The sequence below is a fragment of the Pseudomonas sp. TE4620 genome, from assembly GCF_056279045.1.
This window is the reverse complement of sequence record NZ_JBWBQO010000001.1, coordinates 5777815-5834732: the sequence shown is the minus strand read 5'-3', so window position 1 is coordinate 5834732 and position 56918 is coordinate 5777815. Positions and strand designations below refer to the sequence as shown.

Annotated in this window: 49 protein-coding genes and 1 pseudogene (2 of these 50 only partly in view); 30 read left to right on the top strand and 20 right to left on the bottom strand. The window is 64.3% G+C overall.

All coding sequences use genetic code 11. The annotated features are described in order from the left end of the window. A protein-coding gene (cueR, locus tag ACZ9A3_RS27035) for a Cu(I)-responsive transcriptional regulator (RefSeq protein WP_010221738.1) crosses the window boundary here: on the top strand, positions 1 to 77 show its 3' portion. The gene continues 328 nt to the left of window position 1, outside the view; 77 of the gene's 405 nt are visible here — the last part of the coding sequence; its start codon lies beyond the left edge, outside the window; it ends in the stop codon at positions 75 to 77. Positions 78 to 82: 5 nt separating this feature from the next. Here the strand turns inward: cueR and ACZ9A3_RS27030 are convergent, their stop codons facing one another. Next, on the bottom strand, positions 83 to 976 hold the full coding sequence (locus ACZ9A3_RS27030) for a PA4780 family RIO1-like protein kinase (protein ID WP_045197075.1): 894 nt from the start codon (positions 974 to 976) through the stop codon (positions 83 to 85). A 280-nt stretch (positions 977 to 1256) separates the two neighbouring features. On the opposite strand from ACZ9A3_RS27030, the pseudogene ACZ9A3_RS27025 reads away from it, so the two are divergent. Together ACZ9A3_RS27025 and ACZ9A3_RS27020 are read left to right on the top strand one after the other, a co-directional pair. Next, positions 1257 to 2345: pseudogene (locus tag ACZ9A3_RS27025) on the top strand (HAMP domain-containing protein); the annotation flags it as partial. 90 nt (positions 2346 to 2435) lie between these two features. Beyond that, complete coding sequence (locus ACZ9A3_RS27020; RefSeq protein WP_404944413.1) at positions 2436 to 3203, top strand: methyl-accepting chemotaxis protein; 768 nt, start codon at positions 2436 to 2438, stop codon at positions 3201 to 3203. Positions 3204 to 3206: 3 nt separating this feature from the next. On the opposite strand, the gene ACZ9A3_RS27015 is transcribed toward ACZ9A3_RS27020, so the two are convergent. Further along, positions 3207 to 3995 (bottom strand): AraC family transcriptional regulator, encoded by a 789-nt coding sequence (locus ACZ9A3_RS27015; RefSeq protein WP_213602537.1) that lies wholly within the window; start codon positions 3993 to 3995, stop codon positions 3207 to 3209. Positions 3996 to 4082: 87 nt separating this feature from the next. On the opposite strand from ACZ9A3_RS27015, the gene ACZ9A3_RS27010 reads away from it, so the two are divergent. Beyond that, the gene (locus ACZ9A3_RS27010; RefSeq protein WP_476253301.1) at positions 4083 to 5105 is read left to right on the top strand and encodes a bile acid:sodium symporter family protein; all 1023 of its coding nucleotides are present in this window, start codon (positions 4083 to 4085) and stop codon (positions 5103 to 5105) included. Here the strand turns inward: ACZ9A3_RS27010 and ACZ9A3_RS27005 are convergent. Further along, a complete protein-coding gene (locus ACZ9A3_RS27005) occupies positions 5092 to 6369 on the bottom strand; it encodes an acetyl-CoA C-acetyltransferase (RefSeq protein ID WP_093376436.1) in 1278 nt (425 codons plus the stop codon). The two genes, ACZ9A3_RS27010 and ACZ9A3_RS27005, sit on opposite strands and share 14 nt — an antisense overlap. Before the next feature lie 116 nt (positions 6370 to 6485). Here ACZ9A3_RS27005 and ACZ9A3_RS27000 point away from each other — a divergent pair, with 116 nt between their 5' ends. From ACZ9A3_RS27000 to ACZ9A3_RS26970, 7 genes are all read left to right on the top strand, one after another. Next, on the top strand, positions 6486 to 7838 hold the full coding sequence (locus ACZ9A3_RS27000) for a 3-oxoacyl-ACP reductase (RefSeq protein WP_476253300.1): 1353 nt from the start codon (positions 6486 to 6488) through the stop codon (positions 7836 to 7838). A gap of 2 nt (positions 7839 to 7840) precedes the next feature. Next, positions 7841 to 8695 (top strand): MaoC family dehydratase, encoded by an 855-nt coding sequence (locus ACZ9A3_RS26995; protein WP_476253299.1) that lies wholly within the window; start codon positions 7841 to 7843, stop codon positions 8693 to 8695. A gap of 61 nt (positions 8696 to 8756) precedes the next feature. After that, positions 8757 to 9062 carry a MazG-like family protein gene (locus ACZ9A3_RS26990; RefSeq protein ID WP_045197063.1) on the top strand — a complete coding sequence of 102 codons (306 nt, stop codon included), beginning with the start codon at positions 8757 to 8759 and terminating at the stop codon, positions 9060 to 9062. Next, complete coding sequence (locus ACZ9A3_RS26985) at positions 9059 to 9808, top strand: methyltransferase domain-containing protein (RefSeq protein WP_093376449.1); 750 nt, start codon at positions 9059 to 9061, stop codon at positions 9806 to 9808. Before ACZ9A3_RS26990 ends, ACZ9A3_RS26985 begins: the two co-directional genes overlap by 4 nt. Before the next feature lie 23 nt (positions 9809 to 9831). Further along, on the top strand, positions 9832 to 10467 hold the full coding sequence (locus tag ACZ9A3_RS26980) for a DUF4136 domain-containing protein (protein ID WP_045197059.1): 636 nt from the start codon (positions 9832 to 9834) through the stop codon (positions 10465 to 10467). 19 nt (positions 10468 to 10486) lie between these two features. Beyond that, entirely contained in the window at positions 10487 to 11047 is a 561-nt protein-coding gene (locus ACZ9A3_RS26975; protein WP_093376454.1) for a DUF4136 domain-containing protein, read from the top strand. Between the two features lie 103 nt (positions 11048 to 11150). Further along, the gene (locus ACZ9A3_RS26970) at positions 11151 to 13088 is read left to right on the top strand and encodes a pilus assembly protein TadG-related protein (protein ID WP_476253298.1); all 1938 of its coding nucleotides are present in this window, start codon (positions 11151 to 11153) and stop codon (positions 13086 to 13088) included. Here ACZ9A3_RS26970 and ACZ9A3_RS26965 read toward each other — a convergent pair. Together ACZ9A3_RS26965 and ACZ9A3_RS26960 are read right to left on the bottom strand one after the other, a co-directional pair. After that, positions 13073 to 15769 (bottom strand): PAS domain-containing sensor histidine kinase, encoded by a 2697-nt coding sequence (locus ACZ9A3_RS26965; RefSeq protein ID WP_213602549.1) that lies wholly within the window; start codon positions 15767 to 15769, stop codon positions 13073 to 13075. The genes ACZ9A3_RS26970 and ACZ9A3_RS26965 overlap by 16 nt on opposite strands. Next, positions 15766 to 16209 carry a TadE/TadG family type IV pilus assembly protein gene (locus ACZ9A3_RS26960; RefSeq protein WP_045197053.1) on the bottom strand — a complete coding sequence of 148 codons (444 nt, stop codon included), beginning with the start codon at positions 16207 to 16209 and terminating at the stop codon, positions 15766 to 15768. The genes ACZ9A3_RS26965 and ACZ9A3_RS26960 overlap by 4 nt, the downstream gene beginning before the upstream one ends. Positions 16210 to 16284: 75 nt before the next feature. Between ACZ9A3_RS26960 and ACZ9A3_RS26955 the strand changes: the two genes are divergently transcribed. Both ACZ9A3_RS26955 and ACZ9A3_RS26950 read left to right on the top strand, forming a co-directional pair. Then, complete coding sequence (locus tag ACZ9A3_RS26955; protein WP_195885606.1) at positions 16285 to 16755, top strand: A24 family peptidase; 471 nt, start codon at positions 16285 to 16287, stop codon at positions 16753 to 16755. A gap of 138 nt (positions 16756 to 16893) precedes the next feature. Further along, a complete protein-coding gene (locus tag ACZ9A3_RS26950; protein WP_045197049.1) occupies positions 16894 to 17676 on the top strand; it encodes a response regulator transcription factor in 783 nt (260 codons plus the stop codon). A gap of 19 nt (positions 17677 to 17695) precedes the next feature. On the opposite strand, the gene ACZ9A3_RS26945 is transcribed toward ACZ9A3_RS26950, so the two are convergent. The 8 genes from ACZ9A3_RS26945 to cpaB are packed head-to-tail and all read right to left on the bottom strand — an operon-like array spanning position 17696 to position 25117. Continuing rightward, positions 17696 to 17956 (bottom strand): DUF3613 domain-containing protein, encoded by a 261-nt coding sequence (locus ACZ9A3_RS26945; RefSeq protein WP_045197046.1) that lies wholly within the window; start codon positions 17954 to 17956, stop codon positions 17696 to 17698. Between the two features lie 7 nt (positions 17957 to 17963). Beyond that, the gene (locus ACZ9A3_RS26940) at positions 17964 to 18680 is read right to left on the bottom strand and encodes a tetratricopeptide repeat protein (protein WP_195885603.1); all 717 of its coding nucleotides are present in this window, start codon (positions 18678 to 18680) and stop codon (positions 17964 to 17966) included. Positions 18681 to 18694: 14 nt separating this feature from the next. Continuing rightward, positions 18695 to 19582: a type II secretion system F family protein gene (locus ACZ9A3_RS26935; RefSeq protein ID WP_045197044.1), complete on the bottom strand. Its 888-nt coding sequence runs from the start codon at positions 19580 to 19582 to the stop codon at positions 18695 to 18697. A 1-nt stretch (position 19583) separates the two neighbouring features. After that, entirely contained in the window at positions 19584 to 20465 is an 882-nt protein-coding gene (locus ACZ9A3_RS26930; protein ID WP_476253297.1) for a type II secretion system F family protein, read from the bottom strand. Continuing rightward, the gene (locus ACZ9A3_RS26925) at positions 20462 to 21730 is read right to left on the bottom strand and encodes a TadA family conjugal transfer-associated ATPase (protein ID WP_045197040.1); all 1269 of its coding nucleotides are present in this window, start codon (positions 21728 to 21730) and stop codon (positions 20462 to 20464) included. The genes ACZ9A3_RS26930 and ACZ9A3_RS26925 overlap by 4 nt, the downstream gene beginning before the upstream one ends. Then, positions 21727 to 22917, bottom strand: coding sequence for a CpaE/TadZ family protein (locus ACZ9A3_RS26920; RefSeq protein WP_093376481.1), 1191 nt, complete (start codon positions 22915 to 22917; stop codon positions 21727 to 21729). Before ACZ9A3_RS26920 ends, ACZ9A3_RS26925 begins: the two co-directional genes overlap by 4 nt. Further along, positions 22914 to 24167 (bottom strand): type II and III secretion system protein family protein, encoded by a 1254-nt coding sequence (locus tag ACZ9A3_RS26915; RefSeq protein WP_093376485.1) that lies wholly within the window; start codon positions 24165 to 24167, stop codon positions 22914 to 22916. Before ACZ9A3_RS26915 ends, ACZ9A3_RS26920 begins: the two co-directional genes overlap by 4 nt. Positions 24168 to 24187: 20 nt before the next feature. Continuing rightward, the gene (gene cpaB, locus ACZ9A3_RS26910; RefSeq protein WP_045197034.1) at positions 24188 to 25117 is read right to left on the bottom strand and encodes a Flp pilus assembly protein CpaB; all 930 of its coding nucleotides are present in this window, start codon (positions 25115 to 25117) and stop codon (positions 24188 to 24190) included. A 319-nt stretch (positions 25118 to 25436) separates the two neighbouring features. Here cpaB and ACZ9A3_RS26905 point away from each other — a divergent pair, with 319 nt between their 5' ends. Both ACZ9A3_RS26905 and ACZ9A3_RS26900 read left to right on the top strand, forming a co-directional pair. After that, complete coding sequence (locus ACZ9A3_RS26905; RefSeq protein WP_093376494.1) at positions 25437 to 25658, top strand: Flp family type IVb pilin; 222 nt, start codon at positions 25437 to 25439, stop codon at positions 25656 to 25658. 61 nt (positions 25659 to 25719) lie between these two features. Then, positions 25720 to 26127 carry a response regulator gene (locus ACZ9A3_RS26900; protein WP_045197030.1) on the top strand — a complete coding sequence of 136 codons (408 nt, stop codon included), beginning with the start codon at positions 25720 to 25722 and terminating at the stop codon, positions 26125 to 26127. A gap of 34 nt (positions 26128 to 26161) precedes the next feature. On the opposite strand, the gene ACZ9A3_RS26895 is transcribed toward ACZ9A3_RS26900, so the two are convergent. Next, the gene (locus tag ACZ9A3_RS26895) at positions 26162 to 27829 is read right to left on the bottom strand and encodes a ShlB/FhaC/HecB family hemolysin secretion/activation protein (protein ID WP_476253296.1); all 1668 of its coding nucleotides are present in this window, start codon (positions 27827 to 27829) and stop codon (positions 26162 to 26164) included. A gap of 98 nt (positions 27830 to 27927) precedes the next feature. Next, positions 27928 to 30282 (bottom strand): peptidoglycan glycosyltransferase PbpC, encoded by a 2355-nt coding sequence (gene pbpC / locus ACZ9A3_RS26890; protein ID WP_476253295.1) that lies wholly within the window; start codon positions 30280 to 30282, stop codon positions 27928 to 27930. A gap of 104 nt (positions 30283 to 30386) precedes the next feature. Here pbpC and ACZ9A3_RS26885 point away from each other — a divergent pair, with 104 nt between their 5' ends. Then, entirely contained in the window at positions 30387 to 30680 is a 294-nt protein-coding gene (locus ACZ9A3_RS26885) for a hypothetical protein (protein WP_038997361.1), read from the top strand. Between the two features lie 50 nt (positions 30681 to 30730). On the opposite strand, the gene ACZ9A3_RS26880 is transcribed toward ACZ9A3_RS26885, so the two are convergent. Continuing rightward, positions 30731 to 35680, bottom strand: coding sequence for an alpha-2-macroglobulin family protein (locus tag ACZ9A3_RS26880; RefSeq protein ID WP_045197023.1), 4950 nt, complete (start codon positions 35678 to 35680; stop codon positions 30731 to 30733). Positions 35681 to 35827: 147 nt separating this feature from the next. On the opposite strand from ACZ9A3_RS26880, the gene ACZ9A3_RS26875 reads away from it, so the two are divergent. Both ACZ9A3_RS26875 and ACZ9A3_RS26870 read left to right on the top strand, forming a co-directional pair. Then, positions 35828 to 37168, top strand: a complete 1341-nt coding sequence (locus ACZ9A3_RS26875) for an MATE family efflux transporter (protein ID WP_258596229.1) — start codon at positions 35828 to 35830, stop codon at positions 37166 to 37168. 397 nt (positions 37169 to 37565) lie between these two features. Next, the gene (locus tag ACZ9A3_RS26870) at positions 37566 to 38048 is read left to right on the top strand and encodes a hypothetical protein (protein ID WP_476253294.1); all 483 of its coding nucleotides are present in this window, start codon (positions 37566 to 37568) and stop codon (positions 38046 to 38048) included. Between the two features lie 97 nt (positions 38049 to 38145). Here the strand turns inward: ACZ9A3_RS26870 and speA are convergent, their stop codons facing one another. The 4 genes from speA to ACZ9A3_RS26850 form a co-directional block, all read right to left on the bottom strand. After that, positions 38146 to 40059, bottom strand: a complete 1914-nt coding sequence (gene speA, locus ACZ9A3_RS26865) for an arginine decarboxylase (protein ID WP_045197019.1) — start codon at positions 40057 to 40059, stop codon at positions 38146 to 38148. 153 nt (positions 40060 to 40212) lie between these two features. Continuing rightward, positions 40213 to 40584 (bottom strand): translation initiation factor Sui1, encoded by a 372-nt coding sequence (locus ACZ9A3_RS26860; RefSeq protein WP_010221702.1) that lies wholly within the window; start codon positions 40582 to 40584, stop codon positions 40213 to 40215. 194 nt (positions 40585 to 40778) lie between these two features. Further along, the gene (locus tag ACZ9A3_RS26855; RefSeq protein ID WP_045197017.1) at positions 40779 to 41315 is read right to left on the bottom strand and encodes an NUDIX hydrolase; all 537 of its coding nucleotides are present in this window, start codon (positions 41313 to 41315) and stop codon (positions 40779 to 40781) included. Between the two features lie 3 nt (positions 41316 to 41318). Then, positions 41319 to 42392, bottom strand: a complete 1074-nt coding sequence (locus tag ACZ9A3_RS26850; RefSeq protein ID WP_045197016.1) for a DUF2333 family protein — start codon at positions 42390 to 42392, stop codon at positions 41319 to 41321. Between the two features lie 283 nt (positions 42393 to 42675). Here ACZ9A3_RS26850 and ACZ9A3_RS26845 point away from each other — a divergent pair, with 283 nt between their 5' ends. The 12 genes from ACZ9A3_RS26845 to purD form a co-directional block, all read left to right on the top strand. Continuing rightward, on the top strand, positions 42676 to 44292 hold the full coding sequence (locus ACZ9A3_RS26845) for a diguanylate cyclase (protein ID WP_093376519.1): 1617 nt from the start codon (positions 42676 to 42678) through the stop codon (positions 44290 to 44292). Between the two features lie 108 nt (positions 44293 to 44400). Next, on the top strand, positions 44401 to 46362 hold the full coding sequence (locus tag ACZ9A3_RS26840; protein ID WP_258596213.1) for a methyl-accepting chemotaxis protein: 1962 nt from the start codon (positions 44401 to 44403) through the stop codon (positions 46360 to 46362). Positions 46363 to 46456: 94 nt separating this feature from the next. After that, entirely contained in the window at positions 46457 to 48247 is a 1791-nt protein-coding gene (locus ACZ9A3_RS26835; RefSeq protein ID WP_476253354.1) for a protein-disulfide reductase DsbD, read from the top strand. A 171-nt stretch (positions 48248 to 48418) separates the two neighbouring features. Continuing rightward, positions 48419 to 48871 carry a type II 3-dehydroquinate dehydratase gene (aroQ, locus tag ACZ9A3_RS26830; protein ID WP_028945755.1) on the top strand — a complete coding sequence of 151 codons (453 nt, stop codon included), beginning with the start codon at positions 48419 to 48421 and terminating at the stop codon, positions 48869 to 48871. A 98-nt stretch (positions 48872 to 48969) separates the two neighbouring features. After that, positions 48970 to 49428 (top strand): acetyl-CoA carboxylase biotin carboxyl carrier protein, encoded by a 459-nt coding sequence (gene accB, locus ACZ9A3_RS26825; RefSeq protein WP_093376528.1) that lies wholly within the window; start codon positions 48970 to 48972, stop codon positions 49426 to 49428. A 17-nt stretch (positions 49429 to 49445) separates the two neighbouring features. After that, positions 49446 to 50801, top strand: a complete 1356-nt coding sequence (gene accC / locus ACZ9A3_RS26820) for an acetyl-CoA carboxylase biotin carboxylase subunit (protein ID WP_045197008.1) — start codon at positions 49446 to 49448, stop codon at positions 50799 to 50801. A gap of 153 nt (positions 50802 to 50954) precedes the next feature. Continuing rightward, a complete protein-coding gene (prmA, locus tag ACZ9A3_RS26815) occupies positions 50955 to 51833 on the top strand; it encodes a 50S ribosomal protein L11 methyltransferase (RefSeq protein ID WP_093376532.1) in 879 nt (292 codons plus the stop codon). Positions 51834 to 51873: 40 nt separating this feature from the next. Continuing rightward, positions 51874 to 53139 carry a DUF3426 domain-containing protein gene (locus ACZ9A3_RS26810; RefSeq protein WP_476253293.1) on the top strand — a complete coding sequence of 422 codons (1266 nt, stop codon included), beginning with the start codon at positions 51874 to 51876 and terminating at the stop codon, positions 53137 to 53139. A gap of 212 nt (positions 53140 to 53351) precedes the next feature. Beyond that, entirely contained in the window at positions 53352 to 54365 is a 1014-nt protein-coding gene (gene dusB / locus ACZ9A3_RS26805) for a tRNA dihydrouridine synthase DusB (protein WP_045197001.1), read from the top strand. Next, positions 54362 to 54682 (top strand): DNA-binding transcriptional regulator Fis, encoded by a 321-nt coding sequence (fis, locus tag ACZ9A3_RS26800; RefSeq protein WP_003186237.1) that lies wholly within the window; start codon positions 54362 to 54364, stop codon positions 54680 to 54682. The genes dusB and fis overlap by 4 nt, the downstream gene beginning before the upstream one ends. A gap of 82 nt (positions 54683 to 54764) precedes the next feature. Next, entirely contained in the window at positions 54765 to 56372 is a 1608-nt protein-coding gene (gene purH / locus ACZ9A3_RS26795) for a bifunctional phosphoribosylaminoimidazolecarboxamide formyltransferase/IMP cyclohydrolase (protein ID WP_045196998.1), read from the top strand. Positions 56373 to 56517: 145 nt separating this feature from the next. Continuing rightward, positions 56518 to 56918 carry the 5' end (the start) of a phosphoribosylamine--glycine ligase gene (gene purD / locus ACZ9A3_RS26790; protein ID WP_476253292.1) on the top strand. The gene runs 895 nt beyond the window's last position, so the window shows 401 of its 1296 coding nt (coding positions 1–401); its start codon is at positions 56518 to 56520; its stop codon lies off the right edge, out of view.

The window sequence follows — 56918 nt, the reverse complement described above, 5'->3', positions numbered from 1 at the left end:
CCCACTGCCAGGGCGACGACCGCCCGGACTGCCCGATCCTCAAGGACCTGGCAGCCGGCGGCAGTTGCTGTCACTGACGCGTTTACTGGAGCCAGGGCGGCGCCGGTTCTTCGTCCTTGACCGTACCCCGCTCGGCGTCGGCCTTGGCCGCACGCCGGCGGGCTTCATCGATGCGCGCCGCGTCGATCTCGCGCATGACACCGTCAACGTCGGCACTGTGCTCGTCATCGGCGAACACCCCGGTCAACGGGCTTTCCGGCAACAGCTTGCCGGCCTGGTACAGGGCCCACATTTCACGGGCATAGCGCGTCTGCTTGAGCTCCGGGGCAAAACGGCCGAAGTAGGCGGCCATGTTGCCGACATCGCGCTCGAGCATGCTGAACGCGTGGTTGTTGCCAGCAGCGTCGACCGCTTGCGGCAGGTCGATGATCACCGGGCCGTCTGGCCCGAGCAGCACGTTGAACTCCGAAAGGTCACCATGGACCAGGCCGGTGCAAAGCATCAGCACGATCTGGCGAATCACGAAGGCGTGGTATTCGCGGGCCTGTTCAGGCTCCAGGTGTACGTCGTTCAGGCGTGGCGCGGCGTCGCCATGTTCATCGGCGACCAGCTCCATGAGCAGCACGCCATCAAGAAAATCATACGGCTTGGGTACCCGCACACCGGCATTGGCCAGGCGGAACAGCGCCGCCACTTCGGCGTTCTGCCAGGCGTCTTCTGCCTCTTTGCGGCCGAACTTGGAGCCCTTGGCCATGGCCCGGGCCTGGCGGCTGTTGCGTACCTTGCGGCCTTCCTGGTACTCGGCGGCCTGGCGGAAACTGCGCTTGTTGGCTTCTTTGTAGACCTTGGCGCACCGTAGCTCCCGACCGCAGCGGACCACATACACCGCAGCCTCCTTGCCACTCATCAGCGGTCGTAGTACTTCGTCGACCAGTCCATCTTCAACCAGCGGTTCAATGCGTTTTGGAGTCTTCATCGGTTTCTGTCGGGGGTCCTGTCTGGCCAAACACGGGATTGTTATAGGTCACAGGTTCTGCAACCTGCTTGTCGCTGAAGCAAGACCGCACTGCGTTGTAACGGCAATCAGCCTGACTTGCCATTCTTTTTCTGCCCGAAGGCGACCAAACGGTCACAAAATTCGGCAATTACCAATAAACACGGGGGATTTCCCCCAAGTAACACTTTATTTCCAGAGCACACGGCCGATGTAGTCTGCAGCAGCCTCGTACGTTTACAAGAAAAATTCTGGAGCGCGGATGAACATAAAACAAAAACTGACCTGGGCCTTCGCCGTAATCGCCGGCTTGCCGGTGATTCTGGTCGCCACCCTGGTGGTCCTCAACCTGCGCAGTGAAGCCCGCGAAGGCTTCGTCGACGGCAGCAGCCGCGAGATCCGCCAGGTGGCCAACGCCATGCAACTGTTCTTCGAAGGCATCAGCCAGAACGTCGACTACCTGGCCACCCAGCCACTGGTCAGCGCTACCGGCGGCGAGGTGAAAAAGTACCTGGGCGCCGATGCCGCGCAAATCGCCCTGGGCGAGCATGACAAGAAACTCTACGACTTCTTTGCCAGCCTCGCCGCCAGTCATCCGGCCTACTCCTACGTGTCCTACGGTCTGAGCGATGGCGGTTACGCGTTCTGGCCGGGCGATGCGAAAATGGCCAACTACGACCCGCGCCAACGCCCCTGGTACCAGGCGGCCATGGCCACCCCGGGCAAGACCCTGCGCACCGACGCCTATTACTGGGCCGGCGATGACGCCGTGCTGGTGAGCACCGTGCGCGCCGTGGCCAACCAGCTCGGCAACCCCGGCGGCGTGGTCAATATCGACGTCTCGCTCAAGCAGCTGACCGAGATCGTCAAGCAGATCAAGCTCGGTGAAAGCGGCTACCTGATGCTGCTCGAAGACAACGGCAACGTGCTGGTCGACCCACGCGATCCGGGGCACAACTTCAAGCAGCTGGGCAGCCTCGGCGAGGGTTACGCGCAATTGGCCAAGGCCGGCAAGGGCCTGGTCGAAGTCGAGCTGGACGGCGAACGCTACATGGCCAACATCTGGCCTTCGGAGCAACTGGGCTGGAATTTCATCGGCCTGATCCGCCATGACGAAGTGATGCACACCGCCACCCAGCTGACCTGGCTGGTCGCCGCTATCGCCATCGTGCTGGCGGCGGTGTTCGCCCTGGTCGGTGCGACTTTTGCCAAGCTCATCGTGCGCCCGATCCACAGCGTCACCAGCGGCCTGGAAGGCATCGCCCAGGGTGAAGGCGACCTGACCCGCAGCCTGGAGGTGCGCGGGCGCGACGAAACCGCGCAACTGGCCAACTGGTTCAACCAGTTCCTGGCCGCGATCCGCAACCTGATCCAGAGCATCGGCCAGGCGGCGAACAAAATCCTCGCCACCTCCAGCAGCTCGACCCAGGTTTCCCATGACATGGCCGAAGCCGCCGGGCGCCAGCGCGAAGCAGTGGACATGGTCTCGACCGCCTTCCACGAAATGGTCGCCACCGCCAACGAAGTCGCCCGCTCCTGCAGCCAGGCCGCCGATTCCGCCGACAGCGGCCAGCAGCAGGCCCGCGAAGGCCAACAGCAGATCGACGCGGCAGTGCAAAGCGTTGATCGCCTGAGTCAGGAGATCGAACAGTCGGCGCAGTCGATGCAGCAACTGGAGCGCGACAGCAATGCCATTCAGTCGATCCTCGGCACCATCCGCTCGATTGCCGAGCAAACCAACCTGCTGGCCCTTAACGCCGCCATCGAAGCTGCGCGCGCCGGTGAACAGGGCCGCGGCTTTGCCGTGGTCGCCGACGAAGTGCGGGCGCTGGCCAAGCGCACCGCCGACTCCACGGCAGAGATCGACCACCTGCTCGGCAACCTGGCCAACCGCACCAGTGAAGTGGCCCAGCAGATGCACGCCAGCCTGGAAGTGTCGCAACAGTCGGTCAGCCGTATCGGCCAGGCGCGCAACAGCTTCGGGCAGATCCGCGAGTCGGTGGACATCATCCGCGACATGAACACGCAGATCGCCACCGCCGCCGAAGAGCAGCACCAGGTGGCTGAGGACATCAACCGCCATATCAGCCAGATCCATGGTGATGCACAGCTGGTGGCGGAGCTGGCCAATTCGGCGCGCCAGGACTCGCAGAGCCTGGCCGGCTTGTCCAACGAGCTGGATGCGCTGGTACGGCGCTTTCGCACCTGAGGGCTACAGGCGCAGCTCGCCCGGGGTAAAGCCGAACAGGCCCTTGAAGGCGGCGATGTAGGCCGAAGTGGAGTCGTAACCGCAGCCCAGCGCGGCTTCGGTGACGCTCTGCCCGGCCTCCAGCGCAGTCAGCGATGACAACAGGCGCATGCGCTGGCGCCAGCCGCGAAAGCTCAGGCCGGTTTCGCGCTGGAACAGGCGCGTCAGGGTTTTTTCCGAGGTGTTCAGGCGCTGCGCCCACTGCGCGAGCGTCTGGCCCTGCTCGGGCTGTTCGAGCAGTTCGTTACACAGCTCGAGCAAGCGCGGGTGCTGCGGCAACGGCAGCGAAAAGCCCACCTCCGGCAGCGCCCGCAACTGGTCGAGCAACACCGCGACCAGCCGTGCCTCGGCGCTGTCGCCCTCGGCATAGTCCACCGGCAACAGGCAGAACTGCTTGATCAGCTCGCGGGCCAGCGGTGTCACCTCCAGCACCCGGCACTGCCCCGGGGCCCAGCTGGCTTCTTCGCGGCGAACATACAGGCTGCGCATCTCGGCCTGCATCGAGGTCAGCACCTCATGCTCGACTCCGGCCGGAATCCATACCCCCCACTGCGGTGGGGCAAAGTAGCTGCCGTCAGCGGTATAGACCCCGAGCACGCCGCTGATCGCATACGAGAACTGCACCCAGTCATGCCGGTGGCGTGGCGTCCACGAGCCGGCACCGAGGCTTTCGGCGCGGGCATACAGGGGCCGGGGCAAGCGCTCCAATTGGGGAATCGCCCGAGCGTTGAGTTTTTGTCCGTTACTCGGCATCAGTTGGCCTTATGTCGCAAGACGGTAAGCACTTGCCGAGCGTAGCCTCTGGGCTCGATGAATACAAAATGATTCGCAGGCCCGCCTATGCAAGCGCTCAAACACCTCAAACGCGTAGTAACCGACTGGTTCCTCTGCGGCATGTTCCTCGCCACCTTCCTCGCCTGGCTGTTCCCGCAGTTCGGCCGTAGCGGCGGAGCGCTGCATGCCGAGGTGGTGATCAATATCGGCGTGTTCCTGGTGTTCTTCCTGCACGGCATCAACCTGTCCAGTGAACAGATCCGCCACGGCCTGAAGAACTGGCGCCTGCACCTGATGGTCCAGGGCTGTACCTTCCTGGTCTTCCCGCTGCTGTGGTGGCTGGGCAATAAAGTGCTCGGCAGCCAGTTGCCGGCGCTGCTGATGCTGGGTTTCTTCTATCTGTGTGCCCTGCCCTCAACCATTTCCTCGTCGGTAGCACTGACCGGCAGTGCCGGCGGCAACGTGCCGGCGGCGATCCTCAATGCCAGCCTGTCCAGCGTGCTGGGCATCTTCCTCACCCCCTGGCTGGTGAGCCTGGTGCTCGGCAGCGGCAGCGACGGCATTGATCTGGGCGCAACCCTGCTCGACCTGTGCGCACTCCTGTTGCTGCCGCTGCTGCTCGGCCAGTTGCTGCGGCCCTGGTTCGGGCGCTTTTTCGCCCGGCACAAGCGCTACACCAATGTCATGGACAAGCTGGTGATCCTGCTGCTGGTGTATGCGGCGTTCTGCAACTCGATGGTTTCGGGCATGTGGCAGCAGCAAGGCGCCTCGGTAATCGCCATGGCCCTGGTGGGCAGCGCCGTGCTGCTGGGGTTGATTCTGCTGCTGACCACCCGCACCGCGCGGGCCCTGAACTTCAGCCCGGCGGACGAGATTGCGGCGGTGTTCTGTGCCAGCAAAAAATCCCTCGCTGCTGGCGCACCGATGGCCGCGCTGATTTTCGCCGGGCACCCGGGGCTGGGGCTGATCCTGTTGCCGATCATGATCTACCACCCGTTGCAGCTGATCGTCTGCTCGATCATGGCCGAGCACTACGCCAGTCGCCCGGCCCGGCAAGCCAGCCCGGCGGCGCTGGTCAACGCTCGATGATCGCCGTTACCCCCTGACCGCCGGCGGCGCAGATCGAGATCAGGCCACGGCCCTTGCCGGCATTGGCCAGCAGCTTGGCCATGTTGGCCAGAATGCGCCCGCCGGTGGCGGCGAAGGGATGCCCGGCAGCCAGCGAACTGCCCTTGACGTTGAGCTTGCTGCGGTCGATTGAGCCCAGTGCGGCATCCAGGCCCAGACGGGTCTTGCAGTACTCGGGGTCTTCCCAGGCCTTGAGGGTGCACAGCACCTGCGCGGCAAAGGCTTCGTGGATTTCGTAGTAGTCGAAATCCTGCAGGCTCAGGCCGTTGCGCGCCAGCAAGCGGGGCACGGCATAGGCCGGGGCCATCAGCAGCCCTTCATGGCCTTTGACGAAATCCACTGCGGCGGTTTCGCCATCGACCAGATAGGCCAGCACCGGCAAGCCGCGCTCGCGGGCCCAGTCTTCACTGCCCAGCAGCACCACCGAGGCGCCGTCGGTCAGCGGTGTGGCGTTGCCGGGTGTCAGCGTGCCCTTGTCGCTGCGCTCGAACACCGGCTTGAGGCTGGCGAGTTTCTCCAGGGTCAGGTCCGGGCGCAGGTTGTTGTCGCGGGTCAGGCCCAGGAATGGGGTCAGCAGGTCGTCGTGCCAGCCTTCGGCAAACGACGCGGCCAGGTTGTGGTGGCTGCGCAGGGCCAGTTCGTCCTGATCCTGGCGGGGAATGTGCCAGGTCTGCGCCATCAGCTCGCAGTGCTGGCCCATGGACAGGCCCGTGCGCGCTTCGCCATTGCGCGGTAACTCGGGCTTCAGATGCCCGGGGCGCAGGTGCAAGAAGGCCTTGAGCTTGTCGGCGGTGCTGCGCGCGCGGTTGGCTTGCAGCAGTATCTGGCGCAGCCCTTCATTGACCGCAATCGGTGCATCGGAGGTGGTGTCGACGCCACCGGCAATGGCGCTGTCAATCTGCCCCAGGGCAATCTTGTTGGCCACCAGCAGCGCCGTTTCCAGCCCCGTGCCACAGGCCAGTTGCACGTCGTAGGCCGGGGTCTGCGGCGATAGCCGCGAGCCGAGCACGCTTTCGCGGCTGATGTTCATGTCACGCGAATGCTTGAGCACCGCGCCGCCCACCACCTCGCCCAAACGCAGGCCATGCAGGCTGTAGCGCTCGATCAGCCCTTCGAGGGCAGCGGTGAACATTGCCTGGTTGCTGGCCTTGGCATAAGGGCCGTTGGAGCGGGAGAACGGAATTCGATTGCCGCCAATGATCGCGACCCGGCGCAATGAGCGCATACGTAACATCCTCTTTTACGAAACGGTCCGCTACAGCGTAGGTGTTTTTTGCCCAGTCGAACGACCAATGGCCAATCATGGTCCACACTTTGAAGCTATTTCAGGGAGAACCGCACATGAGCGACCGCTATATCGACTTCGCCAACTCCGACCTTGGCCGCCGTCTGGTAGGTGCCGTCGGCCTGCCCAGCCCGGCGCGCCTGGAACGTTGGCAAGCCGGCCGCCTGCGGCCGATCGAGGGCGCCCTGCTGCTCGGTGGCGGGTCGCTGGCAAAGACCGTCGAAACCTTCGCCAAGCGCCTGACCGATGAGTTGTACAGCTTTGCCAGCCCCGACCTTGAGGCCAGCGAATGGGTGGCAGGCTTGGGGCCCAAGCTCAAGGCGGTGGTGTTCGATGCCAGCGAACTGGACGATATCGACCAGCTCAAGCAATTGCGCGAATTCTTCCAGCCGCTGCTGCGCAGCCTGGCGCCCAGCGCCCATATCGTCATTCTCGGCCGCGCCCCGGAACAACTCGATGACCCGCTGGCGCAGGTTGCCCAGCGTGCCCTCGAAGGCTTCAGCCGCTCGCTGGCCAAGGAACTGCGCGCCGGCGGCACCCTGCAACTGTTGTATGTGAACGAAGCGGCCGAAGATCAACTCGAAGGCGCCCTGCGATTCTTTCTTTCGCCCAAAAGCGCGTTCATCTCTGGCCAGGTCCTGCGCCTGGAGGCCTGCGGCACAGCGGTCCAGGACTGGAGCCGGCCGCTGGCCGGGCGCAAGGCGCTGATCACCGGCGCCGCCCGTGGCATCGGTGCGGCGATTGCCGAAACCCTGGCCCGCGATGGCGCCGAAGTGATCCTGCTCGATGTACCGCCGGCCAAGGCCGACCTTGAGGCCCTGGCCGCGCGCCTGGGCGGGCGTAGCCTGGCCCTGGACATCTGCGCTGCCGACGCCGCGGCACAGTTGCTTGAAGGACTGCCCGACGGCATCGACATCGTCGTGCACAACGCCGGCATTACCCGCGACAAGACCCTGGCCAACATGACCCCGGAATTCTGGGACTCAGTGCTGGCGGTCAACCTCAAGGCTCCGCAACTGCTGACCCAGGCGCTGTTCGACAGCGGCGCCCTGCACGACAACGCACGTATCGTGCTGCTCGCTTCAATCAGCGGCATCGCCGGCAACCGTGGCCAGGCCAATTACGCCGCCAGCAAAGCCGGGCTGATCGGCCTGGCCCAGGCCTGGGCACCGAAGCTGGCCGAGCGCGGCGCCAGCATCAACGCCGTGGCCCCCGGGTTTATCGAAACACGCATGACCGCGGCAATTCCCTTCGCCCTGCGCGAAGCGGGGCGACGCATGAGTTCGCTGGGCCAGGGCGGTCTGCCCGAGGATGTCGCCGAAGCGGTGGCGTGGCTGGCGCAACCGGGCAGCGGCGCGGTCAATGGCCAGGTGCTGCGGGTTTGCGGCCAAGCCGTGATGGGGGCCTGAACATGAGCCGCACATGGATCGAGTTGGGCAGCACGGCGGCGCTTTCCGGGCTGTACCTGCGCGCCGCGCGCAAGCGCAAGATCAGCGGCGACCGCCTGCCCGGCACTGGCTTGCGCTGCCACTTGAGCGTCGACCCGCAGCAGCTTGAGGCTTACCGCAAACTCTGCCATTTCAGCGACGACGGGCGCCTGCCGCCGACCTTCCCGCATGTCATGGCCTTCGCCCTGCAGATGCAGTTGCTGACCGCAAAGGACTTTCCCTTGCCGCTGCTGGGGCTGGTGCACCTGCACAACAGCATTCGTGTGCTGCGCCCGCTGGGCGGCATCAGTCGCCTGCGTTTTAGCGTGCATGTAGAGAACCTGCAGCCCCATGAAAAAGGCGCCACCTGCGACCTGATCACCGAAGCCGAAGACGGCCTCGGCCTGATCTGGTCCGAAACCAGCCGCATGCTCTGCCGAGGGCTGAAACTGAGCGGCGACGCGCCTGCGGTAGACGAGCCCGAAACCCTGCCCTTGAGCGAACTGACCCGCTGGTACGCCGACAGCGATATCGGCCGGCGTTACGCCAAGGTCTGCGGCGACTACAACCCGATCCACCTCAGTGCCGCCAGCGCCAGGCTATTCGGCTTTCCTACCGCCATTGCCCATGGCATGTGGAGCAAGGCCATGGCCCTGGCCGCCTTGCGCGGGCACCTGCCGGTCAGTGGCTATGAGATAGGGGTGGGCTTCGTTAAACCGGTGCGCCTGCCCAGCGAGGTGATCCTCAATGCCAGCCCGGCCGCGGCCGAGGGCCAGTTGCAGCTCGACGGCCATGGCGAGCTGGTGCACATGCGCGGCGCCTGGCGGCCACTGAGCTGACAGCGCCCTCTTGCGTTGCGACGGCGCCCGCCTGAAGCTATGCCGCTTGAGGAGAGCCCCGATGAATTTGCAAGAACTGACCGAACGCCTGCACCGCATCCGCGACAACAACGACTGGCGCGGCTTTCACAGCCCGAAGAACCTGGCCATGGCCGCCAGCGTCGAGATGGCCGAGCTGGTGGAAATATTCCAGTGGCTGACTGAAGACCAGTCGCGCCAGTTACCGCCCGAGCAGCTGGAACACGCCGGCCAGGAAGTCGGCGATATCGTCCTCTACCTGTTGCTGCTGTGCAGCGAGCTGGGCCTGGACATGGAGCAGGTGGTCAGAAGCAAACTGGCCGACAGCGAAAGGCGTTTTGCCAAATGAACGACCGTCACTTCGATGAGCTGGCGACCCGTTTTGCCGAAAAAATCTATGGCGGTGCCAAAGGCGCGATCCGCCTGGCAGTACTCCAGGCGGACCTCGCCGAAGCGCTCCCTGATCGCCCGCTGCGGGTACTGGATATCGGCGCGGGCCTGGGTCATATGTCGCTATGGCTGGCCCAGCGCGGGCACCAGGTGACTCTGGCCGAACCCGCCGCGCCGATGCTCGACGGCGCCCGAGAGCGCTTTGCCGAAGCCGGCCAGCAAGCCACCTTCATCCAGGCACCGTGGCAGGACCTGCTCGGCCAGTTGACCGAGCCCTATGACCTGGTGCTGTGCCACGCGGTACTGGAATGGCTGGCCGAACCTGAGGCCATCCTGCCAGTGCTGCATCAATTGACCCGCACCGATGGCCTGCTGTCGTTGGCGTTCTACAACCGCGACGCGCTGGTGTACCGCAACCTGCTCAAGGGCCATTTCCGCAAGTTGCGCAGCAACGAGCTGGCCGGTGAAAAGCAGAGCCTGACCCCGCAAAAACCACTTGATCCACGCACGCTCAAGGCGCAACTTGAAGGCTTGTGGCAGGTCGAAAGTGAAAGTGGCGTGAGGGTTTTCCACGACTACATGCCCCGCGATTTCCAGGCCAAGGCCGAGCTGCTCGACCTGCTGGAAATGGAACTGGCGCATCGTCGTCACCCGGCCTTCGCCGGCCTGGGCCGCTACCTGCACTGGATCTGCCGACCGCGCTGAAGCGCACCCACCGGGAGGGTGACATGCCGTACCGTTTGACCCTGGGCCTGCTGTGCCTGGCCTTGGCCGCCTGCCAGGGCAGCAACCCGTATGTGGCCAGCTCCCGCCCGTTGCCCCCGGCCCCCGCACAGGCCGCCACGACCTTCGATGCCAGCGCCTACCCGGCCGCGCCGCGCGACTACGCCCGCTACCGCAGCTGGGCCTGGCTCAACGGCCAGTTGCCGGCGGGCAGCACCTATGCAGAGCCTGCACAGCTGGCCGATGCGGTCAGCAACGCCCTCGACCAGCGCGGCCTGCGCCCGGCGCGCAATGGCCAGGCAGGCGACCTGCTGGTGAGCGCCGACCTGCGCCTGGAACGGCGCCTGCGCCAGGTGCGCGAAGACTACTACCCCTACGACAACTACCCCTATGGTGGTTACGGCGGCTACGGCAGTTTTGGCCGCTATCACAATGGCTACGGGGCCTACGCCAGCGTGCCGCTGGTGCGCACATACGAGGTCGAAGTGATGGTGGTGCACGTCGAGCTGTATGACGCCCGCGACGGCCAGCCAGTCTGGAGCGCCAGCGCCGAGACCGCCAGCCAGGACTCCCAGGGCAAGCGCGCGGACGCGGTGCGCGAATCGGTGCAAAAGGCCCTGGCCAGCTATCCTCCCAGTTAAAGGTAATCGGAGAACCATCATGTTGCGCCGTCTCGCTTTACTCTCGCTCGCGCTGCTGCTCGGCGCCTGCCAGAGCAACAATGTCACCCAGGATTTCGACGCCAGCCGCGACTTCGCCGCTTACCGCAGCTGGGCCTGGCAGGAGCCGGGGCTGCAATACCGCCCGGATGACCCGCGGATCAAGAGCGACCTCACCGAACAACGCATCCGCCAGGCGGTGGCCGGCCAGCTTGACCAGCGTGGCCTGCGCCCGGCCCAGGGCAACAGCCGCCCGGACCTCAAGGTGCAGTCCTACCTGATCGTCGAGAACCGCCAGCAACAAGTCACGACCAATTATGGCGGCGCCTGGGGTGGCTACTGGGGCGGCTACTGGGGTGGGCCGATGTACAACGAAACCCGCAGCGTCGACTACAAGGTGGCAACCATCCAGGTCGACCTGTTCGACGCCCGCGACGGCAAGCTGGTGTGGCGCGGCAGTGCCGAGCAGATCATGAACAACTACCCGCCAAGCCCGCAAGAGCGCAACTCGGCAATCCAGAACACCGTCGCCAAGCTGATGGGCAACTACCCACCACGCTGAACCCCACCCGCCAGTCGCCATGCAGGCGACTGGCCATTATCTTGTCTACACTCCTTTGCACTGCTGCTGCCCCGCGCGGCCTTGGGCCGGCAAAGGAGTGCTCGTGTCTACTCGCTTTCCAGCACGGCAACGTGGCGCCATCGGCTTGATCGCCGCCCTGACCCTGGGCATGGCCTTATTGTTCGGGCTGTTGGTGGTCGACAGCGGGCGGCTCTACCTGGAGCAGCGCAAGTTGCAGCGGGTGGTCGATATGGCGGCACTGGAGGCAGCCGGGCAAAGCGCCGTGTGCAGCGGCCCCGGGCCCCAGGCCGCTGCCCTGGCCCAAACCAGCGCCAGCCGCAATGGTTTTACCCTGGCCGAAGGGCGAACCCTGGCCACCGCTTGCGGCACCCTGCAGACCGGCGTCGACAGCCTGCGCCGTTTTACCGTCAACCCCGCACGCAACGATGCGATCAGGGTTATCGCCCAGAACAGCGTGCCCACCAGCATCGCCGCCGGGGTGCAGGCGCTGGTTCGCGGCAATACCCTGCCTACCACCACCAACCTCACGGCCCAGGCCGTGGCGGCGACGCCGAAGCCACCCTTGGCCGTATTGCGCATCCGTACAACCCTGGCCGACATCGACTCACGCAAGTCGGCATTGCTCAATGCCCTGCTCGATCCGTTGGGTGGGCGGGTGCAACTGGATGCCCTTGGCTGGCAAGGCCTGGCCAACACGGATATCAACCTGCTCAAGTACCTGGACCAACTGGCAATTAACGTCAGTGTACAAGCCGGCAACTACGACGAGCTGCTGGGTAAGCAGCTGTCGGCCACGCAACTGATCCAGGCGGCAATCGACGTATTCAAACAAGGCAGCAACACCGCCATCGACGTCGCCACCAACCTGGGCAAGCTCACCGTCGCCACCGATGACAACCGCGTGCTCAAGCTCAATGAAATCCTCGATATCCAGGCCGGCACCGCCAAGGCCGGGCTGGACACCAGCCTGCAATTGCTGCAACTGGTGCAAGGGGTGATCCTGCTGGCCGACAAGTACAATGCCGCTTCGGTCGAGTTGCCCTTCAATGCCCTGGGGCTGGTCAGCGGCAAGGTGCAGATCAAGGTCATCGAGCCGCCGCGAATTTCCGCCATCGGCAATCCGCAGACCAACGACATCAGCGTGCAGACTGCACAGATCCGCACCCTGGTGTCGCTGAATACGCCGGTAGTCGATACCCTCGGCGGCATCGTCACGGAAGTGCTGAAGCTGGCCGCACCGCTGACCAATATCCTTAACAACCTGCTGCACCTGAACCTGCTGGGCACCGTACAGTCCCTGACCTGCGCACTCGGAGTGCCGTGCAAGGTCAGTGACATCGAAGCCCTGAGCAAAGCTGCGCGCATTGATATCAGCATCGACACGGTCAAGGCGACCAGCCGTGTCAGCGCCTACCGCTGCAGCCCCGACAAGCAATTGACTGCGTCAACCGACAGCGCGGCAGCCACGGTCACCATCGGCAAGATCGACAACCCGGCGACCTTCTTCAGCACCGGTAGCGGCACGGTCACCCCGATCCCGCTGATCGATATCGGTACCAACATCTGCACCAGTGTGCTCGGGCTGTTTCCCAAATGCGCAACCCGGGTGCCCTGGGTAGGCGGGGGCGTGGGCATCAAGCCGGATCCGCTGCAGGTACTGTCACGCCACGAGAACCTGCTGTTCAGTGGCGCCAACCTGCCGGAGATCGGCAAGCCTGCGCCTTACCTGAGCATGCAACCGATCAACGTGGTGCAAAGCCTGAGCACCACCATCGATACCCTTCCTTTGCAGGTCTACAAACCACAGAACGGTGATGTGCTGGGCGAGATCCTCAGTGTTGCCAGCAGCGTGCTGACCGGGGTGACGAATATCCTCAAACCGATGATCAAGAACCTGCTCAGCCCGCTGGTCGATCCCCTGCTCAACGCCTTGCTCAAGGTTCTCGGCATCGACCTGAACACGGTCGAGGTCAGTGCCAACCTGACCTGCTCCAGCTCCCGCGCTCAACTGGTGCTGTAGACCGGCAACTCGATACAGAACCGCGCCCCCAGCTCGGCGTTCTCGACACTCAGGCTGCCGCCCATGGTGTCGATGATGCCGTAGCTCACCGACAGCCCCAGGCCAGTGCCAACGCCCACCGGCTTGGTGGTGAAGAACGGCTCGAAGATGCGTTCGAGCAAACGCGGCTCGATGCCGCCGCCGTTGTCCTCGACCAGCAACCGCACCTGCCGGGCATCCTGCTCCAGCCTCACGGCAATCCACGGCTGCAGCTCGCGGTGCTGCTCGCGTCGGGCCAACAGGGCATCGCGGGCGTTGACCAGCAGGTTGATCAGCACCTGTTCCAGCTGATCCTGATGACCACTGACCTGCACCTGCTGCCCAGGTGCCTGCACATGCAATTCCACGCCCTTGCCGCGCAAGCCGTCGGCCAGCAACGACAGGGCGCCCTCCACCGCCTGCCAGGGCACGAACGGTTGCTGCTCAAGCTCCGAACGCCGACCGAACACGCGCATGTGGTCGACTACTTTGGAGGCGCGCAGCACCTGGGCATCGATACGTTTTAGTTTGTCTTGCAGGTAGTCGACCTCGGCATTGCCGTTTTCCAGACGCTTGAGCGCGTTGACCACGGCCATGCGCATGACGTTGAGCGGCTGGTTGATCTCATGGGCAAGGCCGGTGGCCATTTCGCCGAGGGTGGCCATTTTCGCGCTTTGCAGCAGTTGCTGCTGGGTGCGCCGCACTTGCGTGTTGTCGCGGCCCACCGCCTGGATTTCTTGCAACTGGCCGTGCTCGTCGAATAACCCACGATCAGACCACAACCACCAGGCATGCTCGCGCCCTGGCAGTTGCAGGCAGATCTCGGCGCTGCTCACCGGCTGCTCCGGGGTCAAGCCCGCCAGGCGTTCGACAAAGGCCTGGCGCTGGGTCGCGGACAGCCACTGGCCGAGGTTCACGCCGGCCAGTTGCGCGGGCGGGCATTCCAGGTAATCAGCCAAAGGCTGATTGCCGAACACCAGGCTCAGGTCCGGCCGGTAGCGGCAGATCATCGCCGGTGAATCCTCGACCAACACCCGATAGCGCTCCTCGCTCTGGCGCATTTTTTCCGTAGCCTCGGTGGCCTCGCTGACGTCCAGCCAGATGCCCACCACCTCCACCGGCAAACCGAGGTCATCGCGCAGCAGGCGCGCTTCATCCAGTACCCAGTGATAACCGCCATGCTGATCACGCAGGCGATAGCGGCTGCGGCTCTGGCCGTGCTGCAAGAGCATGCGCGTGCGCTCCAGCCACAGCAGCTGATCATCGGCGTGCAGCCACTGCCCCGGTTGCAGGGGCTCGCCGGCCAGCGGCTGCCAGCCGAGCATCGGCGTCAGGCTGGCGCTGCAGAACTCGGTGAGCAATGCGCCCTCGGCGTAGCGCTGGATGTAGATCACCGCTGGCGAGCTGGCGATCAGGTTTTCCAGGCGCGCCTGGGCAGCGCTGGCCTGCAGCTGTTGCGCCTTGATGTCGCTGATGTCGAGCATAAAACCCTGCACCCGGCGATTGCCGCCGCTGCCGTGCACCTGGCCGCACAAGCGATACCAGCGCGGCTGCGCCTGGGTGCTGTGATCAAGCAGGCGCAGGCTCAGTTGCAAGGCGCAGCCCTGGCGCTGCAGCTCGGCAAACGCCAGCTGGACCGCCTCGCGGTCTGCCGGGTGCACGCGGCTCAGCCATTGGTTAAGGGTAAGCGCCGCCGGAACGCCCAGGCTCTGGGCCAGTGCCGGGTCCAGATGCAACTGCGGCTCGTCCAGACGCCATTGCCACCAGCCGGCCCCCAACTGCAGCTGCAGGCTGTCCAGGCGCTCGCTCTGCTGGTGCAACTGGTGCGCAGCCAGGCGAGCGAGCAGCGGTTCGACAAAGGCGGCGGCGACCAGCAGGGCATCCTCGGCCTGCAGCACCTCTTGCGGCTCGATGCAGATCAGCCAGGCCTGGTTGACCTGGCCCTGGGCAAACGCCAACAGGTAAGTCGCCAGCCCTGGAAACAGGGCCTGTAGCGCGGGCTCACTGGCACTGCTTAGCATGCTCGCCGGCAACTGCCGATCGAGCAACGGCGCAAGCTGTTCGTCACGCAGCCAGTGCAGCGCATCGCCACTGCAGGCGTAGATCTGCCAGCCCTGCTCGGTTTGCACCAGCACTCCCGCGCCACGGGCCCGCCAGTGGCGTACCAGCCAGTTGAGCTGTTCTTCGGCCACCGCTTGCAGGCGTTCGATGCTGCAGGCGCGCAAGGCGCAGGCCAGGTGCGCAGTCAGGTGTTGCTGGCGCTCGGCAGCCAGGGCTTGCTGGCGGTGCAGCAACAGGTCGCCGATATCGAATAGTTGCAACAACCAGCCATCGCCCTGGGCTTGCAACCAGCCGCGGGTGTGCAAGGTGTGGCCACCGGCCGCCTTGAAGTCCAGTTCCAGAAGCTGCCCCTGCCAGTCTGCCGGCTCGCCTTCGAGCACCAGCAGGCTGTAGGGCTGCACGTAGTCGTGCAGACGTACCCCGGCCTGGGTCGGCAGCGCCAGCGCCGCGCGCAGCGGGCCGGCCTGGCGCAACACCCTGGCCGCGCCATCGAGCCACAGTTGCAGGCCCACCGCCGGCACCTCGGGGGCTTGCGCCACGGGCTCTTCGACCGGCGCCGCGCGCCCGCGCCAGCGCTCGAACAGGCTTTGCCCGCCACTCACAGCTGCAGGCTCGCTTCGGCCTTGAGGCTGTCGGGCAGGCGCGGCACCTCACCGATGCCCGGCAGTTTCAGTACCGGCAATACCGCCGTCAGTTTGCTCTTGGCGTAGTTGATCTTCACCGTCAGCAGCTTGCCCGGGGTAAGGACAACCTTGGCATCGCTGCTGAACTGGAAAGCCAACGGCGCTGGCATCCACGCCAGTTGCTCGCCGAGCACGCGCTTGGCCAGCGCCTCGACATCAGCGCCGTAAGTGGCGCTGGCAGGATCCAGCGCCACACAGCGGCGTACCGCTTCACTGCTGGCCTGGTTGAACGATTGCAGCATCAGCATCGGCAGGCCGTAGCTGACCACCCCGTAGAAGACCGCGAAGAAGATCACGAATACCGCGACAAACTCGAGGGCTGCCGCGCCTTTTTGCCGCTTGCACAGGCTTGCTTGCATGATCGCGTCTACCCTGACAGTGACACCTGAAAGACAGCATAGAATCATTCACCACAAAGGGATGGCCTTTCGCCAATGCAAAGCATTGTTCTGCTGCTGTGGCTTGCCTTGTGCTCTGAACAAGATCTGCGCGAACGCCAGATCGCCAATACCCTGACCCTCGGCGCCGCCGCCTGCGCCCTGGGCTACCTGTTCGTTACCGGACACACCTGGATTGGCGCCGACGCCAGTGAAGGCGGCCTGGCGCTGGCCATCGTCATGCTGCTGACCCTGCCCGGCTACATGCTTGGCCGCCTCGGCGCCGGCGATGTGAAATTGCTCGGTGCCCTGGCCCTGGCCACTGATCGCATGCACCTGTTGGGGACATTTATCGGTGCCGGCGTCGCGGTGCTGGCCTGGCTGCTCAGCCGCCGTTGGCTTTGGTCCCTTTTAAGTCAGAAGGTTAAGAACCGTCTGAAGCAATTGAGCGAAGAATCGTCAAAAAAACAGCCGTTCGCGCCATTCCTGCTGGTCGGTTTTCTACTGGCGGCGGTCTGGATCAATTAGCCGAATACCGCACGCAAAAGGATGTACAAACCTTGTACATAGTCAAAAAGTGCGACTACTTTCTAGTGTGTGCCAGGAATGGATCCAGGCTCGACCTGGCCGCGGGAACACCAAGGCGAATAGCGCAGGGAGTAGCATGTGAGCAAGCCAGTCAGTGAGTTGAAGGTGCTGGTCGTGGACGACCAGCCACTGATAGTCGAAGAGTTGTGCGAATTTCTCCAGGGCAGCGGCTACCGTTGCCTGCCCTGTCATTCCAGTACCCAGGCCATCGAGCAGTTCAGTGTCGATCAGGAGATTGCCCTGGTGGTGTGCGACCTGCACATGCCCGACTGCGATGGCCTCGAACTGATGCGCGCGCTCAAGGCCATTGCCGGGCCGCAGCGTCAGTTCGAAGCGATCATGCTCACCGGGCGCGCGGCCAAGCAGGACGTGATCAAGGCGCTGCGCGAAGGCTTTGCCGACTACTATCAAAAACCGGTCGACCTCAACGAGCTGCTTGAAGGGGTACAACGCCAGGAGGCCGCCGTGCTGGAGCGGCGCCGCAGCTACCAGCACCTGGGTGACCTGAACCAGAAACTGCAGTTTCTCGCCGAGTCGATCGACGATCTCTACCAGGACCTGGACAAGGCCCGCGGGCTCGGTGCGCACCGGCGCGCCAGCGATATCGAGCCGGAAGCTGAAAGCGACAACCTGCCAGCGCTGTTCGATAAGTTGTCACCGCGCCAGCTGGACGTGGCCAAACTGGTCAGCAAGGGCAAGACCAACTACCAGATCGCCTGCGAACTGGGCATCACCGAGAACACCGTGAAACTCTACGTGTCGCAGGTGCTGCGCCTGACCCACATGCACAACCGCACCCAGCTGGCGCTGGCGTTGTCACCCGGCTCCTCGCCCCTGCATCAGCGAGTCACGGCGCACTGAGTGCGCTTTGGCGGCTGAGTCACTTGTCGGACGCACCGGTACTCTCCCAGCGGTAGAAGTCCGGGATCACATATTTGTAGCTGTCGAGCCAGCGCTGCATGCTCTGGTCGCGCTCCTTGGGCGTGGCCGTCTGCGGGATCTTCGAGGCTTCAAGGTTGCGTGCCTGTAGCTGCAGCCAGGCTTCGGTGGTTTGCTGGGCCTTGGACGAAGGCCCGCCCTCCAGCGCCAGGGCGGCCAGGGGCAGTGCGCTGAGGGCAAGCAGGAGCAATGACCTGTTCATCACGACCTCACTGTTGGGTGACGCTTGAGGCTTCTGGGGTTACCACCGCGACCTGGTCGGTCCGCGCCGCGGGTTTCTTCAGTTGCTCGGCGCGCGCCCGGGCTTCACTGAATTGCGCCGGCGTCAGGTGCAGGCGGCTGACCAGGTCGGCGGCCTGCTGGAACTTGTCCTGGTACAGCAGCAGGCTCACCAGGTTGACCGCCGCCAGGGCGTTGTTGTCCTTGAGCTCGATGGCGGTAAGGAACTCGAAACGCGCTTGCTCGACATTGCCCAGGTTCAGGTAAACCACGCCGAGGTCGTTGCGCACCTTTTCGTCGGTCGGCGCCAGGCGCACCGCGCGCAACAGGTGGCGCTGAGCCTGGAGGTTGTCGCCACGGGCCGAGGCCAGTTGCCCCAGGCCATGCTCGCCTTCTGCTGCCAGGCAGCCACCGAGCAGGCTACGGTACAACGGCTCGGCTTCGCTGCGCCCGAGCAGGCGCGACACCCGGGCCTTGCGCAAGCGCACCTGGGCCATGTCCGCCGGCAACGCCTCAAGGTGCGCCAGGCTGGCATGCGGGCGGCCCTCGGCGAGCATCTCGTCGGCCATGCTCAAGGCCAGCTCCTGGGCCGAATCCGGCTTGCTGCAACTGACCGGCATACCCGGCAAGGCCAGCCACTGCGCGCCGTCCTGAGTGGTACAGCCAGCGAGCAGCGCCAGGCTCATGATCACCATGACTGCTTTCATGCACATCCCTCCGCTCATGAACCCAAGGCCTTGGCCAACGCCGTAAAACCGGGCCCGGCCAACACAATTAGCAAGGCCGGAAACAGGAACACCATCATCACTATCGACATCTTCCCGGACATCTTCGAAATTCGCTCCTGCATGCGCGTCAGGCGCCGGTCATCGAGCAGTTGCTTGAGTGCCAGCAACGACTTCATCGCCCCGCCGCCCTGGCTCAGCAACTGCTGGAGGATCACGCAGCTGTCGCTGAACTCATCGACGCTGAGCAATTGCGCGGTTTTTTCCAGCTCCGGGGCCAGGGCCAGGCCGGAGTCGACCCGCAGCAGAATCGCCCGCAGCTCCTCACTCAGCACCGGCAACAGTTGCCGTGATTCCTGGCTCAGCACGCGCAAGGCCTGCTCCACCGCCAGGCCCGATTCGAACAGGATCCGCAGCAGCGGAATAAAGGTCGACACCTCCCGGGCCACCTGCTGCTGACGGCGCGCCGCCGCCCAGGCCAGCAAGCGCTTGGGCAACAGGTAACCGGCGCCCATGGCGCACAGCGGCAGTACCAGCCACGGGGTCTGGCTGGTGTGGTACAGGGTTTCCTGCGCGATCACTCCCAGGCCCAGCGCCAGAAGCGGCGCCCCCACCTGGCAGGCAGCGAACAGCGCCCGTTGCCGGCTACGCCGCCAGCCGATGCGATCAAGCAGCAAACGTGTCTCGCCGTCCAGACTCAACGAACGCTGGCCCAGGCGGCTGGCGCCGAGCTGCTGCAGCCAGTTGCCCAAGCGGTTGTCCGCGCCCAGCTGGCCCTGCAAGCGCTGGGCGACCAGGCGCTGACGATGCCGCTGGCGCAGGAACTGAGCCAGCAGCAAGGCAAAGGCGGCAAACAGCATCAGGGCACTGAGCAACAGGGCCATTTCAGATACTCTGCAACATGCGCCACAGCGCCAGGCAGCCCAAGGCCTGCAGGAGGAAGGCCCCGAGCAGGAGGAACTGGCCGTTGCTGTCGCGCCACATGGTCAGCAGATAGTTGGGATTGCTGATCAGGAAGTAACCGGCCATGCCCACCGGCAACAGGCCCAGGACCATAGCCGTCATGCGCGTTTCGCCGGTCATGGCGCGCAACTGCCGCGCGCCCTGCTCGCGTTCGCGAATCAGTTTGATCAGGTTCTCCAGCAGCTCGCTGGCGTTGCCGCCATAGCGATGGTTGATACGCAGGCCCAGGGCAAACAGGCGCAGTTCGTCCTGGTCATACAACTCGGCCAGTTCAGCCATGGCATCGTCGAGGCTGACGCCCATCTGCACATTGCGCCGCACCCGTTGCAAGGCGCCGTGCAACGGCTCGCGGGAAGCATCGATGGCACCGAGCACGGCATCGCTGAGGGTGCGCCCGGCCTTGAGGCTGCGCACGCTGTGATCGAGCAGCACCGGCAGTTGCTCGATCATCCGTTGCAGCCGCTGCCGATAGCGCCAGCCCAGGTACAACCAGGCCAGCAGCGGGCCGATGAGCAACAGGCCAAGGCCTGCCACCCAGCCCACGACCCGCCCGGTCAACAGCGCGGCCAGCAGCCAGAGGGCCAGCCAAAGCCACAACAGCTCGTTACGCCGCTCGATACCGGCACGCTGCAGCAGGCGGTCCAGCCAGTCGTGCCCGACCGGCGCCAGCGCAGCGGCTTGCTCGACCTGACCCAGACGCCGGAGGATGCGCTCCTGGGCAGACTTGCGCATGCCGCGGTAGAACAGGTGCACCGACAAGCCGAGCAAGGCCAGGCAAATCAGCCCGAGGAGCGCGGCGATCACGGCTGGAGCTCCGAGTAATCGCGGCGCAGCTTGTCGCCGGCCGGGTTCGGCGCTTCGCGCAAAAAGCCTTCGCCCGTGCGCCGATCGAGCCGGAACAGGGTATTGGTGACGTACACGTCATCACGCACCCCGACCACCTCCAGCACCTCGCTGACGCAGCGGCGGCCATCGGCCAGGCGGGTCAGCTGGATGACCACATCCAGCGCCGCGCAGATCATCTGCCGCAGGGTTTTCTCGGCCACCTGGCGACCGGTCAGGCCGACCAGGGTTTCCAGGCGCAGCAAGGCATCCTGGGCAGTGTTGGCATGCACGGTACTCATCGAACCATCGTGGCCGGTGTTCATCGCCGTCAGCACATCGAGCACTTCGACGCCGCGAATCTCGCCAAGCAGAATACGGTCGGGGCGCATCCGCAAGGCGTTGCGAATCAGCTCGCTGGCCTTGATCTCGCCATGCCCTTCGGCATTCGGCGGACGGGTTTCCAGGCGCACCACGTGCGGGTGATCGAGCTGCAGTTCGGCCACGTCCTCGATGGTCACCAGGCGTTCGTGGGGGCTGATCAACTGACTGAGGATATTGAGCAGGGTGGTCTTGCCGGTGCCGGTACCGCCGCTGACCAGGATGTTGCAGCGCCGCGCCACCGCCAGCTGGATGAAGTCGAGCATGCCCTGGTCGATGGTGCGGGTGGCCAGCAGGTCGGCGCTCTTGAGCATGTCCTTGCGAAACTTGCGGATCGACAGGCACGGGCCGTCGAGCGCCACCGGCGGGATGATGGCGTTGACCCGGCTGCCATCGGGCATGCGCGCGTCGACCATCGGCGAGGACTCGTCCAGGCGCCGCCCCAGGGGCGCAAGAATCCGTTGCATGACCCGCTCGACATGATGGGCATCGATAAAACGCAGGTCGGTCTGTTGCAGCACCCCGGCCCGCTCGATGAACACCCGGTGCGGGCCGTTGACCAGGATTTCGGTGACGCTGGCATCGCGCAGCAGCACTTCCAGCGGGCCGAAACCAGTCAGCTCGTCGACGATTTCCTCGGCCAGGCGTTCCATCTCGTAGCGCGACAACGCCAGGTGCAGGCGGGCAATGTAATCGCCGACCTGTTCCACCACGAACTGCGCCAGGGCCGGGCGCGAACCTTCGAGCAGGTTGCGGCCGCTGTCCTCGATGGCGTCGATGATGTAACGGTGCAGGGCGCGTTTGAGCGCCTGTGGGTCGGCCCCCAGGTTATGCCGTGGGCCACCGAACAACTCGTCGCCGCTCACTTGTGCCCCCACAGCCGATTGAGCCAGGTGGCGACCACCGGCGGGTTGTTTTCCGAGCGCCGCGCCAGGCGTTCACCGAGGCTTTTCAGCTGTTGCGTAAGCGGCTCGCGCGGCGCCAGCTCGAACAGGGTCAGGCCCTGGTTCTTGGCGTTCAGGCGCACCTCCGGGCTATAGGGCAAGACCCGCAGAACCGGCAGGCCGTAGCGCTTGCCCAAGGCTTCGGAATCCGGCGCGACACCGCGCAGGTAGCGGTCGACCAACAGGCTTGCGTGTTCGAGCTTCATGCCCTTCTCGCGCCACTGGGTCAGCACTTCGAGGTTGCGCCGGCAATCGAGGACGTTCTGGTCGGTGTACCAGATCAGCTTGTCGCAGTGGCTGACGAAGGTGCGCAGGGCTTCGCTGTCAGCCTGGCCGGTGAGGTTCACGACGATGTGCTGGAAGTGCTGGCGCAAGGCGCTGAGCAGCATGTACAGCTCTGCCGCGCTGGTGCGCTCCAGCGGCTCGTCGGTCTCGGCATAAGCCAGCAGGCGCAGGCCTGAGCTTTCGCGGGTGAAGGCACTGTCGATCAGGGTGTTGTCGAGCCGGCGCAGGTGGCGCAGGGCATCGCCGAAATGAAACGAGGCTTCCAGGCCGAGCAGCGCCAGGCTGTCACCCCGCGGCAGGCCAAGGTCGAGCAGCAGGGTCTGCTGGCCGCTGGTCTGCACCACCCGCGCCATGTGCGTGGTCAGCAAGGCGCCGTCGGCGGCACACTGGGCCCCATAGAGCACGGTCAGCCCGCCCAGGCTGGGGTTGCTGGTCACCGGCGGCAGGCGTTTGCTCAAGCGCCGCACCAAGCCTGCGACTTCACTGGAACGCGAGCCGTAGGCGACAAAATCCCGCGCCCCGGCACGCATGGCGTTGAGCACCAGTTGATTGTCCATGCCATCGCCGAGGGCGACGATCGCCAGCATCGGCTTGGCTTCCAGCACGCCCTCGATCAGCGCGCACTGGTTGACCACCTGCTCGCGGTCGAGGCCGACGAACACCAGGCTGGCGAAGGTGACATCGACCAGCGCCAGCAACTCGTCAAGGCTGCCGCTGCCGGCACCGACCACTTGCCCCAGCGGCGCCAGTGCGCCCTGCAACCATTGCAGGTCACCATCGTTGCGGGTGATGGCGAGGAAGGTCTGGCTCAGGCTTTCACTCATTGGGATAACCCGCTGCGACGTTCAAAGTCGCCGTTTTCCAGAAAGAACAGCCGGCCCCAGCTCGGGTCGTAGTTACGCAGGCCCTCACCCGGCAGCGACGGCAACTGGGCATCGGCCGCCAGCGGCTGGACCAGGTGCGGGGTAACGATCATCAGCAGTTCGGTCTCGTCGCGCTGCACCGAGGACTGGCGAAACAGCGCGCCAATGATCGGCAGGTTGCCAAGGCCTGGAAACTTGTCGACGGTCGAGCGCGACTGGCTGCTGATCAAGCCACTGATGACGAAGCTCTCGCCATCGGCCAGGGAGATGCTGGTGTCGGTACGCCTGACGGTCAGGCCGGGCACCTGGGTACCGGCGATATTCACCGCCTTGTTGTAGTCCAGTTCGCTGACTTCCGGCGCGACTTTCAGCAGGATGCGATTGCGGCTGACCACGGTGGGCGACAGGGTCAGGCGGATACCGAACTCCTTGTATTCGATCGAGACACTGTCGCTGCCGCTGCTGGGCACCGGGATGGGGATCTCGCCGCCGGCGAGGAAACTTGCGGTCAGGCCGCTGAGCACCACCAGGCTGGGGCGCGCCAGGGTGTAGGCGAAACCGCTGGTTTCCAGGGCATTGATCGCGGCCAGGAAGCGACTGCTGCCACCGCCCCAAATGATGTTGAACACGCCGTTGTCCAGGGGAATGTTCGGCGTGCCGGGCACGGTGGGCACCTGCCCCGGGCTTACGGTGGTGTTCGGCACAGTGCTCGGTGAGCCGATCAGGGTGTTGTTGGAGCCCTTGAAGAACAGCCGCGCGCCGGCCTCCTTGTACTTGGTGCGGTTGACTTCGACAAAGCGGATATCGGCCTGCACCTGGCTGGGCAGCAGCGGATCTTCGGACGGCGGCAGCGCACTGGCAGCCATCTCGCTGCTGGCAATGCCCTTGACGAACACCATGGCCTGGCGCGGTGTCTTGGCGCAGGCAGTCCACAGCATCAGGCTGGTGGCGCCGGGGCCGACCGCCGTCAGCAGCACCGCGTCAGTGCCACTGGCATGTACGTCGGCAATCTTCGGCTCGCCAATCGCCGCGCGGGTGATTGCCACCGGCAGGCGCACCTCCTGCTGCAGGCCCTGATCGATCTCGATGACGCCCGGCACCTGCTCCAGCGCCGCGCAGCCGGACGCCGCCATCGCCGTTGGGGCGAGCGGCACGGCGCACAACAGGGCGCAGAGCATCTGCTTGATTACCCGCTCGGAACGACTGCTCATTGAAGGGCATCCTTGCTTGGTCAGGGGGTTGGCGTGTTGGCTTGATTACCGCGGATGATTTCCATGCCGCGTGGCGGCGCTGCGCTGGCCACAGGTCGGGCGGCCGGTACCTGGGCGAGCTGGCTGAAGCGATAGAGTTCACGGTTGGCGTTGTCGACGGCCTTGGCGCTGGCATGCGGGTCAGTCCAGTACTGGGCCAGGCGCTTCTCCTCGGCGCTGCGTACCGCCAGGCGCAGACTGCCGGCCTGAGCGGCCAGCAGCAGGCGGCTGGCCAATGCTTCGGGGACCGCCAGCACCACAGTGCGCACCGGGTTGCGCTGTTGTTCCTGACGGGCCTTGTCATCCATGGGCGCCTCGGCAGGCTGGCCATCGTTGGCCAGGCCCAACTGCGCACCGACACTGAGCAGGCGCAAGGCCGGCAACACTACCTGGGCCGAGGCTTGCGGGTTGCTGTTGTCTTCACGCAGGAACACCAGCACATCGACATAGTCACCCGGGCGCAGTTGCCCGGCGGCGCCGACCACTTCGTCCACCGCCACCGCCAGCGCCCGCTCACTGGGGTGAATCATCCGTGCCAGCGGGCCACCGGCCTCGAAGCTGCCCTGCTCCAGCCAGGTGCCGGCGCTCAAGGCGCGCCAACTGCTGCGCCCGAGCACTTGTTCAAGGGTCTGGAAACTACCCGGCGGCGCCACCTGCAGGCGTTCGATCAGCAGGTCTTCGGCCACCAGCGGGGTATATGCACTGACATCGCGACGCAGCACGACAACCGGCTTGCGCAGTTCGTCTGTTGCTTCCGTGACCACCCGGGTCACCGGAGCCTGCGCGGGTTCGACGGCGGCTGCCGGCGCCGGCTCGCTTGGCGGCTGGCTGAGCATCAGCCCCCAGTAGCCGGCCAGCAGCGCACCGATCAAAAAGAGGCCTGCAAGGATGATGGTAATGCGACTGCTCATGCTGGCCCTCCTTCTCCCCAAGCTGTCCTTCAGGCTCACTTTTGTGAAATGGCCCACAGCACTGCAGTCGGAAACAACTATTTCGCTATTTGACGGTAGCGCAGCTAGGACAAAATGCCATTACCCGTCAGATTTTTTTCCGTCGCAAAGCCGACACCCCCATAAAACAACAGCTTATTGGCGTCGGTATTTGGTTATAACTTTAGTATTAATACCTTCTTACATTTGCCGAGATTTGGCCCGTTGACGATGCTGTGGTGGCAAAGGGGAATCACTGAATACCCCTGCCATCTGCGCCTCCGGCGCAAGGAGAAATGCCATGCGTCTTTCCCGAGTCCTCAAGAGCTGCAAAGAATTCTTCTACCGCAAGGATGGTGCCTCGGGCATCGAGTACGCGATTGTCGCGGCCATGGTTGCTGTAGCGCTGACAGCGTTCATTACGCCCATTTCTACCAATGTGTCTGGGGTCATGACCAAGATTGAAAACGCGCTAAAAGCGCCGCCTGCTTCGGGCGGTGGCAGTGGTGGCAGTGGTAGCTGACGAGTGGCTTCATCGGTTCACGCCAATGCACTGATCAACTCCCCCATCACAGGACCGCCCCATGCCGACCTCTTCCCCCCGTCAACAGCTACTCCTGGTGGATGACGAAGAGGACGCCTTGCTGGAACTTGCCGAATTGCTGGAGGGCGAGGGTTTTTGCTGCTACACCGCCACCTCGGTGAAACTCGCCCTGCAACAACTCACCCGCCACCCGGACGTGGCCCTGGTCATCACCGACCTGCGCATGCCGGAGGAGAGCGGCATATCACTGATCAGGCGCCTGCGCGAGCACACCTCGCGCCAGCACTTGCCGGTGATCGTCACCTCCGGGCATGCCGACATGGACGACATCAGCGACCTGCTGCGCCTGCAGGTGCTGGACCTGTTCCGCAAGCCGATCTACCACAACCGCCTGCTGGAAACCCTCGACAACCTGTTCCCCAAACCGCGGATGCAACTGGTGCAATGAACCTGCGGGGGCTACGGCCCCTGTAGGAGCCGGTTCACAGCTGCACGCTGAAACTCACACTCAGCCGTGGCTCGCGGTCAAAGCTGTCGAGGGCAACATCCGACAGCGGCTTGGCCAGCTCCAGCGCCAGGTTGTAGAAACGCCCGTCACCGATGCGCAGCCCCAAAGCCACTGAACTCAAGTGTGCATCGCGCAGATCCACCTCGTTGAACCAGGTGCGCGCGGTGTCCAGTACGGCATAAGGTTGCAGCAACTTTACCCAGCGGCCATCGCCGTTGAAACTGTAATTGAGCTCATAGGCCAGGCCCCAGCCCTTGTCGCCCAGGGCCTGGTCGGCGGGGTAACCGCGGGCAAAGCTCTGCCCGCCGAACACCACCCGCTCGCTGTCGGGCAGGCTGTCGCGGCTCCAGTACAAGGCCGCCGACGCCACCCCCTGCCAATTGCCAAACAGGCGATCGCTCTGCAAACCGGACAAACGCAGGCGGAGGAAATCCAGGTCGAAATCGCTGTTGCTTTTCGCCCCCAGGTAATCCAGGCCCTGATAGGCGCCACCACTGACAATCCGCAGTTGGTCGGCATCGGCCTTGCGCCACTCGCCTTCAAAGCCCAGGGCACGCACATCGGTGCGATTGCTCAGCCGCAAGGGCGCGTCGACCGCGCGATACTCAACATCGTCATTGACCATGTAGAAACGCGCAGCAACGTTGAGCGACTCACCGGGCGCGGCCAGCAGCACCTGGCTGAGGCCCGCCGAAAAGCGGTCGTTCTCGCGATGGGCCTTGAGCTGGGTGCCATCGCCGAGCAGCACCTGGGCACTGGGGTCGCTGTCGTAACGCGAGGCCGACAGGTGCAACTGGCTGCCCTGATCGTCCAGGTACTGGGAGTAGTCCAGGCGAAAATAGCTTTCGTGATCTTCCCCGCGCGGCGCCAGGGCGGTGACGCTGAACTGTTCGGCCAGCGCCGTCTGCGCGTTGCTGCTCACGCTGAGCAAGGCCTGGGGGTCATCGCGGGTGCCATCAGTGACGGTCAGGTTGCCGCTGAACGGCCGGCGCCTGGCCTCGACGATCAGCCGGCTGGTACCACTGACAGGGTTGGCAGGCGCAAGGCTTGCCTGCACGCTGAAGCCCGGCAGGCGGCTCATCAGCGCGACGTAGCGCTCGAAGGTGGCGCGGGTCAGCGGCCGTTCGGCCTTGAGCCGGCCCACCAGTTGCTCAACGTAGGCCGCCGCCGGGCCCACCTCGCCGTGCAGCTCGAGTTCATCGATGTAGCCTTCGACCAGCACCACCCGCACCCGGCCATCGGCGAAGTCCTGCTCGGGCAGGTAGGCATGCGACAACAGGTAGCCGTCCTGCTGGTAGCGCTGGGTCAGGCGCTGGGTGGCGTCGATCAGCTCGCCGAGGCTGACCTCGCGGCCGACCAGGCTCTGGTAGTTGTCGCGCAGGTCACTCAAGGGGTAGATGCTGCCGCCTTCGAAGCGCACTTTGCGCAGGAAGATCCGCGTGTCGCGCAGCAACGGCCGGGCCTGGGTTACCGGCACCGGCACCAGCACTCCCGGGTTGCTTGGCCGGTAGGCATCGGCCGGCAGATTGGGGGCCGGCAGGTTGCGTTCGATTTCGTGGCTGTCGAGAAAACGCGGCAGGGGTTCGCTGCTGGCAACGCTCACCCAGGACAACCCCACTATCGCGACGGCCAACGCACGCATCGGACACTCCATGATCCCGAACAGTACAAGGCCGCCAGGGCGGCGGCCTCGTCAATCCAAGCGTAGGTGCTGGCCCTGTCATCGTCTAATAGAGAGCGTCAGTCATTGACCTGGAATTCGACCCGGGCGGTTTCGCCGCTTTCATCCAGGGCGCTCAGCTCGAAGCGCCCGGCCTGCTCGAAGCTTGCCGTGAGGTTCTCCTGACCGCTGGTTTCGCCCAGCGGCGCACCGTTGAGGAACCACCAGTGGCGTCCGTTACCGCCAAGGGCCGAGACCTTGAAACGCAATGGTTCGCTGCTGGTGGCCGGGCGGCGTAGCTGATCGCCCTGGCGCACACCGACAATCGACAGCGGCGGCGCACTGGCCGGCACCTGCGGCGGGCATTGCGGGTCGACCTTGGGCAAGCGCGCCTCGCGGCGTTCCACCCTTGGCAGCCACGGTTCAAGTGGCGACGGCCAGAGGGCGATTTCCCGGGCCTGGGCGCCGGCGCAGGTAGCGTCGACACGCGAGCCCTGATCGTTGACCCAGACCGTCTCGCGCAAGCCGACACTCAAGGGCTGGTCCTGGGCCAGCAGGGTTGGCGGCGTGGTACCGTCCAGGGTCCAGGCAAAACGCTGGCGCCGGCAATTGGGGTCCTGGCGGGCCATGGGTTGGCCGAGCGGCCAGCAGATCGCCGCAACCCCGACGTTGGCCGGCACCGCCGCCACGGGTGTGGCAATCCCGCGCTGGCTGTCGCGGTTGCTCAGCACATCATGCACCTGCAGCATCAACGGCGCCGCCGAGGCCAGGCCGAACTGGCCGGGCACCGGCGTGCCATCCGGGCGGCCGATCCAGATCCCGATCAGGTAACGCGGGCCGACGCCAATCGACCAGGCATCGCGAAAGCCATAGCTGGTGCCGGTCTTCCACGCCAGTTGCGGGCGCTGCACTAGCTCTGCGTGAGGGTCGCGGTCCGGGCGCGCCTGGCCGCTGAGAATCCGCCGGATAATCCAGGCACTGCCGGGCGACAGCAGGCGTCGCTCAAGCAGCGGGTCATTGGGTTGCAAGCGGATCGGCGCACTCAGGCCATCGCGGGCAAACGCGGCGTAGCCGCCCACCAGGTCTTCCAGCCGGCTACCGGCGCCGCCGAGAATCAGCGACAGGTTAGGCTCGGCCAGCGGCGGCAAGATCAACGGCACGCCGCCACTGCGCATCTGCGCGGCAAAGCGTTTCGGCCCGTAGGCTTCGAGCAGTTGCACCGCCGGCAGGTTCAACGACAGGGCCAGGGCGGAACTGGCCGCCACCGGCCCGCTAAAACCCATGGAGAAATTGCCCGGGCGATAGTCGCCGTAGCGGCGCGGCACGTCCTGCAGCAAGGACTCGGAATGGATCAGGCCATCGTCCATGGCCATGCCATAGAGGAACGGCTTGAGGGTCGAGCCGGGGGAACGCAGGGCGCTGATCATGTCGACGTGGCCAAAACGGCGCTCGTCATTCAGGTCCACCGACCCCAGGTAGGCGCGCACCGCCATGTTCTGCGCCTCGACCACCAGAATCGCCGCCGAGGTCCGCTCGGGCAGGCGCGCACGCCAGCCCAGCAGCAGGTCTTCCAGGCGCCGTTGCAACGAGGCATCGAGGGTGGTGCGAATCAACGGCGGGCTGTGCGGGCGGTTCAGTCGTCGCGCCAATAATGGCGCCAGCGCCGGCTCCTGACGTGGTGCCAGCAACAGCGGTTCCTCTTCTGCTTCGGCGACCCGTTGCTGCGGCCACACCTGGTACTCGGCCAGGCGCTGCAAGACCTTGTCCCGCGCCGCCTGGGCGCGCTCCGGGTGCCGATCCGGGCGCAGGCGGCTGGGCGCCTGGGGCAACACCGCGAGCAAGGCCGCCTCTGAAGGCGTCAGGTGCATCGGCGACTTGCCAAGATAGGCCCAGCTGGCCGCGGCGACACCCTGCAAGGTGCCGCCGAACGGCGCACGGTTGAGGTAGATCTCGAGGATCTGCGCCTTCGACAGGTGCCATTCCAGTTGCGCGGTACGCCACAGCTGGCGCAGCTTGCCAGGCAGCGTGCGCGAGTGTGGGTCGAGCAGGCGCGCGACCTGCATCGACAGGGTGCTACCACCAGACAGCACCCGGCCACCGCGCAGGTTCTGCCAGGCCGCGCGGCCCAGGGCCAGCGGGTTGACACCGGGGTGATGGTAGAACCAGCGGTCCTCGTAGGTCAGCAACGCCTCCAGGTAATAAGGCGAAACCTGCTCGGCAGTGACCGGGTAGCGCCACACCCCGTCGGCATCGGCAAAGCGCCACAGCGGCGTGCCGTCTTCGGCCAGGACTACCCGGGCGAGGTCATCGGCCGGCATCGGCAACGGCCAGATGCGGTCGGCAAGCCATAGCAAGGCAATCAGCAGCAAGGGGATGGCGAGCAGCAAACCCAGGGGTTTGCCGATGACGCCACGCAGGCGAGCTAAGATGTGCATCAGGCCCTCCTGGCGTAGCAGCTACGCAGGGAACCGACCCGGCCCTGGCATGGCCAAAGGCTTGGCAACGGCGCATTCGCCGAATTGATCATCAGGAAGCAACTATGCATGTAGAAGGTTTTTTCGAGTGGCTCGGCCAGGCGCTGGGGGCGGTGATCCGGTTTATCGTCGACGGCCTGAGCGGGTTGTTCAACCTGCTGGCCAACGCCGGTGGCAATTTCATCGAGGGCCTGTCACGCACCCTGGGCATGGACACTTCGCTGGTCAGCATCCTCGCCCTGATCATCGGCCTGATGTTGCTGTACTCGGCGATCCGCGCCTTCATGCGCGCCTCGATCATACTCGGCATCATCTGGCTGGTGCTGGGTTTGTGGGTGCTGAGCTGGATCATTCACTGACTAAATAGAAGGTGTGGGAGCGGATGAGCCCGCTCCCACAACGCCCTGTGTCAGCGGCCTTTAACCACCAACTCGGCAGGCGATTCGCCCACCGCGTTGTAGTTCGGCCGGTACATCGACTCGACCTGCGGCGGCGGTACCTTGTAGGTCCCCGGGGTTACCGCGCGGGCCAGGTACAGCAGGTGGGTGGTGGAGTACTGGTCGATACTCAGCGCCGCCACGTAGCGGTCATCACGAAACTCCTGATGCACGACCGCGGCGTTCTGCATCGACTCGCGCCATTGCTTCACTGCACTGCTGGCGTTCTCAAGGCTTGCCGCGCTTTGCGCCAGGTTCTGGTTTTCCAGCTCCAGGCCCGCCGGTAGCAGGTCGACCACCAGGGCATCCGGCACCTGGGTATTGGCCGTCACCGCCAGGTGCACCAGCACCAGGTCACCGCTCTTGAGCGCCTTGATGTCCAGGGCCTGGCCATTCATGCCGAGGAACTCGCGGCGGATGGTCATGCCGCTGCCGCGGGCAACCGGGGCCTGGCGCGGATAACCGGACAGGGTCAGTTGCTGGAACAGCGTCTCGCTGCCTTCGTTCTGGATGGTCAGCGGCGAGGCCAGCAGCGGGCCTTCGAGTTTCATCCCCGATTGCTCGTTGTTGAATTCGCGCACTTCACCGGCGCTGTCCAGGCGTGCCGACCAGTTGCCTTCAGGCTTGCGCAGCAGGCCACGACCGGCAAGGTACAGCGCGTTGCGCTCCTGGGTCGACAGCCAGCGGTTACCCGCCATCTGGTCGGAGAGCTCGAACAGCCGTGCATCGAGCTTGTCGCTGGCCAGGTTGTTCTCGGTCAGCAACGACAGGATCAGCGCCTGGTCACGCACCGGGCTGCCGTAGTCGGCCAGCCAGCTGTTCTCGCTACGGGTGACCGCCAGGCCAGCCTGCAGCGCCTGTTGCGCACGCGGCTTGTCGCCCATCTTGTCGAGGGCGATGGCCAGTTGCACCAGCGGCAAGCCGGAACGCGCATCGCTGCGCCGCTCGAACAGGCTGCGCAGGGCGCCCAGCGGCGCTTGCTGGGTACGCGCCAGCACCAGGGCAGCATAGGACTGCACGGCAAAGCGGCTGTGCTCGGCGTTCTGGCTGTAGCTGATCTCGATCAGGTTGCGCTCCTGCAGGTAGCGCAGCAGGCGCTCGCTGGCTTTTTTCAGGGCCTCGGGCGGCACGGCATAACCTTGCTCGCGCGCACGCAGGAGGAAGTCGGTGACATAGGCGGTCAGCCAGTACTCTTCCTCGTCGTCAGCGCTCCACAGGCCAAAGCTGCCGTTGTAGCGCTGCATGCCCAGCAGGTGCTCGATGCCCATCTCGATCTTGCGCTTGCGCACGTCCGCCGGCTCACCCTTGATGCCCAGGCGCTTGAGCGTCGCGGCATCGGCGTACAGCGACGGGTACAGGCCACTGGTGGTCTGTTCCAGGCAGCCGTACGGGTAGGCTTCGAGGGCGCGGATCTGCTCGGCCAGGTTCAGCGGCGGACGGCTCGACAGCGCCAGTGAGGCCTCAAGACCCACCGGCTCGAACAGCGCCAGGTCAGCTTCCGGCAGGGTCCAGGGCTGGTCTTTGAGAGCGACGCGATAGTGCTGCAGCATTGCCGGGTAGGCCGGGCGAATGCCCAGGGTCCAGTCGCGGCTGAAGGCCGTGGCCGACTCGCCTGGCAGTTGCAGCCCTTGCACCTCGACCTTGACCTTGCCCTGGCCCAGGCCACCGCTGGCCTGCACCGGCACCAGCAGGGTGACGCGCTTGCCTTCGGTGAGGCTCAGGGTTTGTTCGGCGGCGCCGAGCAGATTCAGCTGGCCTTCGGTGCTCAGGCGCACGGTCAGGTTCTGTGCCTTGCCCGACAGGTTGGAGAGGTCCAGGGCCAGAGTCGTGCGGTCGCCGCCGGCGAGGAAGCGCGGCGCCGAAAGCTCGGCAATCAACGGCGCGGCAACCACGGTCTTGCCTTCGGCCATGCCGTAGCGCTCGTCGGTCCAGGCCTGGGCCATCAGCCGCAGCTCACCGTTGAAGTCAGGGATATCGACCGTCGCTTCACCTTCACCCTTGTCATTGAGGGTTACCGGGGCGCTTTGCTTGGCAACGATGGTCACCGTGGTGTTCGGGCGCTTGCCGCCCTTGGCCATGGCCGCATCACCACCGAAGGCCAGGCTGGCCAGACGGCCCTGCCCGGCTTCGATCAACTGGCCATAGATATCCAGTTGGTCAGCACCATAGGCCTTGCGGCCAAACATGCCGGTAAACGGGTCGGGGGTTTCGAACTCGGTGATGTTGAGGATGCCCACGTCCACTGCTGCCAGCAGTACATGCACCTGTTTGGGCACGCTGCCGTCGGCGTTGCGCGCTTGCACCTTGACGGTCAGCGGCTGCTTGGGACGCATTTTTTCCGGGGCATTGAGGGTTACCGCCAGCTTGCGCTCGTGGCGATCCAGCGGCAGGTGCAGCACACCCACGGCACGTTTCGGCGTGGCATTGACCTTGCGCTCGCCCGGGCGAATCACCAGGGCGCTGACATACAGGTCATGGCGCGCCCACTTCGGATCGAGCTTGACGGCAAAGCTCTTGCCTTCGGCCGGTACATCGATTTCTTCCCACCACAGCGGGCCTTCGCTGGACTCGACCATCAAGTAGCCGGTGCCTGCGGCAGGCGGAGTGACGGTGATATTGGCGGTAGCGCCATCGGCATACGACGGTTTGTCCAGGGCCAGTTTGACCTGGTCCGGACGTACGGCGCCGCCGTCGGCGTTGTCCTGGGCACGGTAGCCGGCCCAGAAACGCCCGCTCGACACCAGGCCGGTCTGCGGGTCTTCGACCTCGACGCGGTACGGGCCCCAATCAACCAGGAAGTTGACCCGGGCGGTGGAGCCGGCCTTGACGTTGACCGTCTCTTCGCTCTGGATGAGGAATTTCTCGTTGTAGTTGTAGCTCCAGCCGTCGCTCTGCGAGTAGTTCCAGTAGTAGTCGCGACGCTCGCGGACCAGGCGCACCTTGAGGTTGTTGACCGCCAGCTTGTTGCCTTGCGGATCGGCCACCAGCACTTCGAACTCCACCGGGCCTTCGCCATCGGTTTCTTCACCCTCGAACAGACCGCGCAAGCCAGGCAGGCGCCCGGCCGGCCAGATCGGTTGCTCAAGGCGGCGGGTGATCGGCCGGCCACCGGACTCCTGCAGGCTGGCCTGCACGGTCAGTTGCAGCGGCGAACGGGCTTCGGACCATTTGCTTTCGATGTTCAGGGTGGTCTTGCCGTTGCTGTCCAGGGTGACTTCGTCCAGCTCCAGGTCCTGGCTCAGTTCCTCTTCAGTGATCGAACCGAACTGATAGCCCGGCAGTGCCGGCACCGCTTCACGCAGCGGGCGCACATAGGCCTGGCCGCTCAGGCGATTGCCCGAAGCCGGGGCGCCGTACAGGTAGCGACCGTTGACCTTGATCTGCGCAGTCTGGTCCGGGCTCAGCGGCTTGTCGCTGCCCTTGAGTTCCAGGGCCAGACGCTCGGGCAGGAAATCTTCGACAAGGAACTCGAACACCTGCTTCTTGCCGCCGCCGAGGTCGAACAGCAACTGCCAGCGCCCGGTCGGCGCTTCATCGGCCAGTTGCAGCTGATACTGATAGAAGCCATTGGCATCGGCTTCCCAGACGAACTTGCGGCTGATCTGCTCATCCGGACGGCGCACTTCCACGGTCACCGGTTGCGGCTTGAGCGGGCGGCCATCCTGGTCACGCAACAGGCCGTTGAGCAGCACGGTTTCACCCGGGCGATAAAGGTCGCGCGGGCCGAACACGAAGAACTGCAGCGGGTTGGCCTGGGGGCCGGTGATGTCGAATTCGGCCAGGTCCAGGGCAGCGCTATTGAGGCGCAGCATGGTGGTGTGCACGCCCTGATGGGCCAGCAGGGTTTCGGCTTTCGGTGGCGTCGGCAACTGGGCATGGCCGTCGCTGTCGGTCTTGGCCTGGGCCAGCACGCGGCCTTCGCCGTCGAGCAGTTCCAGCTCGACACCGCTCAGCGCCTTGCCACCTTCCAGGCCTTGGGTGAAGACATCCAGGCGGTTCTGGTAACGGTGCGCCGAGACGCCGATGTCACTGAGGGTGAACAGCGTCGCCGGTTGCGTGTAGTCGTAGGTTCCGGAGGCGCGCATTACCGCCAGGTACACGCCTGGCTCTTGCAGCGGCTTGATGCCGGCAATCGGCAACAGCACGGTTTCGCGGGTGTTCTTCGCCGGGTTGAGGTCGAAGCGGCCGCTGTAAACCAGCTCGGTCATGTCCAGGATTTCTTTGGACGTGTAGTAGTACAGGCTGCTGTTGCGGCCCCAGGTGGCGAGGAACGGCGACAGTTTGTCCGACTTGATGCGGAAGAACTCGACATCGACCTTGTTGACGTTCAAGGCGATCACCGGCAGGCCTTCGGCCAGTCGCGTCGGCAGCAGCGAGCCACGGCTGGCGAAGCCGATGGTCGATTGCATGTCGCGGGTTTCCAGGCGGCTGATCGACTCGGCGGGCAGGCGCTTGCCATTGACCGCGAGCAGCCCGGCGTCGATGGTCAGCACCAGCTTGCGCTGGGGCTCCAGGTGGCGCAGGCGCAGCTCCATCTTGTTGGCAGAAAGCTCCCAGGCGCCGTCGACCTTGCCTTTGACGGTATCGACCAGGTGCACCTTGTCAGCGAAGTTCTGCTGGTCATCCAGCGGCACCGAGAAGGTCAGGGCCAGGGCGCTGGCGCCATCGACCTGCACTTCCGAGACATCCACCACGCTCAGCTCGCGACCGGCATAACGCTTGGCCAGGGTCGCGGCATCGTCCTTGGCCGCAGCGGGCTTGGTCGCGTCTGCGGGTGCAGCGGGAGCGGCCGGGGCCGGGGCTGCGGGTTGGTCCTGGGTCTGCGCAGGCGGGGCCGCGGGGGCCGGTTTGTCCGGGGCAGACGAATCGCAGGCACTGAGCAAAGCCAGCGCGCAGGCCAGCAACAATCCTTTGTTGAGCATGGGAGTAGTAACTCTCGGGCAGCGGAATCTTAGGGGTGCACTATATATCAACCGCGCCGCAACAGTGATGCGGCGAGCGGATGTGAGACCGCCTTCGCACGATTTGGTGCCCGCAGCGGCTACAATGCCGGCTTGCCAGGAGCTTTCATGTCCCGTTTGCTGACCGACTGGCGCGACCGCCCGACCCATATCAAGGTCTGGGCGCTGGCCGCGCCGATGATACTTTCGAACATTTCCGTACCGCTGGTGGCCCTGGTCGACAGCGCCGTGATTGGCCACCTGCCCCATGCTCATCAGCTCGGTGCGGTGGCGGTGGGCGCCAGCCTGTACACCTTCCTGGCCTGGGTGATGGGCTTTCTGCGCATGGGCTCGACCGGTTTCGCCGCCCAGGCGGCGGGTCGTGCCGACGGCGCAGCACTGCGCCAGGTGTTGCTCCAGGGCCTGTTGCTGGCGCTGTTTTTCGCCCTGCTGCTGGGTGTTCTGGCCCTGCCGTTCAGCCACCTGGCGCTGCAACTTATGCAGCCCTCGGCAGCGCTGGAGCAGTCGACCCACGACTTCTTCCAGACCCGCCTGCTTGGCCTGCCGGCGGCGCTGGCCAGCTTCGCCCTGGTCGGCTGGTTCCTCGGCACCCAGAACGCCAGGGCGCCGCTGGCGATCCTGCTGACCACCAACCTGCTCAACATCGCCCTCAACCTGTGGTTCGTGCTCGGCCTGGACTGGGGCGTGATCGGTTCGGCGCGGGCCTCGGTGATTGCCGAATGGAGCGCCGCCCTGCTCGGCTTGGCCCTGACCCGCCCGGCCCTGCGCGCTTACCCCGGGCAGATCGCCTGGGCACTGCTGGCACGCTGGCAGAGCTGGCGGCCGCTGCTGAGCGTCAACCGCGACATCTTCATCCGCAGCCTGGCGCTGCAAGCGGTGTTCTTCCTGATTACCGTGCAAGGCGCACGCCTGGGTGAAGCGACCGTGGCAGCCAACGCCTTGCTGCTCAATGGCCTGCTGCTCACCGCCTACGCCCTTGATGGCCTGGCCCATGCGGTCGAAGCGCTGTGCGGGCACGCCATCGGCGCTGGCGATCGCCAGGCGCTGCGCCGCTCGCTGACCGTCGCCTGCGGCTGGTCGCTGCTGGCCAGCAGCGGCTTTGCCGTGTTGTTTTTGCTCGGTGGGCATCTGTTCATCAACATGCAGACCGACATCGCCAACGTGCGCGAAACCGCCTACCAGTACTTGCCGTACCTGGCCTTGCTGCCGTTGATCGCGGTGTGGAGCTATCTGCTCGATGGCTTGTTCATCGGCGCCACGCGGGCGCGGGAAATGCGCAACGGCATGCTGCTCAGCGTGCTCATCGCCCTGCCGGTTGCCTATCTGGCTCGCGATCTGGGCAACCACGGCCTGTGGCTGGGCTTTCTGCTGTTCATGGCCTTGCGCGGGGTAACGCTGGGGGTGATGGGCTGGCGGTTGCAGCGGCGGGATGGGTGGTTTGTGCGCTAAATGATGGCGCGGATTTACATCAGCGCCCTCAGTGGCGTGCGAAGAAATGTCACAACTTGGGTTTGACCGGCAAAAGTCCAATTCCTGACACTGGGTGACCCATGGAGGGGCAATCAGTTGTATCAGTCTAACTTTTGCAGGAAGCTCTTTATGTATCCTCCTCCGGCACCTGGTGGCGCGTCCATATATTCAAATATGCAAACGGCCAGCCTCGAGCGAAATTTCTTCAAGAATGGTGGCACTGGTTTTCTTTTTTCCTGGTTCTATTCGAAGGTACGGCGCATGTGGAACTGCGGCAGGGATCTCACCTAACGTCTTGTTGAGAGCTGCCGGTTGGGCGCAAAGCCGAGCGGGCACCAGTGATTCAGGCTTTGGAAAGTGGTAGGAGACGTCCCGTTTGGCGACGACCCTCAAGATCAGGAATGGATCAAGGCCGGCATCGAATATGCGAAATCTTTCGGCTACTAAATGGCTGGTGGGCATTCTCACTGTTATCGCGGTACTGCAATTCGCCTGGATATTCATGAGCGGTGCGCCTCAGCCACATCTGAGTGCGGTGGTGAATACCCTACCCGTTGGAACACACAGTGCGGTCTATGAAGTACTAAGTGATAGCGGCGGCGCCACCGTTGGCCACACCTACCTTTATTACGTTGCAGAACGACAACCCGACGACAAAGCAGTGCTCAACAACCTGCAAGATCAGACGCCGTTTCTCGTCTCCCGCCAATCGGGGGCGATTGTCGCTGTAGACGGGCGGCGGATCAGGGCACGGACACAATCGACGGTGTACCGATTCTCCAGCATCGCCATTCTCAGGGAGAACGATCAGGCTATTCCGTTGATCATCGAGCTGACAGCCACAAGTCCTGAGGACTAAAGATGTGAGGCATGAGCTGGCTGGAAGTAGTTGAAAGCATCGCGGGTCAAGTCGGGTCGACGCGCAGCCAGCGACTGCACGCGACCCGCACCACTGATCAGCTCGACAGGTACGACGAACGGGTCAGGCCCAGACGCAGGGCGTCGAGGAACTGGGTCTTCTCACGGGCGGTGATCTTGGCGCTGGCGCACTTGTCGCGGTAGTGAGTCATCAACTCCTCCGGCGACAGGTGCACGTAGCGCAGCATGTCTTCGATGGTGTCATGGGTCTCGATACCGGCGTGGTACACGCTGCCGTTCGGGTTCTGGTAGATGTTCACCGAGTCGGTATCACCGAACAGGTTGTGCATGTCACCGAGGATTTCCTGGTAGGCACCGACCAGGAAGATACCCAGCAGGTAGTCTTCACCTTCGTTGATCGCGTGCACCGGCAGGCTGGTCTCGATGCTCTGCTCGTCGACGTACTGGTTGATCTTGCCGTCCGAGTCGCAGGTCAGGTCTTGCAGCACGGCGCGGCGCAGCGGCTCTTCGTCGAGGCGATGCAGCGGCAGGATCGGCAGGACCTGGCCAATGGCCCAGGTGTCCGGCAGGCTCTGGAACACCGAGAAGTTGCAGATGTACTTGTCGGCCAGCTTGTCGTTGAGTTCGTCGAGCACCTGGCGGTGCGAGCGTTGGCGGGCCTTGAGCGAGTTGTGCAGGCGCCGGCACACGGCAAAGTAGCACTGCTCGGCCAGGGCTTTCTCGGCCAGGGTGATCTTGCCGTCGGCATACTGGGCGGCCACATCGCTCATGTAGTGAGTGGCGCGCCAGTAGGTTTCGGTGACCATCTCGATATCGGTCGGGCCGAGCAGGTCGGCCAGCCACTGCACGGTCTCGGGCAGGCTTTCCTTGTTCTCGATCAGCGGCACTTCGTCGTTGTGCTTCTCGACGTCGGTCACCTGCACCACCAGCACGGCGTGGTGCGCGGTCAGCGAGCGGCCGCTCTCCGAGAAGATATGCGGATGCGGCAAGCCCTGGGCATCGCAGAACTCCTTGAGCATGCCGACCACGACACCGGCGTAGTCATCCATGTCGTAGTTGATCGAACTGGCGTTGCGCGAGTGGGTGCCGTCGTAGTCCACACCCAGGCCGCCGCCGACGTCGATGTGATCGACCGGCAGGCCCAGCGCGCGCAGCTCGCCGTAGTAACGGATGGCTTCCTTGAAACCGTGCTGGTAGTCGGCCAGGTTGGCGATCTGCGAGCCCATGTGAAAGTGCAGCAGGCGGATGCCCTGGTCCAGGCCGGCATCGCGAAAACGCTGCACCACCGAGATCAGTTGCGCCGCCGACAGGCCGAACTTGGACTTCTCGCCACCGGTATCGGCCCACTTGCTCGAGGCCAGCGACGACAGGCGAACGCGCAGGCCAACTTGCGGCTTGACCTTGAGCTCGGCGGCTTCTTCGATCACCAGGGCCACTTCCGACTCTTTCTCGATGACGATAAAGACGTTGTGGCCGAGTTTCTGGCCCATCAGTGCCAGGCGGATGAACTCGCGGTCCTTGTAACCGTTGCAGACGATGGTGCCGCCTTTCGGTGCCAGCGCCAGCACGGCCAGCAGCTCAGGCTTGGAGCCGGCTTCAAGGCCAATGGAAACGTTTTGGGTGGCGATGATGTTTTCCACCACCGCTTCTTGCTGGTTGACCTTGATCGGGTACAGCGCGGTGTACTGGCTCTGGTATTCCAGGCGCGCGATGTTGGCGTCAAAAGCGCCAGTCAGCTGGCGCACGCGGTCCTGGAGAATGTCCGGGAAACGTACCAGCAGCGGCAGCGACAGGCCGCTCTTGCGCAGTTCGTCGACCTGTTCGAACAGGTCGATCGGCGCGCTGCCAGGCCCGTTCGGGCGGACTTCGACGCGCCCGGCCTCGTTGATTGCGAAGTAGCCGGCCCCCCAATGGCGAATGCCGTAAACACTGCGGCTGTCCGCAACTGTCCATTGGCTGCCATCGTCTTTGCGTGTGCGTCGTACGGACATTGAAGTCCCCTATATAGAAAGTCGAAAAACACCGGCCTGCATGGGGCGGGCGCAGTGTAAAACCTGAAAGTGACGATTATCCGTGTTCAGGGATAGACCCTTCCTACGGGAACGAGTTTAGAAAGCGAATTGCAAAAAATCGCGATGCAGTCTTCAGCCGCCGGACTTTTTCGCTTTGAAGCCCTGTTTGATCAGTTCGGCCAGCAGCAGCTCGACATGATCGCCCTGGATTTCGATGACCCCGTCTTTCAACGCGCCGCCGGTTCCGCAGCGGCGCTTGAGCGTGCTGGCCAGATCCTTGAGCTGTTCCAGGGGCAGCGGCACGCCGCTGATGGTCGTCACCGTCTTGCCGCCACGGCCCTTGCTTTCGCGACGCACGCGAGCAATGCCATCGCCTTCGGGGATGAGCGTCTGTTTGCAGATGCAGGCATCTATGGGTTTGCTGCAGTCCGGGCAATGCCGGCCTGCATCAGTGGAGAACACCAGGCCACCGAGGGCGGCGAATGATGCGGCTTTCTTGGCCACTTTTGATCCTCTACGGTGAGGATAAAAACTGGTCGACGCCCCTGGCGGGGTACCGACCGCGAAGCCCCACTCTGGCAGGGGCAGCGCAACTGCCGCATGAAGCGTGCGGCAGCCTTTAAAGGCCGCGCAGTGTAACGATAAAAGTCGCGAATGCTAAGTACAAAACTGCGCCATTTTGCATGTGTTTAGCGACGTCAGGCTCGACGGTCGAGGTAGCGCCGCAAGGCAGCCAGTGAATCGGGGCAATATGGCTGTTGCTGGCTGTCGGCCAGGGCCTGCTCGACGGCGATGAAGCGTGCCTCGCTGACCTCTTCGGGCTGCAGGCGCAAAGGCCCGTCCCAGACCGCCGAGAACACCGCGCACCAGAGCCGGTTGCCGGTCTGGTCGAAGAAAAAACATTCATGCGCGGTGAGTTCGACCCCACCGACCCCCAGCTCTTCTTCCAGTTCGCGGGCCGCCGATTCGGCATAGCTCTCATCGGCCTGGACCATGCCACCGGCGGCGACATCCCAGTACCCGGGGTAAATCGCCTTGCTCTGGGTGCGCCGGTGCACGCACAGCTGGCCAGCGGAATTAAACAAGAGGATGTAGGTGCCGCGGCCAATCAGCCCGCGCTCGCGCAGCTCGGCGCGGGCCACGGCGCCGAGCAGGCGGTCGCTTTCGTCGACCCAGGCAATCAGTTCGCGGTCGGAGGCGGCGCGGTGCGCTGCCTCCTGCTCGGAGATCGACACCGATCAGCCCTGAGTCAGCAGTTGACGCAGGTCGATGACGGCAGCGTTGGCCCGCGAAATGTAGTTGGCCATGACCAGCGAGTGGTTGGCCCACATGCCAAAGCCGCTGCCATTGAGCACCATCGGGCTCCACAGCGGCTCCTGCGAGGCTTCCAGCTCACGGATGATCTGCCGTACGCTGACCGTGGCGTTCTTCTTCGCCAGCACATCGGCGAAGTCGACCTCAATGGCGCGCAGCAGGTGCGACAGCGCCCAGGCCTGGCCGCGGGCTTCGTAGAACACGTTGTCGATCTGCAGCCACGGGGTTTCGACCACTTCTTCGTCAAGCTGCGGCACCTGGCCCGGCAGCACCGACTCGGTCTTCAGGGTGCTGTTGAGCTTGACCCGGCCGACACTTGCCGACAGGCGCTGCGACAGCGAACCCAGGCGGGTGGCGACGTCGCCCAGCCAGTTGTTGAGGTTGTCGGCGCGGGTGTAGAACAGCGCGCCCTGCTGATCCGGCGAGGCCAGGCGGTTCTGGTAACGGGTCAGCGAGTTGATGCCTTCCTGGAACTCCGATTCGCTCGACGGCAGGATCCAGCTCTTGTTGTCGAAGTTGAAGCGCGGCTCGGCCTTGGCCAGGTCAGCGTCTTCGGTGGACTGCGACTGCGAGCGGGCAAAGTCCTTGCGCAGGGCGCGGCTCAGGTCACGCACCTGGACCAGCACGCCGTACTCCCAGCTGGGCATGTTGTCCATCCACAGGCCAGGCGGGAAGCGGTCGTTGGAAATATAGCCGCCGGGCTTGTTGAGCAGGGTGCCGGCCACGGTCTTGAGGGTTTCGATGGTGGTATAGCCGACGACCATCTGCTTGCCGGTTTTCTCGGCGGCCGCCTGGGCGTTCTGCTGCACCGGGAACAGGTCGGGCTCGGCGCTCCAGTACCAGCCCAGGCCCACGCACACCAGCAGGTACAGGCCGATCAGCGAGCCCAGGGCGCGGCTGAAGAACAACCCGCCAAAATAACTGCGGGTGGCAGCGGTGCGCGGTTCGACCCGCTCACGCGCCTCGGCTTTGCCTGTACGGTTTTTCCAGTCCAGCATGGCGTTGTCCTTTCAGTCACGTCGGTTCAAGGGGTTCGACCGCAACCCCCGGGCTTCGTGCCAGCGCGATGGGCTTTTAATGCCGCGCGCCACCTGCCGGGGTCGGCAAGTATCGCTGCACTATAAATCAAGCACGGCGCTTCGCATAAGCGACTATTGGGTCAGCAAATGAATAAACGGACTTGTACAGTTAATTGATACAAGGCACTCGATTGCCGGGAAAGTGGTGCTAGCATAGAGCCATCACTCGAACTCAGCCTCACCCCTTATAAGTAGTCAGGACATGACCGAGCCAGAAGACCCCAATCGTGAGCGCCTCAAGCAACACTTTGCCCAGCGGGTCATTCATCAGGCCCGGCAAATCCTCGAGATCTGGCAGCGCCTGCAGCGCAGCGAGTGGTCGACTGGCGACCTGGGTGAGCTGTGCGAAGCCAACCTGCGCCTGCAACGCTATGCCGAGCGCTTCGAGCAGCCCGAGCACAGCCAGCTGGCCGAGGCCATCGGCCATGCCCTGGAGGCGGTCGAAGCCAACAGCGCGCGCCTGAGCAGCCAGCTGATCAGCGACCTCAACCGGCTGATGCAACGTTTGTCGCGCACCGGCCTGCGCCAGGGCGACCAACTTGAGCAAGTGCCGCTGCCGCCGCTGCGCAAGCCGGTGTACATCATGCTCCAGGACCACGACCGCGCCGAGCGTCTGGCCCAGCAACTGGAATTCTTCGGCCTCGGTGTACAGGCCTTGTACAGCGCCGCCGCGTTCCAGGCGACCATGAGCGAACGGCTGCCCTCGGCAATCGTCATGGACGTCGACTTCACCGGCCCCGGTGTCGGCCTGCAACTGGCCGCCCAGGCCCAGCAGGGCCTGGAGCAGCGGGTGCCGTTGCTGTTCTTCAGCCTGCACGAAACCGACACGCCGACGCGCCTGGCCGCCGTGCGCGCCGGTGGCCAGGAGTTCCTTACCGGCACCCTGGAAGCCTCGAGCCTGCTGGAAAAGGTCGAGCTGCTGACCAGCGTCACCCAGTACGAACCGTTCAAGGTGCTGATCATCGACGACTCGCGGGCCCAGGCCCTGCACACCGAGCGCCTGCTCAACAGCGCCGGGATCGTCACCCGCACCCTGATCGACCCGATCCAGACCATGGCCGAGCTTGCCGACTTCCAGCCCGACCTGATCATCCTCGACATGTACATGCCGGCTTGCACCGGCACCGAGCTTGCCAAGGTGATCCGCCACAACGACCGTTATGTCAGCGTGCCGATCATCTACCTGTCGGCCGAGGACGATCTGGACAAACAGCTCGACGCCATGAGCGAGGGCGGTGATGACTTTTTGACCAAGCCGATCCGCTCGCGGCACCTGATCACCACCGTGCGCAACCGCGCCGCCCGGGCGCGCAACCTCAAGGCGCGGATGGTGCGCGACAGCCTCACCGGGCTGTACAACCACACCCATATCCTGCAATTGCTCGAAGACTGCAGCTTCCGTGCGCGCCGCGAAGCGCAGCCACTGAGCTTCGCCATGCTCGACATCGACCACTTCAAGAAGGTCAACGACAGCCACGGCCACCCCATGGGCGACCGGGTGATCAAGAGCCTGGCGCTGTTCCTCAAGCAGCGCCTGCGCAAGACCGACTTCATTGGCCGCTACGGCGGTGAAGAATTTGCCATCGTCATGCCCAACACCGACCTGGGCTCGGCGCACAAGGTGCTCGACGAAATTCGCCGGCGCTTTGCCGAGATCCATTACCCGGCCCAGCCGCGCGACTTGTCCTGCACCTTCAGTGCCGGCGTGGTGCAACTGAGCGAAGGCCTGGACGCCCTGAGCATGGCCACCTCCGCCGACGAGGCGCTGTACCGCGCCAAGGGTGCCGGGCGCAACTGCGTGCAACGGGTCGAAGCATAAAGGCAAAGTGCCAGTTTTTTTCACCGAACCGCCCGCTCCGTCATAACCCGGTCATAAAAACGCAATAACTTCAGGCGCTTACCATTCGGCCGTTGGTAGACACCGGACATGCGCCTGAAGCTGCTCACCAATTTCAATACCCTGTTGCTGGTTACCGTGTGCATCGCCCTGGGCGCGACCCTGTGGTGGTCGCAGCGCGCCCTGGAGCGCCCCTATTTATTAATGGAGCGCTATCTGTCGCTGTCGCAGCAATTCCAGAACCAGGCGGCGCGCAATATCCAGGACTACCTGAGCAGCGGCGACGCCCTGCGCCATGCCACGGCGCTGCAGACCACCGCCGCCCTGCAGGGTGAACTGGAGCAACTGCCGGCAGAGCTTGCCGAGCGCCTGCGCCCGAGCCTGGACAACCTGCAGCGCTTCACCGCCAACGAGTTGCTGGGCGCCGGCAAGCTGGCCGGCGACCCGCAGGCCCTGTTGCTGCAGGCCGAACGCGAACTGGGTGCGAGCCTCGAGCAACTGGCCAACTATGCCCAGAGCAGCACCAGCAGCGATGCCGGGCGCTATTCGCCGCTGCTGTTCAACGCCTCCCTGCACCTGTCGCGGCTATCCCTGGCGCGGGACAAAATGGTCAGCAGCGGCCGCAGCGAACTGGCCGATGAAGTCGAGCGCGAACTTGCGCAGATCGCCGCCCAGGCGCAGTTACTCGAACAATTGCCGCTGCTGGGGGTGACCGCCAGCAGCGCTTCGAGCGCCGACGACTTTGCCGCGCTGATGGGCCTGGAGACCCAGGCCAGCACAGCGACCGAAGACACCGGGGTGGCGCTCAAACGCGAACTCAACAGCCTGATCAAGCGCTACCCCGGCGAGCTGCAGCGCACCCGCGAGCAGATCCAGCAACGCAGCGCCCTGGCCAGCAGCACCTTCGAGCGCATCGGCGCCGTGCAGCAGGCCATCGCCGAGCTCGAACCCAGTGTGCGTAGCCAGCATGCCGCCATCCAGGGCGAAGTGCGGGTGATCCAGGGCCTGATGATCGGTTTGATCCTGCTGATCGCACTGCTTATCGACACCCTGCAGCGGCGCCTGGCGCGGGTGCTGACCAACCTCGCGCCGGCACTCTCGCGCTGGGCCGAGGGCGACTTCAGCCAGGCCATTGCCCTGGGCCGCAGCAACCGTGAAATGCATGATATCCAGGACTCGCTCAACCGCCTGCGGGTCTACCTGGTCGAGCTGGTCGGCACCCTCCGCCACAACGCCGAGCAGGTCGCTGGCAGCAGCCACGCCCTGGCCGGCATGAGCAGCGCCCTGCACGATGGCGCCGAACGCCAGGCCGGCGACACCGCGCAAATCCGTGATGCCCTCGGCGAGCTGGAGGCGACCATCCTCCAGGTCGCCGGCGACGCCAGCCAGGCGGCCGACGCCAGCCACGACGCCGGGCGTGCGGTCGAGCAAGGCCAGGCAGTGATAGGCCAGAGCCTGACCGGGCTGCGGGCGCTGGTCGACGAAGTACAGGGCAACGCGCAGATGATCGAACAACTGGCCGAGGAATCGGCGACCATCGGCGGCGTGCTGACGGTGATCCGCTCGATTGCCGAGCAGACCAACCTGCTGGCCCTCAATGCCGCGATCGAAGCGGCGCGGGCCGGGGAAATGGGCCGTGGCTTTGCCGTGGTTGCCGAAGAAGTACGCTCCCTGGCCCTGCGCACTACCGGCGCTACCGGTGAGATCCAGACCTTGATCGGGCGCCTGCAGCAGGCGGCCCGCGAATCGGTTGAAGGCATGCGCGCGCAACTCGAACATGCCGAGGCCACCGCTGACCAGGCCCAGGCGGCGGATGGCGCGCTGGATGAAATTGTCGCGGCAATCCAGACCATCTCGGCCACAGCGGTACGGATTGCCGATGTCACCGCCCAGCAGAGCGGCGCGGTGAGCGAGATTCGTGACCACAGCGAGCGGATTCATGGCTTGGGTGAAGACAACTTGCAACGTATTGGTGAAGGGCGTGAGCAGGGTGAGCAGTTGCTTCGCCTGGGTGGCGAGTTGAATACGGCGGTGCGGGCCTTTCGCCTGTGAGGATGTGTCGCGGCGATCCGACTTGACCCGCGATGAAGGCAACAGGGCTGCAAAGTCCGTTATCATGCAGGCACTTTTGTACTGCGAGACCGCCATGCGCCGCCTGCTTTGCCTCCTGTTTCTGCTCCTGGCCTTGCCCGCCGTCGGCGCCGGCCTGCTCGACAATCGCCCCAGCGCCACCCTCGGCGCCGCGTCGCTGAACAACAGCAGCGACTTTCTGCCAGTGCACGAAGCCTTCAAGCTGAGCCTGGTCGAGGATCAAGGGCAAAGCCTGAAACTGCGCTTCGTCGCCGCCGACGGTTACTACCTGTACCGCCACCGCTTCCAGTTTCGCAGCGAGCCTGCCGACATAGCCCTGGGCACGGCGCAGATCCCCCCGGGTGAAGCCAAGCACGATGAGTTCTTCGGCGACGTCGAGGTCTATCACGGCATCCTCGACATCGAAATCCCCCGCCCGGCCAACGAACAACGCCCCTTCACCTTGCTGGTGGGCTACCAGGGCTGCGCCGACAAGGGCCTGTGCTACCCGCCGGAAACCGCACGCCTGAGCATCGATGGCATCACCAGCGGTGCGCCGCCAGCTACCACCACGGTCGCCAAGGCCGGCTGGGACTGGCAAGGCCTGCTGCTGTTCTTCCTCGCCGGCGTCGGCCTGACCTTCACCCCGTGTGTGCTGCCGATGCTGCCGATCCTCTCTGGCGTGGTGTTGCGCGGCCAGGTCGGTGGCGTACGCGGTTTTGCCCTGTCGCTGGCCTATGTACTGCCGATGGCTGCCTGCTTTGCCCTGCTCGGCGCGCTGATGGGCCTGTTCGGTGCCGGCCTCAACCTGCAGGCACGCTTGCAGTCGGCCTGGGTGCTGGTGCCGTTTGCGCTGTTCTTCGTGCTGTTTGCCCTGGCCATGTTCGGCCTGTTCGAGCTCAAATTGCCGCATGCCATCAGTAGTCGCCTGGAACGTCTGGTCGGCCAGACCAAGGGCGGATCGCTGATGGGTGCGGCGATCCTCGGGGTGTTCTCCAGCCTGCTGGTATCGCCGTGCGTGTCGGCGCCACTGGCCGGCGCCCTGCTGTATATCAGCGCCAGCGGCGATGCCCTGGGGGGTGCATTGAAGCTGTTCGCCCTGGGCCTGGGCATGGGCGCGCCACTGCTGCTGATCGCTACCGGCGGTGCGGCCTGGCTGCCGAAAAGCGGGCCATGGCTGGTAACGGTGAAAAACGCCATCGGCGTGCTGTTGCTGGGCCTGGCCATTGGCCTGCTCAGCCGCGTGCTGCCGGGGCAGGTCACGCTGCTGCTGGTCGGCCTGCTGGCCGCCGGTACCGCGGTGTTCCTTGGCGCCCTGGAGTTCACGGTGAAAAACACCCGGCAGCGCCTGGCGCAGCTGCTCGGCCTGGCCCTGCTGTTCTATGGGTTGGCCTGCTGGTACGGCGCCTTGAGCGGGCAGACCGACCCGCTGCGCCCGCTGCCTCAAGCCAGTAACGCCAGTACTGGTGCAAGCGCCCAGGCCAGCAACGCCAGCGCCTGGCAGACCCTCACCACCCCGGCGGCGCTGGACAGCGCCCTGGCCGCCGCCAAGGCCGCCGGCCAGCCGGTGCTACTGGACTGGTACGCCGACTGGTGCATCAGTTGCAAGGTGATCGAGCACGAGGTGCTCAATGCACCCGCAGTGCTAGCACAACTGAAGGACTACCAGTTGCTGCGCTTCGATATCACAGAAAGCAACGCCGAACAGCGCGCCCTGCTCGACCGCTACCAGCTGTTCGGCCCGCCAGCGCTGTTGTTCTTTGCCGCGAACGGCAGCGAAATCACCGCCGATCGTGTGGTTGGCGAGATAAACGCCGGCGAATTTGCCGAGCATCTGACGCGCATTCGCGCCGATCTGGGTCTATAACTTCTTCGGGCCGCTAAAAAGCCGCTTTCGATGACCGAAATTAATAAATTAGTCACATATTTAGCGTGAATATCGGTCATCGTGCTGGCTATTGCTGGTAACTGGACAGTGCCCGCCGGTTTACGGCATAGTCGCCGCGCAAAGTTTCCTAACGATAAAAAGGAACCACAGATGGCAACGCTACTGGTGCTGCACGGCCCCAACCTGAACCTGCTCGGCACCCGCGAACCGGGCGTCTATGGCGCCGTGACCCTGGCCCAGATCAACCAGGACCTGGAGCAGCGCGCCCGCGCCGCCGGCCATCATCTGCAATACCTGCAAAGCAACGCCGAGTACGAATTGATCGACCGCATTCATGCCGCGCGCAGCGAAGGTGTGGACTTCATCCTGATCAATCCGGCGGCTTTCACACATACAAGTGTCGCATTACGTGACGCGTTGCTGGCGGTGAGCATCCCATTCATCGAAGTGCATCTGTCCAACGTGCACAAACGCGAACCTTTTCGCCATCACTCCTACTTCTCTGATGTCGCCGTAGGAGTGATTTGCGGCCTGGGTGCCAGCGGTTATCGCCTGGCCCTGGAGTCTGCCCTGGAACACCTGGCTGCTAACGCAAAGCCCTGATGACGAGAACCTGGCCTATGGGCCGGGGCTCACAAGAAACGTTTGCTAACACGTTTTTATATTTACGCCCCTGACCGAACCTTGGGAGTTGATGATTAATGGATATCCGTAAAGTCAAGAAACTGATCGAACTGCTGGAAGAATCTGGCATCGACGAGCTGGAGATCAAGGAAGGCGAGGAATCCGTACGGATCAGCCGCCACAGCAAGACTCCAGCCCAGCAGTACTACGCTCCGGCTCCAGTCGCCGCTCCTGTTGCCGCACCAGCCGCCGCCCCGGCCGCTGCCGCCGCTCCAGCCGAAGCTGCCGCACCAAAACTGAACGGCACCGTTGCCCGTTCGCCAATGGTCGGTACCTTCTACCGCAAAGCCTCGCCTGCCTCGCCAGCCTTCGTTGAAGTCGGCCAGACCGTGAAGAAAGGCGACACCCTGTGCATCGTCGAAGCCATGAAGATGATGAACCACATCGAAGCTGAAACCAGCGGTGTGATCGAATCCATCCTGGTAGAAGACGGTCAGCCGGTTGAGTTCGACCAGCCGCTGTTCACCATCGTTTGAACCGCGGAGAGCCAACGATGTCTGCGAAGCTGGAAAAAGTCCTGATTGCCAACCGCGGGGAAATTGCCCTGCGGATCCTGCGTGCCTGCAAAGAGCTGGGCATCAAGACCGTCGCCGTACACTCCACGGCTGACCGCGAACTGATGCACCTGGGCCTGGCAGACGAGTCGGTCTGCATCGGTCCTGCTTCGGCCAGCCAGTCCTACCTGCACATTCCGGCCATCATCGCCGCGGCTGAAGTGACCGGCGCTACCGCCATTCACCCAGGCTACGGTTTCCTCGCGGAAAACGCCGATTTCGCCGAGCAGGTCGAGAACTCCGGTTTTGCCTTCATTGGCCCCAAAGCCGACACCATTCGCCTGATGGGCGACAAGGTTTCGGCCAAGGACGCGATGATCAAGACTGGCGTTCCGACCGTGCCAGGTTCCGACGGCCCGCTGCCGGAAGACGAAGAAGAAGCCCTGCGCATCGGCCGTGAAGTCGGCTACCCGGTGATCATCAAGGCCGCCGGTGGCGGTGGTGGTCGCGGCATGCGCGTGGTGCACAAGGAAGAGGACCTGATCGCCTCGGCCAAGCTGACCCGCACCGAAGCTGGCGCAGCCTTCGGCAACCCGATGGTCTACCTCGAGAAGTTCCTGACCAACCCACGTCACGTGGAAGTCCAGGTCCTGTCCGACGGCCAGGGTAACGCCGTGCACCTGGGTGACCGCGACTGCTCGCTGCAGCGCCGCCACCAGAAGGTACTGGAAGAAGCGCCGGCACCGGGCATCGATGAAAAAGCCCGCCAGGAAGTCTACAAGCGCTGTGTCGATGCCTGCATCGAGATCGGCTACCGTGGCGCCGGCACCTTCGAGTTCCTCTACGAGAACGGTCGTTTCTACTTCATCGAAATGAACACCCGTGTTCAGGTGGAGCACCCGGTTTCGGAGATGGTCACCGGTATCGACATCGTCAAGGAGATGCTCAGCATCGCCGCTGGCAACAAGCTGTCGTTCACCCAGGATGACGTGGTGATTCGCGGTCACTCGCTGGAGTGCCGGATCAACGCCGAAGACCCGAAGAAGTTCATCCCGAGCCCAGGCACGGTCAAGCATTTCCACGCCCCGGGTGGCAACGGCGTTCGCGTCGATTCGCACCTGTACAGCGGTTACGCAGTTCCACCGAACTACGACTCGCTGATCGGCAAGCTGATCACCTACGGCAAGGACCGCGACGAAGCCATGGCACGCATGCGCAATGCCCTGGACGAGATCGTCGTCGACGGCATCAAGACCAACATCCCGCTGCACCGCGACCTGGTGCGTGATGAAGGTTTCTGCAAAGGCGGCGTCAACATTCACTACCTGGAACACAAACTGGCTAGCCAGGAGTGATTCGCCAGTGATGTAAAAAAGACCCCGGTCCCGTGACCGGGGTCTTTTTTTGGGGCTCCCACAGGGTTCCCACAAACCCCTCGCACTCAAGTAAACTGGCGGGCTTCTCGCAGCCTCGGGCTGCCCCTGTAGATTTTTCCAAAGGTGCCCGCCATGCCTTGGCTGCAAGTACGTCTGGCCATCAGCCCGGAACAAGCCGAAACCTATGAAGATGCCCTGCTCGAAGTAGGCGCCGTTTCGGTCACCTTCATGGATGCCGAAGATCAGCCGATCTTCGAACCGGACCTCAACACCACCCCGCTGTGGTCGCATACCCACCTGCTGGCACTGTTCGAAGCCGATACCGACGCCAGCGCGGTGTTCGCCCACCTGCAGTTGCTGACCAGCGCCGAACTGCCGGAGCACCAGGCCGAAGTCATCGAAGACCAGGATTGGGAACGCAGCTGGATGGACAACTTCCAGCCGATGCGTTTCGGCCAGCGCCTGTGGATCGTGCCAAGCTGGCACGCGGCACCGGAGCCTGAGGCGGTCAACCTGCTGCTCGACCCGGGCCTGGCCTTCGGCACCGGCACCCACCCGACCACCGCACTGTGCCTGGAATGGCTCGACGGCCAGGACCTGAAAGACACCCAGGTGCTCGACTTCGGTTGCGGCTCGGGCATCCTCGCCATCGCCGCGCTGCTGCTCGGTGCCCGTGAAGCGGTCGGTACCGACATCGACGTGCAGGCCCTGGAAGCCTCGCGCGACAACGCCGGACGCAATGGCATCGCCGACGAGAAATTCGCCCTGTACCTGCCCGAGCACATGCCGGCCATGCAGGCCGACGTACTGGTCGCCAACATCCTCGCCGGCCCGCTGGTCTCGCTGGCCCCGCAACTGTCCGGGCTGGTACGTCCGGGTGGCCTGCTGGCGCTGTCGGGGATTCTCGCCGAGCAGGGTGATGAAGTTGCCGCGGCCTACGCCAAGGACTTCGACCTCGACCCGATCGCCGTACGCGATGGCTGGGTACGCATCAGTGGTCGCCGCCGCTAAGTGCGCCTAGAATAACCTTCTGCATAACCCGGACCGCCGCATGACCGACAGTTTCGTCACCCAGTGCCCGCATTGCCAGACCAGCTTTCGCGTCAGCCACAATCAGTTGAGCGTGGCCCGCGGCATGGTGCGTTGCGGCGCCTGCCTGCAAGTGTTCAACGCCGCCCGGCAACTGCTGGAGCAAAGCGCGGCGCAGAACCCGCCTGCAGCGCCGGTGCCGGTCGAGCCAGTGGCGGAGCCCGCAAAAGCACCGAACCAGCACGAGTGGAGCGCCGCCGAGCTGGACCTCGACCAGCTCGACCTCGATCAGGAGCTGGCGCGCCTGGAACAGCGCGAAATCCAGCCGACCACCGAGTTCAAGGCCGCTGCACCACGCGAAGAGAGCCTCAGCGCGCACCGCGACAGCCCCGAGCAAGACGACCAGCACTGGCCCGACAGCCTGTTCAGCAGCCCGGCCGCCGAGCGCGAGCAACTCAGTGCCGAGCTCGACGCGCCGCAACCGCCGCTGATCGAGCAGGAAGCCCTGGACCTCGCGCCGGCACCCGGCGAGCGTACCGAGCCGTCGCTGTCGCTGGATGCCATCGATGACGACCTCGACGCCCCGCTGGCACCTGCCGCTGCGCTACGCGCCGATGATAACGAACTGCCCGGCGAGCGTTTGTCGGCGCGCGAGCCTGAGGACACTCTGGACAGCCCCGAACCCGAGTTCGACGAGCGCCGCGAACCGGGCCTGGGCCCGGTCAGCAACCGCCCGGCGCGCAAGGAGCCGCTGCTCGACCTGGTCGACGATCCGATCCAGCTCGACTGGCAGAAGCCCAAGGTCAACTGGGCCCGGCGCCTGCTGTGGATCCTGTTGATTTTGCTGGCCGCTGCGGCCCTGGCCGGCCAATACATCTGGTACCAGTTCGACGAACTGGCCCGCCAGGACCGCTACCGACCGTGGTTCCAGGCGGTCTGTCCGACCGTCGGTTGCCAGGTGCCGTCGCGGGTCGATATCGCCCGGATCAAGAGCAGTAACCTGGTGGTGCGCAGCCACCCGGACTTCAACGGTGCCTTGATCGTCGATGCGATCATCTACAACCGGGCGCCCTTCGCCCAGCCGTTCCCGCTGCTGGAGCTGCGCTTTGCCGATCTCAATGGCCAGTTGATCGCCAGCCGCCGCTTCAAGCCCACCGAGTACCTCAGCGGTGAACTGGCCGGCAAGGGCGAAATGCCCAGCCAGACGCCGATCCACATCGCCCTGGACATCCTTGATCCGGGCCCCAAGGCGGTCAACTACAGCCTGTCGTTTCGGTCGCCGGAATAGTCGGCGAGCTGCAAGCCGTAAGCTTCAAGCCGCAAGTGAAAACGGATCAGCGTACGGGTCTGCTTTTTCTTGTGGCTTGAAGCTTGCAGCTTGCAGCTCAAAGCCAACTGTTCAGATTTTATCCAAATCGATCTTTATCCGGTCACCGAGAGCGGGTATCATGCCAACCCTTTTTCGAACTCTAAGATCGGCCCCCACAACAGGGAACTCCTATGTCGGCGGTACGCATCGGCCCATACACACTGCAGAACGCCCTGATCCTCGCGCCCATGGCCGGGGTCACGGACCAGCCCTTTCGTCAGTTGTGCCGACGAATGGGTGCAGGCCTGGTGGTGTCGGAGATGGTCAGCAGCGACATGAGCCTGTGGAACAGCCGCAAGTCGCGCCTGCGCATGATTCACGAAGGTGATCCCGAGCCGCGCTCGGTACAGATCGCCGGCGGTGACGCGCAGATGCTCGCAGCGGCGGCCCGGGCCAACGTCGAGGCCGGCGCGCAGATTATCGACATCAACATGGGCTGCCCGGCAAAAAAAGTCTGCAACAAGGCCGCAGGCTCTGCTTTATTGAAAGATGAAGCCCTGGTCAGCGAAATCCTCCACGCGGTGGTTGCCGCCGTGGACGTGCCGGTCACGCTGAAGATCCGCACTGGCTGGGACAGGGCCAACAAGAACGGCCTGACTGTGGCGAGGATCGCCGAGCAGGCCGGGATCCAGGCACTGGCGGTACATGGACGCACACGCGCCGACCTCTACACCGGTGAAGCCGAATACGACACCATCGCGGCGATCAAGCAGGCGGTGTCGATCCCGGTTTTTGCCAATGGCGATATCACTTCGCCAGAAAAAGCCCGGGCGGTGCTGGATGCCACCGGTGCCGACGGTCTGCTGATTGGCCGGGCTGCCCAAGGGCGGCCATGGATCTTTCGCGAGATCGAGCATTACCTGCGTACCGGCGAAAAACTGCCGGCACCGCAGCTGGACGAAGTGGAACGAATTCTGCTGGAGCACCTGACCGCGTTGCACGCCTTCTATGGCGATGTGATGGGCGTACGTATCGCCCGCAAGCACGTTGGTTGGTACCTGGCAACGCTACCGGGCGCCAAGGAGTTTCGCGCCCAGTTCAACCGTTTGGAAGACACGCAAGCGCAGTGCGCCAACGTTCGCGGCTTCTTCAGCGAGCGTGAACAGAGCCTTGAGACAGAGGACGGACAAGGGGTGGCCGCATGACGATGATGACCGAGACTTTAGTGAGTGGAACAACGCCCGTGAGCGACAACGTCAACCTGAAACAGCACCTGAATACGCCGAGCGAAGAGGGTCAGACCCTTCGCGGCAGTGTGGAAAAGGCGCTGCACAACTATTTCGCCCATCTGGAGGGCGCGGCCGTCACGGACGTGTACAACCTGGTGCTCTCGGAAGTCGAAGCGCCGTTGCTCGAAAGCGTAATGAACTACGTCAAGGGCAACCAGACCAAGGCCAGCGAGCTGCTCGGGCTCAACCGCGGCACCTTGCGCAAGAAACTCAAGCAGTACGATTTGTTGTAAGCAAGCATCCAAACCAGAAAAGGCGGCTCCCATTCGATGAGGTCGCCTTTTTTGCTGACTCCACCGCGTTATGGAATCTGAAATGACCGACCAGACTACCCGCCTGCCGATCCGCCGCGCCTTGATCAGCGTCTCCGACAAGACCGGGATCCTTGAATTCGCCCGTGAGCTGCAACAGCTCGGCGTCGAGATCCTGTCCACCGGCGGCACCTTCAAGTTGCTCCAGGACAATGGCGTTGCCGCGGTGGAAGTTGCCGATTACACCGGCTTCGCCGAAATGATGGACGGCCGGGTCAAGACCCTGCACCCGAAAATCCACGGCGGCATCCTCGGCCGTCGCGGTACCGACGACGCCATCATGGCCGAGCACGGGATCAAGCCGATCGATCTGGTCGCGGTCAACCTCTACCCGTTCGAAGCCACCATCTCCAAGCCGGGCTGTGACCTGCCGACCGCCATCGAGAACATCGACATCGGCGGCCCGACCATGGTCCGCTCGGCGGCCAAGAACCACAAGGACGTCGCCATCGTGGTCAACGCCAGCGACTACGGCCAGGTCCTGGAAAGCCTCAAGGCCGGTGGCCTGACCTACGCCCAGCGCTTCGACCTGATGCTCAAGGCATTCGAGCACACTGCAGCCTACGACGGCATGATCGCCAACTACATGGGCACCGTGAACCAGGCCGCTGAAACCCTCAGCACCGAAGGTCGCAGCGAATTCCCGCGGACCTTCAACAGCCAGTTCACCAAGGCCCAGGAAATGCGCTACGGCGAGAACCCGCACCAGAGCGCGGCGTTCTATGTCGAGGCCAAGCCGGCCGAAGCCGGCATCGCCACCGCGGTGCAGTTGCAGGGCAAGGAGCTGTCGTACAACAACGTGGCCGATACCGACGCCGCGCTGGAATGCGTGAAGAGCTTCGTCAAGCCGGCCTGCGTCATCGTCAAGCACGCCAACCCGTGCGGCGTGGCGGTCAGCCCCGACGCTGAAGGCGGTATCCGCCAGGCTTACGAGCTGGCGTACGCCACCGATACCGAATCGGCGTTCGGCGGCATCATCGCCTTCAACCGCGAACTGGACGCCGAAACCGCAAAAGCCATCGTCGAGCGCCAGTTCGTCGAAGTAATCATCGCCCCGAGCGTCAGCGACGAAGCCCGCGCCGTGGTGGCGGCCAAGGCCAACGTGCGCCTGCTGGCCTGCGGCGAGTGGTCGGCAGAACGTGCCGCTGCCTGGGACTTCAAGCGCGTCACCGGCGGCCTGCTGGTACAAAGCCGCGACATCGGCATGATCACCGAGGGCGACCTGAAAGTGGTCACCAAGCGTGCACCGAGCGAGCAAGAAATCCACGACCTGATCTTCGCCTGGAAAGTGGCCAAGTACGTCAAGTCCAACGCCATCGTCTACGCCAAGAACCGCCAGACCATCGGTGTCGGCGCCGGCCAGATGAGCCGCGTCAACTCCGCCCGTATCGCTGCGATCAAGGCCGAGCACGCCGGCCTGCAGGTTCAGGGCGCGGTCATGGCATCGGACGCGTTCTTCCCGTTCCGTGATGGCATCGACAACGCTGCCAAGGTCGGCATCACCGCGGTGATCCAGCCAGGTGGCTCGATGCGCGATGCCGAAGTCATCGCCGCCGCTGACGAAGCCGGCATTGCCATGGTCTTCACCGGTATGCGTCACTTCCGTCACTGATACCAGGACCTGGTGCCAGGCTCTGTGGGAGCGGGCTTGACCCGCGATTGCGATCTGTCAGTTACAGCGCATCGCGGGTCAAGCCCGCTCCCACAAGAGTCCCGCCAACCAGCATTATCCGAATTAGCTTCATAGAGGTTTTGACATGAACGTTTTGATTATCGGTAGCGGCGGTCGTGAACACGCCCTGGCCTGGAAAGTCGCTCAGGACCCACGGGTCGAAAAAGTCTTCGTTGCCCCGGGCAACGCTGGCACCGCCACTGAAGCCAAGTGCGAGAACGTCGACATCGACGTCAGCGCTTTGGAGCAACTGGCCGATTTCGCCGAAAAAAATGTCGCCCTGACCATCGTCGGCCCTGAGGGCCCGCTGGTTGCCGGTGTCGTCGACCTGTTCCGCAGCCGCGGCCTGGACTGCTTTGGTCCAACCAAGGGCGCGGCCCAGCTGGAAGGTTCCAAGGCCTTCACCAAGGACTTCCTGGCGCGCCACAAGATCCCGACTGCCGACTACCAGAACTTCACCGAGATCGAGCCGGCCCTGGCCTACCT

What these genes read in the sequence shown, in the direction of transcription:
- accB (WP_093376528.1), top strand. Translation starts at nt 48,970, where the DNA reads ATGGATATCCGTAAAGTCAAGAAACTGATCGAACTGCTGGAAGAATCT.
- ACZ9A3_RS26990 (WP_045197063.1), top strand. Translation starts at nt 8,757, where the DNA reads ATGAATTTGCAAGAACTGACCGAACGCCTGCACCGCATCCGCGACAAC.
- fis (WP_003186237.1), top strand. Translation starts at nt 54,362, where the DNA reads ATGACGATGATGACCGAGACTTTAGTGAGTGGAACAACGCCCGTGAGC.
- aroQ (WP_028945755.1), top strand. Translation starts at nt 48,419, where the DNA reads ATGGCAACGCTACTGGTGCTGCACGGCCCCAACCTGAACCTGCTCGGC.
- ACZ9A3_RS26835 (WP_476253354.1), top strand. Translation starts at nt 46,457, where the DNA reads ATGCGCCGCCTGCTTTGCCTCCTGTTTCTGCTCCTGGCCTTGCCCGCC.
- ACZ9A3_RS26840 (WP_258596213.1), top strand. Translation starts at nt 44,401, where the DNA reads ATGCGCCTGAAGCTGCTCACCAATTTCAATACCCTGTTGCTGGTTACC.
- ACZ9A3_RS26955 (WP_195885606.1), top strand. Translation starts at nt 16,285, where the DNA reads ATGCAAAGCATTGTTCTGCTGCTGTGGCTTGCCTTGTGCTCTGAACAA.
- ACZ9A3_RS26940 (WP_195885603.1), bottom strand. Translation starts at nt 18,680, where the DNA reads ATGAAAGCAGTCATGGTGATCATGAGCCTGGCGCTGCTCGCTGGCTGT.
- ACZ9A3_RS26880 (WP_045197023.1), bottom strand. Translation starts at nt 35,680, where the DNA reads ATGCTCAACAAAGGATTGTTGCTGGCCTGCGCGCTGGCTTTGCTCAGT.
- ACZ9A3_RS27005 (WP_093376436.1), bottom strand. Translation starts at nt 6,369, where the DNA reads ATGCGCTCATTGCGCCGGGTCGCGATCATTGGCGGCAATCGAATTCCG.
- ACZ9A3_RS26845 (WP_093376519.1), top strand. Translation starts at nt 42,676, where the DNA reads ATGACCGAGCCAGAAGACCCCAATCGTGAGCGCCTCAAGCAACACTTT.
- ACZ9A3_RS27000 (WP_476253300.1), top strand. Translation starts at nt 6,486, where the DNA reads ATGAGCGACCGCTATATCGACTTCGCCAACTCCGACCTTGGCCGCCGT.
- ACZ9A3_RS27010 (WP_476253301.1), top strand. Translation starts at nt 4,083, where the DNA reads ATGCAAGCGCTCAAACACCTCAAACGCGTAGTAACCGACTGGTTCCTC.
- ACZ9A3_RS26850 (WP_045197016.1), bottom strand. Translation starts at nt 42,392, where the DNA reads ATGCTGGACTGGAAAAACCGTACAGGCAAAGCCGAGGCGCGTGAGCGG.
- ACZ9A3_RS26900 (WP_045197030.1), top strand. Translation starts at nt 25,720, where the DNA reads ATGCCGACCTCTTCCCCCCGTCAACAGCTACTCCTGGTGGATGACGAA.
- prmA (WP_093376532.1), top strand. Translation starts at nt 50,955, where the DNA reads ATGCCTTGGCTGCAAGTACGTCTGGCCATCAGCCCGGAACAAGCCGAA.
- speA (WP_045197019.1), bottom strand. Translation starts at nt 40,059, where the DNA reads ATGTCCGTACGACGCACACGCAAAGACGATGGCAGCCAATGGACAGTT.
- ACZ9A3_RS26885 (WP_038997361.1), top strand. Translation starts at nt 30,387, where the DNA reads ATGCATGTAGAAGGTTTTTTCGAGTGGCTCGGCCAGGCGCTGGGGGCG.
- accC (WP_045197008.1), top strand. Translation starts at nt 49,446, where the DNA reads ATGTCTGCGAAGCTGGAAAAAGTCCTGATTGCCAACCGCGGGGAAATT.
- ACZ9A3_RS26980 (WP_045197059.1), top strand. Translation starts at nt 9,832, where the DNA reads ATGCCGTACCGTTTGACCCTGGGCCTGCTGTGCCTGGCCTTGGCCGCC.
- pbpC (WP_476253295.1), bottom strand. Translation starts at nt 30,282, where the DNA reads ATGCACATCTTAGCTCGCCTGCGTGGCGTCATCGGCAAACCCCTGGGT.
- ACZ9A3_RS27020 (WP_404944413.1), top strand. Translation starts at nt 2,436, where the DNA reads ATGGCCGAAGCCGCCGGGCGCCAGCGCGAAGCAGTGGACATGGTCTCG.
- ACZ9A3_RS26875 (WP_258596229.1), top strand. Translation starts at nt 35,828, where the DNA reads ATGTCCCGTTTGCTGACCGACTGGCGCGACCGCCCGACCCATATCAAG.
- ACZ9A3_RS26915 (WP_093376485.1), bottom strand. Translation starts at nt 24,167, where the DNA reads ATGAGCAGTCGTTCCGAGCGGGTAATCAAGCAGATGCTCTGCGCCCTG.
- ACZ9A3_RS27015 (WP_213602537.1), bottom strand. Translation starts at nt 3,995, where the DNA reads ATGCCGAGTAACGGACAAAAACTCAACGCTCGGGCGATTCCCCAATTG.
- dusB (WP_045197001.1), top strand. Translation starts at nt 53,352, where the DNA reads ATGTCGGCGGTACGCATCGGCCCATACACACTGCAGAACGCCCTGATC.
- purH (WP_045196998.1), top strand. Translation starts at nt 54,765, where the DNA reads ATGACCGACCAGACTACCCGCCTGCCGATCCGCCGCGCCTTGATCAGC.
- ACZ9A3_RS26935 (WP_045197044.1), bottom strand. Translation starts at nt 19,582, where the DNA reads ATGGCCCTGTTGCTCAGTGCCCTGATGCTGTTTGCCGCCTTTGCCTTG.
- ACZ9A3_RS27030 (WP_045197075.1), bottom strand. Translation starts at nt 976, where the DNA reads ATGAAGACTCCAAAACGCATTGAACCGCTGGTTGAAGATGGACTGGTC.
- ACZ9A3_RS26975 (WP_093376454.1), top strand. Translation starts at nt 10,487, where the DNA reads ATGTTGCGCCGTCTCGCTTTACTCTCGCTCGCGCTGCTGCTCGGCGCC.
- ACZ9A3_RS26810 (WP_476253293.1), top strand. Translation starts at nt 51,874, where the DNA reads ATGACCGACAGTTTCGTCACCCAGTGCCCGCATTGCCAGACCAGCTTT.
- ACZ9A3_RS26920 (WP_093376481.1), bottom strand. Translation starts at nt 22,917, where the DNA reads ATGAGTGAAAGCCTGAGCCAGACCTTCCTCGCCATCACCCGCAACGAT.
- ACZ9A3_RS26995 (WP_476253299.1), top strand. Translation starts at nt 7,841, where the DNA reads ATGAGCCGCACATGGATCGAGTTGGGCAGCACGGCGGCGCTTTCCGGG.
- ACZ9A3_RS26945 (WP_045197046.1), bottom strand. Translation starts at nt 17,956, where the DNA reads ATGAACAGGTCATTGCTCCTGCTTGCCCTCAGCGCACTGCCCCTGGCC.
- ACZ9A3_RS26905 (WP_093376494.1), top strand. Translation starts at nt 25,437, where the DNA reads ATGCGTCTTTCCCGAGTCCTCAAGAGCTGCAAAGAATTCTTCTACCGC.
- ACZ9A3_RS26960 (WP_045197053.1), bottom strand. Translation starts at nt 16,209, where the DNA reads ATGCAAGCAAGCCTGTGCAAGCGGCAAAAAGGCGCGGCAGCCCTCGAG.
- ACZ9A3_RS26895 (WP_476253296.1), bottom strand. Translation starts at nt 27,829, where the DNA reads ATGCGTGCGTTGGCCGTCGCGATAGTGGGGTTGTCCTGGGTGAGCGTT.
- cpaB (WP_045197034.1), bottom strand. Translation starts at nt 25,117, where the DNA reads ATGAGCAGTCGCATTACCATCATCCTTGCAGGCCTCTTTTTGATCGGT.
- ACZ9A3_RS26985 (WP_093376449.1), top strand. Translation starts at nt 9,059, where the DNA reads ATGAACGACCGTCACTTCGATGAGCTGGCGACCCGTTTTGCCGAAAAA.